This is a genomic window from Kribbella orskensis (assembly GCF_004342085.1).
In the GTDB taxonomy this organism is placed as follows: domain Bacteria; phylum Actinomycetota; class Actinomycetes; order Propionibacteriales; family Kribbellaceae; genus Kribbella; species Kribbella orskensis.
This window is the reverse complement of record NZ_SLWM01000011.1, coordinates 170,398-225,575: the sequence shown is the minus strand read 5'-3', so window position 1 is coordinate 225,575 and position 55,178 is coordinate 170,398. Positions and strand designations below refer to the sequence as shown.

60 protein-coding genes (2 of these 60 only partly in view) are annotated in these 55,178 nt (G+C 69.5%); 36 read left to right on the top strand and 24 right to left on the bottom strand.

Annotated features, from left to right (window positions below; all coding sequences use genetic code 11):
• Positions 1-339 carry the 5' portion of a GyrI-like domain-containing protein gene (locus tag EV644_RS27130; protein WP_132191396.1) on the bottom strand. The gene continues 270 nt to the left of window position 1, outside the view, so only the first 339 of its 609 coding nucleotides appear in the window; the start codon lies at positions 337-339; the stop codon falls past the left edge of the window.
• Between the two features lie 134 nt (positions 340-473).
• Here EV644_RS27130 and EV644_RS27125 point away from each other — a divergent pair, with 134 nt between their 5' ends.
• Complete coding sequence (locus EV644_RS27125; RefSeq protein WP_132191397.1) at positions 474-1,298, top strand: SMP-30/gluconolactonase/LRE family protein; 825 nt, start codon at positions 474-476, stop codon at positions 1,296-1,298.
• Between the two features lie 42 nt (positions 1,299-1,340).
• Here the strand turns inward: EV644_RS27125 and EV644_RS27120 are convergent, their stop codons facing one another.
• The gene (locus EV644_RS27120) at positions 1,341-2,498 is read right to left on the bottom strand and encodes an MFS transporter (protein WP_132191398.1); all 1,158 of its coding nucleotides are present in this window, start codon (positions 2,496-2,498) and stop codon (positions 1,341-1,343) included.
• Between the two features lie 95 nt (positions 2,499-2,593).
• Between EV644_RS27120 and EV644_RS27115 the strand changes: the two genes are divergently transcribed.
• Together EV644_RS27115 and EV644_RS27110 are read left to right on the top strand one after the other, a co-directional pair.
• Positions 2,594-3,484, top strand: a complete 891-nt coding sequence (locus EV644_RS27115; protein WP_132191399.1) for a DeoR/GlpR family DNA-binding transcription regulator — start codon at positions 2,594-2,596, stop codon at positions 3,482-3,484.
• Positions 3,481-4,674: an MFS transporter gene (locus tag EV644_RS27110; protein WP_132191400.1), complete on the top strand. Its 1,194-nt coding sequence runs from the start codon at positions 3,481-3,483 to the stop codon at positions 4,672-4,674. The genes EV644_RS27115 and EV644_RS27110 overlap by 4 nt, the downstream gene beginning before the upstream one ends.
• 78 nt (positions 4,675-4,752) lie before the next feature.
• On the opposite strand, the gene EV644_RS27105 is transcribed toward EV644_RS27110, so the two are convergent.
• Positions 4,753-5,847: a trans-sulfuration enzyme family protein gene (locus EV644_RS27105; RefSeq protein WP_132191401.1), complete on the bottom strand. Its 1,095-nt coding sequence runs from the start codon at positions 5,845-5,847 to the stop codon at positions 4,753-4,755.
• A 23-nt stretch (positions 5,848-5,870) separates the two neighbouring features.
• Positions 5,871-6,467: a TetR/AcrR family transcriptional regulator gene (locus EV644_RS27100; RefSeq protein WP_132191402.1), complete on the bottom strand. Its 597-nt coding sequence runs from the start codon at positions 6,465-6,467 to the stop codon at positions 5,871-5,873.
• A gap of 199 nt (positions 6,468-6,666) precedes the next feature.
• Here EV644_RS27100 and EV644_RS27095 point away from each other — a divergent pair, with 199 nt between their 5' ends.
• Positions 6,667-7,800, top strand: a complete 1,134-nt coding sequence (locus EV644_RS27095; RefSeq protein ID WP_132191403.1) for a D-alanine--D-alanine ligase family protein — start codon at positions 6,667-6,669, stop codon at positions 7,798-7,800.
• Between the two features lie 43 nt (positions 7,801-7,843).
• On the opposite strand, the gene EV644_RS27090 is transcribed toward EV644_RS27095, so the two are convergent.
• The 4 genes from EV644_RS27090 to EV644_RS27075 form a co-directional block, all read right to left on the bottom strand.
• On the bottom strand, positions 7,844-9,067 hold the full coding sequence (locus tag EV644_RS27090; protein WP_132191404.1) for an RNA polymerase sigma factor: 1,224 nt from the start codon (positions 9,065-9,067) through the stop codon (positions 7,844-7,846).
• A 21-nt stretch (positions 9,068-9,088) separates the two neighbouring features.
• The gene (locus tag EV644_RS27085) at positions 9,089-9,505 is read right to left on the bottom strand and encodes a YciI family protein (RefSeq protein ID WP_132191405.1); all 417 of its coding nucleotides are present in this window, start codon (positions 9,503-9,505) and stop codon (positions 9,089-9,091) included.
• A gap of 151 nt (positions 9,506-9,656) precedes the next feature.
• Positions 9,657-10,178, bottom strand: coding sequence for a DUF3515 domain-containing protein (locus tag EV644_RS27080; protein ID WP_241998789.1), 522 nt, complete (start codon positions 10,176-10,178; stop codon positions 9,657-9,659).
• Entirely contained in the window at positions 10,157-10,393 is a 237-nt protein-coding gene (locus EV644_RS27075) for an Lrp/AsnC family transcriptional regulator (RefSeq protein WP_026163142.1), read from the bottom strand. The genes EV644_RS27080 and EV644_RS27075 overlap by 22 nt, the downstream gene beginning before the upstream one ends.
• A gap of 127 nt (positions 10,394-10,520) precedes the next feature.
• Between EV644_RS27075 and EV644_RS27070 the strand changes: the two genes are divergently transcribed.
• From EV644_RS27070 to EV644_RS27060, 3 genes are all read left to right on the top strand, one after another.
• Positions 10,521-11,483 carry a thiamine-phosphate kinase gene (locus EV644_RS27070; protein ID WP_132191406.1) on the top strand — a complete coding sequence of 321 codons (963 nt, stop codon included), beginning with the start codon at positions 10,521-10,523 and terminating at the stop codon, positions 11,481-11,483.
• A gap of 103 nt (positions 11,484-11,586) precedes the next feature.
• Positions 11,587-12,402, top strand: a complete 816-nt coding sequence (gene thiD / locus EV644_RS27065; protein ID WP_132191407.1) for a bifunctional hydroxymethylpyrimidine kinase/phosphomethylpyrimidine kinase — start codon at positions 11,587-11,589, stop codon at positions 12,400-12,402.
• Positions 12,399-13,178: a DinB family protein gene (locus EV644_RS27060; RefSeq protein ID WP_241998790.1), complete on the top strand. Its 780-nt coding sequence runs from the start codon at positions 12,399-12,401 to the stop codon at positions 13,176-13,178. Before thiD ends, EV644_RS27060 begins: the two co-directional genes overlap by 4 nt.
• On the opposite strand, the gene EV644_RS27055 is transcribed toward EV644_RS27060, so the two are convergent.
• Entirely contained in the window at positions 13,161-14,372 is a 1,212-nt protein-coding gene (locus EV644_RS27055; protein WP_132191408.1) for an ROK family transcriptional regulator, read from the bottom strand. The genes EV644_RS27060 and EV644_RS27055 overlap by 18 nt on opposite strands.
• A gap of 48 nt (positions 14,373-14,420) precedes the next feature.
• Between EV644_RS27055 and EV644_RS27050 the strand changes: the two genes are divergently transcribed.
• Positions 14,421-15,050, top strand: coding sequence for an HAD-IA family hydrolase (locus EV644_RS27050; protein ID WP_132191409.1), 630 nt, complete (start codon positions 14,421-14,423; stop codon positions 15,048-15,050).
• Complete coding sequence (locus EV644_RS27045) at positions 15,047-16,231, top strand: MFS transporter (protein ID WP_132191410.1); 1,185 nt, start codon at positions 15,047-15,049, stop codon at positions 16,229-16,231. Before EV644_RS27050 ends, EV644_RS27045 begins: the two co-directional genes overlap by 4 nt.
• 60 nt (positions 16,232-16,291) lie before the next feature.
• Here the strand turns inward: EV644_RS27045 and EV644_RS27040 are convergent, their stop codons facing one another.
• The 3 genes from EV644_RS27040 to EV644_RS27030 all read right to left on the bottom strand — a co-directional run bounded on the left by EV644_RS27040 (position 16,292) and on the right by EV644_RS27030 (position 17,733).
• Complete coding sequence (locus tag EV644_RS27040) at positions 16,292-16,525, bottom strand: hypothetical protein (protein WP_132191411.1); 234 nt, start codon at positions 16,523-16,525, stop codon at positions 16,292-16,294.
• Between the two features lie 13 nt (positions 16,526-16,538).
• Positions 16,539-16,889 carry a GxGYxYP domain-containing protein gene (locus EV644_RS27035; RefSeq protein ID WP_132191412.1) on the bottom strand — a complete coding sequence of 117 codons (351 nt, stop codon included), beginning with the start codon at positions 16,887-16,889 and terminating at the stop codon, positions 16,539-16,541.
• A 229-nt stretch (positions 16,890-17,118) separates the two neighbouring features.
• Complete coding sequence (locus EV644_RS27030) at positions 17,119-17,733, bottom strand: HAD-IA family hydrolase (RefSeq protein ID WP_132191413.1); 615 nt, start codon at positions 17,731-17,733, stop codon at positions 17,119-17,121.
• Positions 17,734-17,967: 234 nt separating this feature from the next.
• On the opposite strand from EV644_RS27030, the gene EV644_RS27025 reads away from it, so the two are divergent.
• The 3 genes from EV644_RS27025 to rpmB all read left to right on the top strand — a co-directional run bounded on the left by EV644_RS27025 (position 17,968) and on the right by rpmB (position 20,973).
• Entirely contained in the window at positions 17,968-18,651 is a 684-nt protein-coding gene (locus EV644_RS27025) for a carbohydrate ABC transporter permease (RefSeq protein WP_241998792.1), read from the top strand.
• Positions 18,652-18,682: 31 nt separating this feature from the next.
• Positions 18,683-20,671: an aldo/keto reductase gene (locus EV644_RS27020; protein ID WP_132191414.1), complete on the top strand. Its 1,989-nt coding sequence runs from the start codon at positions 18,683-18,685 to the stop codon at positions 20,669-20,671.
• Between the two features lie 80 nt (positions 20,672-20,751).
• On the top strand, positions 20,752-20,973 hold the full coding sequence (gene rpmB, locus EV644_RS27015) for a 50S ribosomal protein L28 (protein ID WP_132191415.1): 222 nt from the start codon (positions 20,752-20,754) through the stop codon (positions 20,971-20,973).
• Positions 20,974-21,039: 66 nt separating this feature from the next.
• On the opposite strand, the gene EV644_RS27010 is transcribed toward rpmB, so the two are convergent.
• The 3 genes from EV644_RS27010 to EV644_RS27000 form a co-directional block, all read right to left on the bottom strand.
• Complete coding sequence (locus EV644_RS27010) at positions 21,040-21,519, bottom strand: P-loop nucleotide/nucleoside kinase family protein (RefSeq protein ID WP_241998794.1); 480 nt, start codon at positions 21,517-21,519, stop codon at positions 21,040-21,042.
• An 11-nt stretch (positions 21,520-21,530) separates the two neighbouring features.
• Entirely contained in the window at positions 21,531-22,535 is a 1,005-nt protein-coding gene (locus tag EV644_RS27005; RefSeq protein ID WP_242001028.1) for an SAM-dependent methyltransferase, read from the bottom strand.
• 230 nt (positions 22,536-22,765) lie between these two features.
• Complete coding sequence (locus EV644_RS27000) at positions 22,766-22,957, bottom strand: hypothetical protein (protein WP_132191417.1); 192 nt, start codon at positions 22,955-22,957, stop codon at positions 22,766-22,768.
• A gap of 374 nt (positions 22,958-23,331) precedes the next feature.
• On the opposite strand from EV644_RS27000, the gene EV644_RS26995 reads away from it, so the two are divergent.
• The 8 genes from EV644_RS26995 (at position 23,332) to mutM (ending at position 30,793) form a co-directional block, all read left to right on the top strand.
• Positions 23,332-24,975: a DAK2 domain-containing protein gene (locus tag EV644_RS26995; RefSeq protein WP_241998798.1), complete on the top strand. Its 1,644-nt coding sequence runs from the start codon at positions 23,332-23,334 to the stop codon at positions 24,973-24,975.
• Complete coding sequence (recG, locus tag EV644_RS26990) at positions 24,972-27,215, top strand: ATP-dependent DNA helicase RecG (protein WP_132191418.1); 2,244 nt, start codon at positions 24,972-24,974, stop codon at positions 27,213-27,215. The genes EV644_RS26995 and recG overlap by 4 nt, the downstream gene beginning before the upstream one ends.
• Positions 27,212-27,793 (top strand): 16S rRNA (guanine(966)-N(2))-methyltransferase RsmD, encoded by a 582-nt coding sequence (gene rsmD, locus EV644_RS26985; protein WP_132191419.1) that lies wholly within the window; start codon positions 27,212-27,214, stop codon positions 27,791-27,793. Before recG ends, rsmD begins: the two co-directional genes overlap by 4 nt.
• Positions 27,793-28,263 (top strand): pantetheine-phosphate adenylyltransferase, encoded by a 471-nt coding sequence (gene coaD, locus EV644_RS26980; RefSeq protein WP_132191420.1) that lies wholly within the window; start codon positions 27,793-27,795, stop codon positions 28,261-28,263. Before rsmD ends, coaD begins: the two co-directional genes overlap by 1 nt.
• A 128-nt stretch (positions 28,264-28,391) precedes the next feature.
• A complete protein-coding gene (locus EV644_RS26975) occupies positions 28,392-28,913 on the top strand; it encodes a YceD family protein (RefSeq protein ID WP_199240015.1) in 522 nt (173 codons plus the stop codon).
• Positions 28,914-28,978: 65 nt separating this feature from the next.
• Positions 28,979-29,170 (top strand): 50S ribosomal protein L32, encoded by a 192-nt coding sequence (gene rpmF / locus EV644_RS26970; RefSeq protein ID WP_077012766.1) that lies wholly within the window; start codon positions 28,979-28,981, stop codon positions 29,168-29,170.
• Positions 29,171-29,205: 35 nt separating this feature from the next.
• Positions 29,206-29,937: a ribonuclease III gene (rnc, locus tag EV644_RS26965; protein WP_132191422.1), complete on the top strand. Its 732-nt coding sequence runs from the start codon at positions 29,206-29,208 to the stop codon at positions 29,935-29,937.
• 1 nt (position 29,938) lies between these two features.
• Complete coding sequence (mutM, locus tag EV644_RS26960; RefSeq protein ID WP_132191423.1) at positions 29,939-30,793, top strand: bifunctional DNA-formamidopyrimidine glycosylase/DNA-(apurinic or apyrimidinic site) lyase; 855 nt, start codon at positions 29,939-29,941, stop codon at positions 30,791-30,793.
• 147 nt (positions 30,794-30,940) lie between these two features.
• Here mutM and EV644_RS45545 read toward each other — a convergent pair whose 3' ends face one another.
• A complete protein-coding gene (locus EV644_RS45545; protein ID WP_199240014.1) occupies positions 30,941-31,207 on the bottom strand; it encodes a hypothetical protein in 267 nt (88 codons plus the stop codon).
• Between the two features lie 118 nt (positions 31,208-31,325).
• Between EV644_RS45545 and smc the strand changes: the two genes are divergently transcribed.
• The gene (gene smc / locus EV644_RS26950; RefSeq protein WP_199240013.1) at positions 31,326-34,889 is read left to right on the top strand and encodes a chromosome segregation protein SMC; all 3,564 of its coding nucleotides are present in this window, start codon (positions 31,326-31,328) and stop codon (positions 34,887-34,889) included.
• A 49-nt stretch (positions 34,890-34,938) separates the two neighbouring features.
• Here the strand turns inward: smc and EV644_RS26945 are convergent, their stop codons facing one another.
• Positions 34,939-35,799 (bottom strand): DUF2207 domain-containing protein, encoded by an 861-nt coding sequence (locus EV644_RS26945; RefSeq protein ID WP_132191425.1) that lies wholly within the window; start codon positions 35,797-35,799, stop codon positions 34,939-34,941.
• Between the two features lie 73 nt (positions 35,800-35,872).
• Here EV644_RS26945 and EV644_RS26940 point away from each other — a divergent pair, with 73 nt between their 5' ends.
• The 3 genes from EV644_RS26940 (at position 35,873) to EV644_RS26930 (ending at position 38,584) form a co-directional block, all read left to right on the top strand.
• Positions 35,873-36,445, top strand: coding sequence for a TetR/AcrR family transcriptional regulator (locus EV644_RS26940; protein WP_132191426.1), 573 nt, complete (start codon positions 35,873-35,875; stop codon positions 36,443-36,445).
• 107 nt (positions 36,446-36,552) lie between these two features.
• Positions 36,553-37,575 carry an alcohol dehydrogenase gene (locus EV644_RS26935; protein WP_132191427.1) on the top strand — a complete coding sequence of 341 codons (1,023 nt, stop codon included), beginning with the start codon at positions 36,553-36,555 and terminating at the stop codon, positions 37,573-37,575.
• Positions 37,576-37,600: 25 nt separating this feature from the next.
• Positions 37,601-38,584 carry a zinc-dependent alcohol dehydrogenase family protein gene (locus tag EV644_RS26930; RefSeq protein ID WP_132191428.1) on the top strand — a complete coding sequence of 328 codons (984 nt, stop codon included), beginning with the start codon at positions 37,601-37,603 and terminating at the stop codon, positions 38,582-38,584.
• On the opposite strand, the gene EV644_RS26925 is transcribed toward EV644_RS26930, so the two are convergent.
• The gene (locus tag EV644_RS26925) at positions 38,574-38,903 is read right to left on the bottom strand and encodes a nuclear transport factor 2 family protein (protein WP_132191429.1); all 330 of its coding nucleotides are present in this window, start codon (positions 38,901-38,903) and stop codon (positions 38,574-38,576) included. The genes EV644_RS26930 and EV644_RS26925 overlap by 11 nt on opposite strands.
• A gap of 92 nt (positions 38,904-38,995) precedes the next feature.
• On the opposite strand from EV644_RS26925, the gene EV644_RS26920 reads away from it, so the two are divergent.
• The 6 genes from EV644_RS26920 (at position 38,996) to EV644_RS26900 (ending at position 42,782) form a co-directional block, all read left to right on the top strand.
• A complete protein-coding gene (locus EV644_RS26920; RefSeq protein ID WP_132191430.1) occupies positions 38,996-39,517 on the top strand; it encodes a hypothetical protein in 522 nt (173 codons plus the stop codon).
• Positions 39,518-39,648: 131 nt separating this feature from the next.
• On the top strand, positions 39,649-40,182 hold the full coding sequence (locus tag EV644_RS26915; protein ID WP_132191431.1) for a sigma-70 family RNA polymerase sigma factor: 534 nt from the start codon (positions 39,649-39,651) through the stop codon (positions 40,180-40,182).
• Entirely contained in the window at positions 40,179-40,913 is a 735-nt protein-coding gene (locus tag EV644_RS26910; RefSeq protein ID WP_132191432.1) for an anti-sigma factor family protein, read from the top strand. Before EV644_RS26915 ends, EV644_RS26910 begins: the two co-directional genes overlap by 4 nt.
• 32 nt (positions 40,914-40,945) lie before the next feature.
• On the top strand, positions 40,946-42,049 hold the full coding sequence (locus tag EV644_RS26905) for a threonine aldolase family protein (protein WP_132191433.1): 1,104 nt from the start codon (positions 40,946-40,948) through the stop codon (positions 42,047-42,049).
• Between the two features lie 13 nt (positions 42,050-42,062).
• The gene (locus EV644_RS44705; RefSeq protein WP_158292932.1) at positions 42,063-42,203 is read left to right on the top strand and encodes a hypothetical protein; all 141 of its coding nucleotides are present in this window, start codon (positions 42,063-42,065) and stop codon (positions 42,201-42,203) included.
• 27 nt (positions 42,204-42,230) lie between these two features.
• A complete protein-coding gene (locus EV644_RS26900; RefSeq protein ID WP_132191434.1) occupies positions 42,231-42,782 on the top strand; it encodes a dihydrofolate reductase family protein in 552 nt (183 codons plus the stop codon).
• A 259-nt stretch (positions 42,783-43,041) separates the two neighbouring features.
• Here EV644_RS26900 and EV644_RS26895 read toward each other — a convergent pair whose 3' ends face one another.
• From EV644_RS26895 to EV644_RS26885, 3 genes are all read right to left on the bottom strand, one after another.
• On the bottom strand, positions 43,042-43,233 hold the full coding sequence (locus EV644_RS26895; protein WP_132191435.1) for a hypothetical protein: 192 nt from the start codon (positions 43,231-43,233) through the stop codon (positions 43,042-43,044).
• Positions 43,234-43,464: 231 nt separating this feature from the next.
• Entirely contained in the window at positions 43,465-44,370 is a 906-nt protein-coding gene (locus EV644_RS26890; protein ID WP_132191436.1) for a M56 family metallopeptidase, read from the bottom strand.
• The gene (locus tag EV644_RS26885; RefSeq protein WP_255511348.1) at positions 44,367-44,753 is read right to left on the bottom strand and encodes a BlaI/MecI/CopY family transcriptional regulator; all 387 of its coding nucleotides are present in this window, start codon (positions 44,751-44,753) and stop codon (positions 44,367-44,369) included. The genes EV644_RS26890 and EV644_RS26885 overlap by 4 nt, the downstream gene beginning before the upstream one ends.
• Before the next feature lie 79 nt (positions 44,754-44,832).
• Between EV644_RS26885 and EV644_RS26880 the strand changes: the two genes are divergently transcribed.
• Genes EV644_RS26880 through ftsY form a run of 5 tightly spaced genes read left to right on the top strand, consistent with a single transcriptional unit; the run spans position 44,833 to position 51,825 of the window.
• Positions 44,833-46,230, top strand: a complete 1,398-nt coding sequence (locus EV644_RS26880) for a cytochrome ubiquinol oxidase subunit I (RefSeq protein WP_132191437.1) — start codon at positions 44,833-44,835, stop codon at positions 46,228-46,230.
• Positions 46,231-46,240: 10 nt separating this feature from the next.
• Positions 46,241-47,272, top strand: a complete 1,032-nt coding sequence (cydB, locus tag EV644_RS26875; RefSeq protein WP_132191438.1) for a cytochrome d ubiquinol oxidase subunit II — start codon at positions 46,241-46,243, stop codon at positions 47,270-47,272.
• A complete protein-coding gene (gene cydD, locus EV644_RS26870; RefSeq protein ID WP_132191439.1) occupies positions 47,269-48,897 on the top strand; it encodes a thiol reductant ABC exporter subunit CydD in 1,629 nt (542 codons plus the stop codon). The genes cydB and cydD overlap by 4 nt, the downstream gene beginning before the upstream one ends.
• A gap of 38 nt (positions 48,898-48,935) precedes the next feature.
• Positions 48,936-50,597 (top strand): thiol reductant ABC exporter subunit CydC, encoded by a 1,662-nt coding sequence (gene cydC, locus EV644_RS26865; RefSeq protein WP_305000086.1) that lies wholly within the window; start codon positions 48,936-48,938, stop codon positions 50,595-50,597.
• A 43-nt stretch (positions 50,598-50,640) separates the two neighbouring features.
• Positions 50,641-51,825: a signal recognition particle-docking protein FtsY gene (gene ftsY / locus EV644_RS26860; RefSeq protein ID WP_132191440.1), complete on the top strand. Its 1,185-nt coding sequence runs from the start codon at positions 50,641-50,643 to the stop codon at positions 51,823-51,825.
• Between the two features lie 36 nt (positions 51,826-51,861).
• Here ftsY and EV644_RS26855 read toward each other — a convergent pair whose 3' ends face one another.
• Complete coding sequence (locus EV644_RS26855) at positions 51,862-52,653, bottom strand: class I SAM-dependent methyltransferase (protein ID WP_132191441.1); 792 nt, start codon at positions 52,651-52,653, stop codon at positions 51,862-51,864.
• A 53-nt stretch (positions 52,654-52,706) separates the two neighbouring features.
• Between EV644_RS26855 and EV644_RS26850 the strand changes: the two genes are divergently transcribed.
• A complete protein-coding gene (locus EV644_RS26850) occupies positions 52,707-54,008 on the top strand; it encodes an NAD(P)/FAD-dependent oxidoreductase (RefSeq protein ID WP_132191442.1) in 1,302 nt (433 codons plus the stop codon).
• On the opposite strand, the gene EV644_RS26845 is transcribed toward EV644_RS26850, so the two are convergent.
• Positions 53,944-54,636 (bottom strand): DivIVA domain-containing protein, encoded by a 693-nt coding sequence (locus tag EV644_RS26845; RefSeq protein WP_158292931.1) that lies wholly within the window; start codon positions 54,634-54,636, stop codon positions 53,944-53,946. The genes EV644_RS26850 and EV644_RS26845 overlap by 65 nt on opposite strands.
• Positions 54,633-55,178, bottom strand: the final stretch of a protein-coding gene (locus EV644_RS26840) for a globin domain-containing protein (protein ID WP_132191444.1). Its footprint extends 594 nt past the window's final position; 546 of the gene's 1,140 nt are visible here — the last part of the coding sequence; its start codon lies beyond the right edge, outside the window — the gene reads right to left on this strand; its stop codon occupies positions 54,633-54,635. The genes EV644_RS26845 and EV644_RS26840 overlap by 4 nt, the downstream gene beginning before the upstream one ends.

Sequence of the window (55,178 nt, the reverse complement as noted above, 5' to 3'; positions counted from 1 at the left end):
TGGGGTGTCGGGGTCGGGGACGTAGTGGCTGATCGGGGTGGTTCGGTCGGCGCCGGCGGCTTCCATATGGTCGATGATTTGGCCGAACAGGGACTGGACGACGGCGCCGGTGCTTTGGCGGCTGGCGTCCGGGGCGGTGGCCGTGAGGCCGACGATGGTGAGGGTGTCGGTCTGCTTGGTGGTGATCTGGGCGTTCACGTGGTTCTCCTGCTCGATCAGTCGGAGTCTCGCGGTCACCCGGTCCAGGATGTGGCGGTCGTGGCGGACCTGACGCTCGAGCTCGGCCCGGCGGAGACGCAGCATCCCACCGAGGCGAGCGAATTCTCCGATGTTCATCATGACCCCTTCACTCTCCGGCTTCACACAGTGTCAACTGCAACCCTCGGGCCTCCGCGCAGGCCGAGGGTGATGTCGAAAGGCGGACGGCGGATTCGTACCAAGGGTGAAGGGATCCCTAGCTGAGGAGTACGGCGATGTCGCAGGTTCTGGTGGACGGTTTGGGGTACGGGGAGTCGGCGCGCTGGCACGAAGGGCGGTTGTGGCTGGCGAACTGGGGGACTGGCGAAGTGCTCGCTGTCGGTCTCGACGGTGGGCGTGAGGTGATGGCGGCCGTGCCGCCGGACACCATCCCCTTCTCGATCGAGTGGTCGCCTGACGGGACGTTGCTGGTGATCGCGGGTTCGAGATTGCTGCGGCAGGAGGATGACGGGGCACTCGGTACGGCGGCCGACCTGAGCGGGATCGCCGACCTGTTCAACGAGATCGTGGTCGACCCGCGCGGCAACACCTATCTGAACGGCGGCGGCCTCGACTTCGGCAAGCCCGGCGTGATCGCTGTGGTCACGCCGGACGGATCCGCCCGGGAGGTTGCTGATGGCATCGAGTTCGGGAACGGGATGGCGGTGACGGCGGACGGGGCGACGCTGATCGTCGCGGAGTCGTTCGCGTGCCGGTTGACCGCGTTCGACATCGGACCCGACGGCGGGTTGTCGAATCGGCGGGTCTGGGCCGACCTCGGGGACGGGCATCCGGACGGGATCTGCCTCGATGCCGGAGGAGCCGTCTGGTACGCCGATGTGCCGAACCAGCGTTGTGTGCGAGTCAGCGAAGGAGGTGAGGTGCTCCAGACGGTCGACCTGGATCGTGGCGCCTTCTCCTGCATGCTCGGGGGACCTGACGGCGACACCCTGTTCATGCTCGCCGCCCAGTGGAACGGCTTCGAGAACATGCGCCTCACCGACCGCACCGGCCAACTCCTCACCACCCAGGTCCAAACTCCCCACGCCGGCCACCCGTAGCCGACCACCTGCCGCCCGGCCAACCCTGGCGCAAAGGTCAGGTCAGCTCGGTGGGGCCACCTGGGTTCGCGGGCGCAGTACCGGGGCAAGGACTGCTATGCCGCAGGTGAGGAGGGTGACGAGCATGAAGGAGATGGTGAGGCTGGTGGCTTGGGCTATGCCGCCGACGACGGAGGGGGCGATCAGGCCCGAGGTATAGGTGACGGTGGCGACGCCGGCGATCGCCTGGCTCGGGTTGGGGCCGGCGTGGCCTGCGGCGGCGAAGGCGAGGGGTACGACGACGGCGACGCCGAGACCGAGCAGGCCGAAGCCCATCATCGCGACCAGCGGGTGCTGGGCAAGCACCACCATCGATCCGCCGAGGGCGGCAACGACCCCGCTCACCCGAACAGTGCGAACGGCTCCCCACCGATCCACCACGGCGTCGCCGGCGATCCGGGCGACGGCCATCGTCAGCGCGAAGCCGGTGGTCGCGGCGGCGGCGACGCCGGCCGAGGTGGTGAGCACGTCCTGGAGATATACCGCTGACCAGTCCAGGCTCGCGCCCTCGGCGAAGACCGCGCAGAAGCCGACGGCGCCGATCAGCCACGCCGACTTCGGCGGCAGCGCGAACCGTGGCGGCGCCTCCACGTCGTCGGCCGGGTGCAGATCGAGCACGTAGTGACAGGCGCTGACACCGACCACGGTGAGCACGACGGCCGCGACCACGTGGTGCGCCTGGGCACTGACGTCGAGATGCGCGGCGATAGTGCCGAGGCCCGAGCCAATCAGGGCGCCCACGCTCCACAGCCCGTGCAGCCCGGACATGATCGACCTCTCCATCCGCCGCTCGATCTCGACGCCGAGCGCGTTCATCGCGACATCGGCCATCCCGGCAGCGGCGCCATAGACGAACAACGCGGCACACAACAGCGGCAGGTTCGGGGCGAACGACGGCAGGATCAGGGACATCGTCCAGAGCGAGATCAGCCCCCGCAGCGCGTTCCGGCTGCCGAAGCGGTGGCTGATCCGTGCGGCCAGCGGCATCGCGAGCGACGCCCCGATCGCGGGGAACGCGAGCGCGAGACCGAGCTGGCCCGGACTCGCCGAGGCGTGATCCTGGATCCACGGCACCCGGGTCGCGAACGACCCCGTCACCGCCCCGTGCACACAGAACACGGCACCCACGGCGTACCGCGACCGTCGCACCTCGTCGACCACGAATCCAACCCCTCAACACGTCCGGTTGCCCACGGCAGTCCACCATTCAAACATCGTCTTTGTTTGAACGATCATCGAGATGTTAACTTTCCACAGTGAAGAGTACGGAACGGCAGCGGGTCATCGTCGAGCGATTAAAGGCCGTACCCCGGGTCGGCGTGGCCGAGCTGGTGACGGCGACGGGCGCCTCGGACATGACCATTCGCCGCGACCTCGACTACCTCGCCGCCCAGGGCGTGCTGAAGCGCGTCCACGGTGGCGCGGTTCCGGCGATGCCGACCGGGATCGAGCCGCCGTTCGCAGCGCGCGCGACGGCCGCGCTCGGGCCGAAGCAGGCGATCGCGAAGGCTGCCGCCGAGCGCATCCGGGACGGCGACACGATCGTGCTGGACAGCGGCACGACCGCCCTGGAGGTCGCCCGGCTACTGCGCAACCGCACAGTGACGGTGATGCCACTGTCGCTGCATGTCGCGCAAGAACTCGTCGACGCTCCCGGAGTCCGGCTTCTGATGCCGGGCGGTGAACCGAGGCCGGGGGAATTGGCGATGGTCGGTCCGCTGACGTTGGCGTCGTTGCGTGCGCTGCGGTTCGACGTCGCCGTACTGAGCCCGTGTGCGTTGAGCATCGAGGCTGGGATGACCGCGTTCGACCTGGGCGATGCTGAGGTGAAGCAGCAGGCGCTCGCCGTCTCCACCCGGGCGATCGTGCTGGCAGACGGTGCCAAGTGGGACCGGGCCGCGCTCGCGTACATCTGCGCGGCCGACCGGCCCGATCTGATCATCACCGACTCGACCGCTCCCGAAGACGCGCGCGCCGTCCTCGCGCGGCGCGGAGTACTGATCCAGGTCGCCGACCAGCCAGCCGCCGACCAGCCAGCCGCCGACCAGCCAGCCATCGACCAGCCAGCCATCGACCAGTCGGCCACCGACCAGCCCCGCACCGATCAGCCGGTTGTGGCGCGACCGGCACTGGAAGGCAGCTCTTGAGCATCGACATCGCCACGCCGCCGCGGGCCGCGCGCGTCGCGACCTGGACGTACTTCGGCCTCAACGGCTTCGCCGTCGGCATGTGGGTGGTGCACATCCCGAACGTCGAACGTGCGACCGGGATCTCCCACAGCACGCTGGGGCTCCTGCTGCTGATCCTGGGCGGCGCGGCGTTCCTCGGCATGCAGGTCGCCGGACCTCTCGCGGACCGCGTCGGCCAACGTCGTCTCGTCCCCGCGGCCGGCGTACTCCTCGGCCTCTCGCTGTTCGGTCCGGGACTCGCCCAGAACTGGTGGACGCTCGGCCTCGCGTTGTTCGTGTTCGGCTTCGGCAACGGCTCCCTCGACGTCGGCATGAACTCGCACGCGGTGGTCGTCGAACGCGCCTACCCACGACCGATCATGGCGGCCTTCCACGCGATGTGGTCGATCGGCGGCGCGTTCGCGGCACTGATCGGCGCCGCGACCTTGAAGGCTGGAGTCCCGACCGCCGTCTCCCTGAGCGCCTGCGGCGCCCTGTGCATCGCGGTTTCGCTCTACATGAGCCGCTACCTGATCGAGGCGGACCCTCCCGTCGAGGACGAGACAGCGGACGCACCAGCGCCGACCGCACCTCCGTCGAAGAAGCTGGTCTGGCAACTCGGCGGCCTGGCCTTCGGCCTGATGCTCGCCGAAGGAGTCGCCAACGACTGGGCAGCCTTGCAATTCAGGGATGTCCTCGGCACCTCGACCAGTACTGCGGCCTACGCGTACGGCGCGTTCGCGGTGGCGATGACCGTCGGGCGGTTCGCCACGGACCGGGTGGCGGCGGTGATTGGCCCGGCGGCGATCGTTCGCTACGGAGCCGCGCTGGCCGCGATCGGCCTGACCACGGTCATCGTGATCCCGTGGGTGCCGGTCGCACTCGTCGGCTGGGCGCTCTTCGGTCTCGGGCTCTCCGGCGGGGTGCCGCAACTCTTCACCGCGGCAGGCAACCTGGACACCAAGGCGTCGGGTGCGCTGATGGCCAAGGTCGTCGGCCTCGGGTACGTCGGGCTGCTCGCGGGACCGGCCTTGATCGGCGGCCTCACCCATTGGGTGCCGCTCAACGTCGCCTTCGCGCTGCCGGTCATCCTCTGCGTTCTGACCGTCATCGCAGCACCAGTGCTCAGGTCGCGTTCACGTCAGCCGAGCGAACCCGCCAACCGATAGGCATCCGCACCAGACGCCGACCCGAGGATCCCCGCCTCTCCCAGGCCGGCTCGAACGGTCGGCACCAGGTCTGGTCCATCAGGCTTTGAGTGCTTGCTCGAGGTCCGACCAGAGGTCGTCCGGATGCTCGATGCCGACGGAGAGGCGGATCAGGTCCTCGGGGATGGTCGGTACTTCGGCCGGCCAGCGGCGGCGGCGCTCCAGCATCGACTCGACGCCGCCGAGGCTGGTCGCGTGGACCCAGAGCGCGGTGCTCTCACAGACTCGCTGGGCGCCCTCAGCGTCGCCGCCGAGTTCGATGGCCAGGATCGCGCCGAAGCCGGACATCTGTGCCGCCGCCCGCTCGTGGCCCGGGTCGTCCGGCAGGCCGGGGTAGCGGACGCGGCTCACGCGCGGGTGTGCGAGCAGTCGTTCGGCCAAGAAGGCGGCGTTGGACTGCGCTCGCTCGAGCCGTAGCGCCAGCGTCCGCAGACCGCGCAGCGCGAGCCAGGCCTCCATCGGTCCCGGAATCGCGCCCAGGCTCCGGCGCCGGGCTTCGAGCGTGGTCCACAGGTTGTCGTCAGCCGTGACGATGGCTCCGAGCACCACGTCCGAGTGTCCCGCGATGAACTTGGTCGCCGAGTGCATCACGACGTCCGCGCCGAGTTTCAGGGGCTGCTGCAGCAACGGCGTTGCGAAGGTGTTGTCGACGATCACCAGGGCGCCTGCGGCCCGACCGGCTGCGGAAAGCGTCGGTACGTCGGCTACCTCCACGGCGGGGTTGGTGGGCGACTCGATCCACAACATGTCGGCGCCGACGACCGCCGCCGAGACTGCCGCGGTGTCCGCGACGTCGACCCGCTCCACCTTCAGCCGCCCGGTCGACGCTTGCTGGTCGAGCAGACCCAGTACTCCGCTGTACGCGTGCTGGGGTGCGACCACGCGGCCGCCGACCGGTACGAGATCGAACAGGGCGGCAGCGGCAGCCATCCCGGACGCGAAGGTCAGGCCGCGGCCGCCTTCGAGCTCACCGAGGGTCGTCTCGAGCGCTGCCCAGGCGTCGTTGTCGAAACGTCCGTAGCCGCGGTCTCCGCCCGCGATGTAGGTCGAGCTGAAGACGGGGGATTCACCGAGCGGAGCGTCCGGCACGCGGGCCGGACGGCCGGCATGCACGACGACAGTGGAGGGATCCATGCCGCGATTCTCCCAAGCGCCCGCTACTGCGAGGTCGGGAGGGGGATGCCGCCGCCGCGGAGCAGCCCCATCGCCTCGTGGGCGAGGTCCTTCACCTGGGTGCCGTCGGGGTTGTCCACCCAGATCTGCACGACGATCTCGATGATGTTCATCGTGGTCCCGGCCGCGAGTGCCGCGGTGAACTGAGCCGAGTCCCCGACGAGCCGCCCGGCCAGCTCGACCGTGAGCTCGTTCCGCCAGCGCCAGATCACCTCGGCCAGGTGCGCGCTCAGCGACGGCGTCCGCCCGGCCAGGTCGTACACGGTCCGGACCCGGTCCGGGTTGCTCTCCATCTGGTCGAGCACCCGCTCGATCACGCTCTGCAGCGCGTCCGGCAGGTTGGTGTCGGCCGGCTGCTCCCGGAACCAGGCCAGCGCGCCGAACAAGCTGTCCTCGACGAATTCCAGGACCAACCGCTCCTTGGTCGGGAAGTACCGGTACAGCGTGCTCGGTCCGACCTCGGCGGCCGCGGCGATCTGCTCGACCGTCGTCCGGCCGAACCCGTGATCGGTGAACAACTCGAACGCCTTGTCCGAGATCAGCCGCCGGGTCCGTTCCCGCTTGAGCTCGCGAAGCCCCATGCCCCTACCCCAATGCCACTGCGCCGACTGGTCCTGCGTGCGGGCAGCGTACACGGCACCCGACGCGCCGAAGGTTGATTTCAAACGAGGTCAGCACCGAGCTCAGCGTCGGGAACGGGTGTGTTACCGACAGAGATCTGAAGAGGTCTTAACTGAACCCTGGTCAAAGCCGGACTGAAGTGACGCTATCGTCGAGCCGGTGAGTGAGTTCTCGAGGGAAGAAAAAAGCAAGCCCCGCGTCGCCGTGGTTTTCGGCGGCCGGTCGAGCGAACATGCCATCTCCTGCGCCACCGCGGCCAACGTGCTCCAGGTGATCGACCGGGACAAGTACGACGTCGTACCGGTGGGCATCACCACCAGCGGCCACTGGGTGCTGGAGAGCGGCGACCCGGAGCGACTGTCTATCACCGACGGCAAGCTGCCCGAGGTGGATGTGACCGCGCTGCCGGTGCTGTTCGGCCGGGACCGCGAGCTCGTCGTCAACGAGCCGGGCGAGGTGCCGGGCACCCTGGGCGAGGTGGACGTCGTGTTCCCGCTGCTGCACGGCCCGTGGGGTGAGGACGGCACGCTGCAGGGCCTGCTCGAGATGTCGGACATCCGGTACGTCGGCTCCGGCGTGCTGGCGAGCGCGGTCGGGATGGACAAGCACTACATGAAGGTCGTCTTCGAGGCGGCCGGGCTCGAGGTCACTCCGTACGTCGTGATCCGCGACCGCGACTGGACCCGCGACCCGCAGGCCAGTCGCGAGGCGGTCGACAGGCTCGGCTACCCGGTGTTCGTGAAGCCGGCCCGCGGCGGATCCAGCCTGGGCATCAGCAAGGTGAACAGCCTGGTCGAGCTCGACGACGCCATCGCCGAGGCGCGGGCCCACGACCCGAAGGTGATCGTCGAGGCGAGCGCGAAGAACCCGCGCGAGATCGAGGTCGGCGTGCTCGGCGGGCTGGACGGCGGCCCGGCCGAGGTCAGCGTCTGTGGCGAGATCTCGGTCTCCGGCGGCGGCCACGACTTCTACGACTTCGAGGCCAAGTACCTGCCCGAGGGCGAGGAGTACACCGCGCTCTCGGTGCCGGCCGACCTGCCGGAGCACATCGCGGCGGAGGTCCGCGCGAAGGCGCTGACCGCGTTCGACGCGATCGAGGGCGAAGGCCTGGCCCGGGTCGACTTCTTCCTCGACGAGGACCAGCGCCTCGTCATCAACGAGATCAACACCATGCCCGGGTTCACCCCGACCAGCATGTTCCCGCGCCTCTGGGCCGCGACCGGCGTCGACTACCCGGCCCTGGTCGACCGCCTCCTGACCCTCGCCATGACGAGGGCCACCGGCCTCCGCTGACGAACCGGGGCTGACCACCAGCCAGCGTCTACCGTGCCGCCACCTACAGGGCTGCCGCCTTGGCGTTGAGGTAGCGCTGTTGCGGAACACTCGTGGTCAGCCTCGCCGCCAGCTCGTACGCCGTACGCGCGCCGGCCGGGTCCCCTGACATCTCCAGCAGGTGGGCCCGTACGGCGTGCAGCCGGTGGTCCTTCGCGATCCGCTCGTCGTCCTCGATCCGCGCGAGCAACTCCAGCCCGGTGTCCGCACCGCGAGCCATCGCCACCGCGACCACGTGGTTCAGCGAGACCATCGGGTTGTCGGACAGCTGCAGCAGCACCTCGTACAGGGCGACGATCTGCGGCCAGTCCGTCTCCTCGGCCGTCGGCGCCTCGTCGTGGACCGCGGCGATCGCCGCCTGCAACTGGTAAGGCCCGACCGGTCCGCGGGGCAGCGCCTCGGTGATCAGTTCGACGCCTTCGTCGATCGACGAGCGGATCCACAACGACCGGTCCTGCTCGGCCATCGGGATCAGCTCACCTGCCGGACCGGTTCGAGCCGGTCGCCGCGCATCCGTGAGCAACATCAGCGCCAGCAGCCCGGCCACCTCGCTGTCGTCGGGCAGCAACCTGTGCACCATCCTCGCCAGCCGGATCCCCTCGGCCGCCAACTCGACTCGCTGCAGGCTCGGGCCCGTAGTACTGGCGTAACCCTCGTTGAAGATCAGGTAGATGACCTTGAGTACGGCATCCAGGCGCTCGGCGCGGTCGGGCGGCAGCGAGAACCGGGCACCCGCATCCTTCACGCTCTGCTTGGCCCGGGTGATCCGCCGGGTCATCGTCGCCTCCGGCACCAGGAAGGCGCGGGCGATCTCGGCGGTGGTCAGACCGCCGACCGCGCGCAGCGTGAGCGCGATCTGGGACGCGGCGGTCAGCGACGGGTGGCAGCACAGGAACAACAGGATCAGCGTGTCGTCCTGCGGGGAGTCGGCCTTGTCCGCGCTCGGCGCCAGCCACTCCTCGGGCAACACCCACTGGGCCACCGTGTCCTCGCGCCGCTGCCGAGCCTGTTCCCGGCGAAGCAGATCGGTCAGCCGCCGGGACGCGACGGTGATCAGCCAGGCGCGCGGATCGTCCGGCCGGCCCTCCGACGGCCACTGCTGGGTCGCGGCGAGCAGGGCTTCCTGTACGGCGTCCTCGGCGGTGTCGAAGTGCCCGTACCGCCGGACGAGCGCGCCGAGGACCTGCGGCGCCAGTTCACGCAGCAGATCCTCGGACGCGGGCGTCATGTCTCCTCCGGACGACTCGGATCAGCCGACCAGGTCCTCCTGGCCTTCCACGATCGGCCGGATGTCGGCGTACGCGGTGGCCCGGACGAACTCCGGTGCGGGCGTGTCGCCCAGCCGGGCGGCGATCTCGGTGGCGCGGTCGAAGCTGTCGCACTCGACGATCCAGTAGCCGGCCAGCACTTCCTGCGTCTCGGCGTACGGGCCGTCCGTGACCACCGATGAGCCGTCCTTCGAGCCGAGTCGCCGGGTCAGGACGGGCGCGGCGAGGGCGCGGGTCTCGACCAGTTCGCCGGACTCGACCAGGTCGTTGTTGAACTTCTCCATGAAGGCACCCATCGCGGCGAAGTCCTCCGCGGTCCAGGCGGGCTTACCGGTGTCCTTACCGCCCATCCCGTCGTAGTCCTGCTGCGAGGCGTAGGTCAGGATCATGTACTTCATCAGTAGCTCCCAGTCGGTCGCGGCACCGTGCTCGGCACCTCTCACCAGCTACGTCGACGCTCCCAGACGGAACCGGACAAGAACAGCACGACACGTTCCACGGGCGCTCCCAGGCAGGCTTGTGCCGGTTGCCCGCCGCGTCAGCACGGCGTCAGGTGCAGGGGGTGATGAGGGTGTTGTGGGCCTTGATGGCGTCCGAGACGTCAGTGAGGGCGTTCGCCTCGGGCTGGTACTTGTCCGGGACGGCGATCTCCAGATAGACCTTGCGGCCGATCGTAGTGAAGATGAAGCCGTTGCTGACCTCCTTGGCGAACCAGCCGACGCCGTTCACCTCGAAGCACTGCGACTGCGCCTCCGCCATCCCGGCCGGCGGCGCGACCCCGCAGGTGACCTCGATCGGCGGATCGCCGTACGCCGTGGTCAGCGGACTCGGCGGCTCGGTCTTGCGGCGGTCGCCGTCCAGCACCTTCTCCGGCAGCGCCTGCACCAGCGGCGCGCAGGCCTCGGCCACCTCCGACGCCGGCGACGGTACGGCGATGTCGACCGGGCCGGGGCTGCAACCGGCCAGCATGAGCGTGGCAACGACGGACAGGGTGAGAGCCGGCGCGGCTCGTCGCGGGGCGCGCCGGCGCCGTGGAGCGGTGATCGGACTCAGATGTGGACGACGGGACACGTCAGCGTGCGGGTGATACCGGGCACGTTCTGCACCTTCGCCACGACCAGCTTGCCGAGCTCGTCGACGTTGCGGGCCTCGGCGCGCACGATCACGTCGTACGGACCAGTGACGTCTTCGGCCAGAGTGACGCCCTGGACCTCGGCGATCTGCGCTGCGACGTCGGCCGCCTTGCCGACCTCGGTCTGGATCAGGATGTAGGCCTGGACCACCACGTCGTTCTCCGCTCAGTCGTCCTCAGCTGGCTCCGGCCGCGGTACTGCGACGCGGCCGGGCGTACTCTTCGTTGCCCGGTCACCGTACCGCCTAGACTCCCGGTGGCGATATGGGAGGTCTGTTGACGTGACAGAGACGTTGGGAAGCACCGGTGAGTTCGGCCTGATCGCGGCCGTCACCAAGAGCCTTCCTCAAGGCGAGGACGTCCTGGTCGGACCGGGCGACGACGCGGCCGTGCTGGCGGTGCCGGACGGCCGGATGGTGATCACGACCGACCTGCTGGTGGAAGGCCGGCACTTCCGCCAGGACTGGTCGTCGGCGTACGACGTGGGCCGGAAGGCGGTCGCACAGAACCTGGCGGACATCGTCGCGATGGGTGCCCGACCGACCGCGCTGGTGGTCGGCTTCGGCGCGCCCGCGGACCTGCCGACCGCGTGGGCGCTCGAGCTCAACCAGGGACTCGCCGACGAGGCCGAACTGCTCGGCGCCAGCATCGTCGGCGGTGACACCGTCCAGTCCGACAAGATCGTCGTCTCGGTGACCGCCTTCGGTTCCCTCGACGGCCGCCGGCCCGTACTGCGCTCCGGGGCGCGCCCAGGCGACGAAGTGGCCGTGGTCGGGCGACTGGGCTGGGCGGAAGCCGGGTTCACCGTGCTCAACCGGGGGTTCCGCTCGCCTCGCTCCGTCGTGGAGGCGCACCGCCGCCCGCAGCCGCCGTACGCCGAAGGTCCGCGCGCCGCGATCGCCGGGGCCTCGTCGATGTGCGACGTGAGCGACGGGCTGGTTGCCGACCTCGGGCACATCGCGGTCGCCAGCGAGGTGGTGATCGACATCCGCTCGGCGGCGCTGGCGGTCGCCGAGCCGCTCCAGGCGGTCGCAGCGGCCACGGGTGCCGACGCGCTGGCGTTCGTGCTGAGCGGGGGAGACGACCACGCCCTGGTCGGCACCTTCGAGCCGGCCGACGTCCCGGAGGGCTGGACCGTCATCGGCTCAGTTGCCGAAGGCAACGAAGAACGCCCGCCCGGCACCGTCACGGTGGACGGCCAGCCCTACACCAGCACCACCGGCCACGCCCACTTCAGGAACTGACCATGCCCACCACGCACCCCGCGCGCAGGGTGCTGTCGGCGGCCGCCGGGGGCAGGCGGCAGACTGGGGGCATCGTCCGTATCGCAGGCTGCCAGGAGTTGTCATGACCAGCGCACCGCCCAGGGTTCTCACCGTCGCCGGGTCCGACTCGGGCGGCGGAGCGGGGATCCAGGCCGACCTGAAGTCGATGCTGGCCAACGGGGTGCACGGCATGAGTGTGCTGACTGCCATCACCGCGCAGAACAGTCTCGGAGTGCAGGGCGCCTGGGAGTTGCCCGAGGAGCAGGTGCGGGCCCAGTTCCGCAGCGTGGTCGACGACATCGGGGTCGACGCCGTGAAGACCGGCATGCTCGCCTCGGCCTCGATGGTGCGAGTGGTGGCTTCGCTCCTGCGCACCTTGCCCGACGGCGTGCCCGTGGTGGTCGACCCGGTCTCGGTGTCGAAGCACGGCGACGCGCTGCTCGCAGCCGACGCCATGGAGGCCATCCGCGCGGAGATCGTGCCCTTGGCGACCGTGCTGACGCCGAACCTGACCGAGCTGGGCCCAGTCGCCGGTGTCGAACTCCGCAGCGTCGGGGACCGCGAGCTCGCCGCGAAGATCCTGCTCGACGCCGGTGCCTCCTGGGTACTGGTGAAGGGTGGCCACGACTCGGGCGCGGAGGCGGTGGACGTGCTGCACGGCCCCGGAGTACGGGAAGAGTTCAGGGCGCCGCGCGCGGACAATCGGCACACGCACGGCACGGGATGCACCCTGGCCAGTGCGATCGCGTCGTACCTGGCCCGCGGGTACGACGTACCGGCGGCTGTCGGCGCGGCCAAGGAGTACATCAGCGGGGCGGTCGCCGCGGGGTTCGCGCTCGGCGGTGGCATCGGTCCGGTGGATCACGCGTGGCAGTTTCGAACCAGGAGTGACAGGTGAACAAGCGCCGCCCCCCGGTGGACGGACTGTGTGACGAGTGCGGGTTCAACTACGACACGGGTGACCTGCAGGGCACGGTGACGACGCTTGTCCGGCAGTCGGCGGAGTGCAGCATGGCGCTGACCAAGGCGGCCGCCGGGCCCGACGCCGACGTGGTCCGGATCCGGCCCGAGCCGGAGGTCTGGTCCGCGATCGAGTACGCCTGCCATGTCCGCGACGTGCTCGAGGTGCAGCGGTTCCGGATCGCGCAGTGCCTCGCCGAGGACCGGCCGGTGTACGCGCCGATGGACCGGACCGGCCGGGTCAAGCAGGCGAAGTACGAGGATCAGGACCCGATGGAGGTGGCGGCCGCGCTGATGCGGTTCGCCCGCGAGTTCGGCGCGGCGGCGCGGGTGCTGACACCGCCGCAACTGGGCAAGCTCGGCCTCTACAACTACCCGGTCCGGGCACCGCGGTCGCTCGGCTGGATCATCCGGCACACCGCCCACGAGATCCAGCACCACCGCCAGGACATCATCAACATCCTCGCCGAGCTCGAACCCCCGATCATCCCGGCCCCCAAACCGGCCCAGCCCGCAGAAGCAGAAGCCGGTACTGCGGACGCCACCGAGGCGCTCGCCGAGCCGGCCGGTACTGCGGACGACAGTGCCGGGCTCGCCGGAGCTTCTGGTGCTGCGGATGACGACCTGGGGTTTGTCCCGCCGGGCAGGGTTTCGGATGACGCCGAGGGGCTGGCGGGACGCAGTACGGGTGGGAGTTCAGCTACGGGCATCTGACCAGGCGGCCAGGGCGTCTTCGGTGGTGATGTGGTCCAGGCCGATGGCGGCGGCGCCGCGGAGGGCTCCGTCGTCGGAGTGAGCCGAGTCGAGCACAGGCGGCGGCACACGGCGGTGGAACGTCATCAGCCCGTCGGAGTATGCCCGGTCGAAGACGTCTGAGGCCGCGGCCCGGAGCGGGATCGCCAGACCGCCGAGCGTGACCACGTCGGGGTCGTGAGCATTCACCAGCCCGGCGATCCCGAAGCCGAGTGCGTCGGCGACCTTGCCCACCGCGCGCGTCGCTGCCTCGTCCGGCAGTCTCCGCAGCACCGCCTCCGCATAGGCGTAGGGCTGGTCGGGTTCAGGCTCGCCGAGATGCACAGCGAGCGCCCGACCGTCGATCTCGAGGTCCCAGCAGCCACGGGCTCCACACGGACACCGCCGGGCGCGATCCCCGAACGGGATGTGCCCGTACTCGCCGCCAGCACCGGTAGCGCCGCTGGCCGGGATCCCGTCGAGGATGAGCGTCCCGCCGAGGCCTACCTCGACGATGAGATGCAGCGCGGTCCGTGCGCCCGCAGCGGCACCCGTACGCGCCTCGGCTACTCCACTGAGCGTTGCGTCGTTCCCCGTGAGCAGCGGGAGGCCAGTGCCGGCCGTGACCGGGCTCAGATCGACCTGTCCCCAGCCGAGCGTGGGAGCTTGCATGAGCTGGTCCTCCCGCACAGTGCCGGCCACAGCCAACGTGACGGCGAGCAAGCGGTCGCCGTACTGCTCCTGGGTGCTCACCACGGTCTGCTGAAGGGTGGCAAGCACCGACTGGGCGCGGCGGCTGCGATGGCGCTTGGACTGCTGGTCGTGCAATACGCCATCGAGTGACACCACTGCGCTGCGCCAGTTGCCCTGCCGTAGATCGAGGGCTAGGACCAGCGGGCCGCGCGGGTGCGGCTGCAGCACGGTCGTCGGTCGTCCGCGCCCCTGACTCGGGGCCGGCTTCTCGGTGAGCAGTTCCAGTTCCCTGAGTCGCGCAGTGACTTCCGTCGCCGAACTGGTGCTCAGCCGCAGCTCACGAGCCACGGCAGCGCGGGTGATGCCCGGCTGGCGGGCGACCTGGCCGAGTACGTCCGCGGCAGTCTGCCACTGGCCCCGGCGAGAACCGCGGCGGTCAGGGCGGTCATGGCGAACTGGCGACGCGCTCCCTCTTGCGTTCATAGCACCCTTCTACCTTATGCTCGGAGAACGAGTTTAATGGAGGAGTCGATGGAGCTTCGGGAAATGCGCGCCGTGTTGTTCGACATGGACGGCACGCTCGTCACCTCGGACGAGTCGGTCGAGCGCGCCTGGACCACCTGGTCGGCCGAGTACGGTGTGAACCCCGCGGACGTGCTCGCCATCGCTCACGGCGCCCCGGCCGAGTCCACCGTCGACAAGATGGTCCCGATCCTCGACGAGACCTCCCGGGCAGTCGCGGCGGCGCGCCAGTTGGAACTCCAGTACGACGACCTCGCCGGCGTCGCGGCGGCTCCCGGGGCTGCAGAGGTGCTCGCGACGATCGAGCGGCTGGGGCTGCCGTGGGCCGTGGTGACGAGCGCGGATCACCGGCTGGCGAAGGTACGCCTGTGCGCAGCGGGCATCGACCCGCCGGTGCTCGTGACGATCGAGGACATCAGCCGAGGCAAACCCGACCCCGAGGGCTACCTCCGGGCCGCGGAACTCCTCGAGGTCGACCCGCAGTACTGCCTGGTGGTGGAAGACGCAGAGGTAGGCCTTCAAGCCGCCCGCGCTGCCGGTGCTCAGACGGCGGCGTTGAAGGGCCTCGACGGTGACGTACGGCTCGCTGATCTGCATCAGTTGGCCGGACTGCTCGATCCGCGCGAACCCTCGGAATGACCGCTCCATCCAAGTCCCCTGACCAGGAACTGGCGGCGGGGGAGAGGGCGGGGGACGTCCTGGGTGGGCTGGCGTTGGCGGGGCTGGGGTTCGCTATCGCTGGGCTCGGGGCCTGTGTGGCCTTGTTGGCCAGGGATCTGGGGGAGGCGACTGATCGGCTTGCGTGGTTGTCGTCCGCGTTCGCGGTGGGGCTGCTGATCGTCGCCTTGATCGGGCCGATGGCGTTGCGGACCGACGCGCGGATGCTCGTACTTCGCGTCGGCGCGATCGTCTGTGCGGTTGGTGCCTTGCTGCTGGCGGTAGCTCAAGGACTCGCGGTCGCGCTCGCTGGCGGGTTGCTGGTCGGCCTGGGTGGCGCGTTGATGCTGCTCGTCGTGCCGTTGCTGCTGAGCGGACCACGTGCCGCTGTCCGGATCGCCCGAGCCAACGCAGTCTCCAGTACTACGGGAATCTTCGCGCCGCTGGTGATCGGGGCGCTCGACTCGCTCGGCCCAACGGGTCGCCTCGCCATGCTTCTGGCGATCTTGCCGCTGTTGCTCGTGCTGCCGTTGACCCGATCGCGGGTAGCGCCTCGCGCGGTACAGGTGGTTGCTGAGTCGCCTGGTGATGGAGCGCCTTGGGGCACGGTCTTCCGGGGCTGGTCGCGCGTGGTGCTGGCGGTGTCGGTCGAGTTCTGCTTCGTCATCTGGGCGGTAGCGCGGCTACTCGCGACCGACGTACCCGCTGGCACGGCTGCCCTGCTCGCCAGCGCGTTCCCCATCGGCATGGCAGTCGGCCGGACGATCGGCCCGGTGAACCTCCGCCGAATGAGCGGGCCCGTGAAGCTCGGCCGGGGTTCGGCGCTGTTGCCCGGCGGTGTCCTCGCGGCCGCCGGCACTGTCCTCGTCACGGCATTCGACTCGCCCGTGATGGTGACAGTCGGACTCGCGTTTGCCGGGCTCGGGGTGGCGACGCTCTACCCGATCGTGCTCGCCGACCTGATCTCCATCCCTGGAGTCAGCCCAGCCCATCTCGCCTCGCTCAGCGCCTTCGCCTCAGGCACCGCGATCCTGGCCCCCGCCGCTCTGGCAGCCCTCGCCGGCATCCTCGATCTCAGAACCGCCTTCCTGATCCCTCTCCCACTCCTAGCGATCCTCCTACTGATCCACCGCCCAACCCAGCCGGTCGCGAGTCAGCCCTGACACCACGCGACGCAGCAGAGGTGGTCACGCCTGGCGCCATCCGCCCCAGCCGCTTGTGCGTCAGGCCTCAGGCTTCGCGTGGAGGCTGACCATCTTGACGAGGGTGTCGGGTGGAATCACCTTCACGTGCGGGGCCCGGCCGTCGACGACGGTCATCACGTTGTCGAGGGACTTGCTCCAGGCGTGCCAGAGGACGACCGAGTAGCCGGCGGTCGAGTGCGGGTCGCGGGTCGCCGAGTTCAACTCCGCGATGACGCTCGCCTCGTCCGCGCCGGGCAGGCCGTCCCAGAGCATCGTGCGCGACCCGTCAGCCCCGCGAGGGTCGTGGCCACATTGACCGACGAGGTGCCCTGTCGAAAGAGAACGTATCCGGCACCCGCGACCGCTCGAGGGTTTTCCACAGGTCACCCGGACGGACGCGTACGCCGTACCGGTCGGCCAGGTCGTCGAGCCACAGGCGATACCCGAGCGACGGGATGTCGAGGTACAGGCCCTCGCTGCCGGTCCGGGCGAGCTGTCCCTGCAGGGTGGTCGCGAGCGTCAGTTCGGCCGGGCTCAGTGAGCTCTCCTGCAGGACGTTCAGGACTAGCGGCCGGCTGCCCTTCGGGTAGCCACCGGCGGCCGCGCTCGCGGAGGCAGCGGCGGCGGTGGAGTTCATGCTGGCGGAGTTGAGGCCCAGTGCACCGACGGCTGCGGGCACCGAGGCCGACGGCGTGCCGACGGGTGAAACGGAGTCCGGACATGCAGTGCCTCCCACGGCTGACCACCCGTTGCTGTCCCACGTTGTCAACGGGGCCGAGACGATGCCACAGGGAGGTTCCGCCGACAAGACCTCAGCCCGGAGCAGGCCGAGATCGGCCAGATTCAGCCGTCGCGAAAGGCGGGGATCAGGCGGAAAGCGGCAGTCCGTAGCGGATCAGCAGGGAGCGCAACGCGTCCGTGCCCTCGGCCAGGTCGTAGACCTCCGCGTGTAGTCCGACCCTCCGTGCGCCGTCCACATTGGCTACGTTGTCGTCGATGAACAGCACCGACGTGGCCGGCCGATCGATGGCCTGCAGGATAGTCCGGAAGTACGCCGGGTCCGGCTTGGCCAGGCCCAGGTCGCAGGAGTAGAAGGTCTGGTCGAACCAGTCGCCGTAGTGCCGCTCGTCGTGCATGATCGTCCGTCGGTAGGCCTGCTGGTTGGTGGCCAGGTGGCACCCGATCCCGTTCGCCCGCAACTGCTGGATCAGGTCGACAACCACCGGCTCCGCCTCGAACCGGCGCCACAGGTCGAGCACGGCCTCGACCGGTACTTCGGAGTGCCAGCGCCCCAGCACCTCGGCGACCGCGTCCCGGAAGTCGCCCTTGCCGACGAGCGACGGACGTTCCGACGTCATCAGATCGAGCACGAACTCCTCTGCGTCCCCGGGGGAAACGAAGCCGGACAAGGCGGCGCGCCAGTCCACTGTCGGGCGCTGGATGACGCCGTCGGCGTCGAAGAGCACGGCATCGATCGTCATGTCGCCATCCTTTCAGCCGGCCGCTCACCCGGACCGTCCGGGACCGTCCGGGACCGCTCGGGAGGAGAGCCGGGGAAGCGGCGTACCCGGCAGGAGTCGGTAGACCGGCACGCCCGCGCTGTGGTGACCGGGAACAGACGCGGCGGCCCCGGTTGAGCCCTTGACCGGTTCAGTTGGTATGCGCTTACCTAGCGATGTCTGAACATTTGTGGACAATCTCTCGCGAAAATGAACATGGAAAATGCCCCTCCCGGATGCGACGCGAAGGTGCTGGACAACATCGACCTCTTCGGCGCGATGCTGATCACCCTGGCCGCCTCGGTCGGGGTCACTGTGCTGGTGCTGTTCTTCGACTCGCTGGCAGCCTTCGCGTTCGCGAAGTACGAGTTCCCGGGCCGCAACCTGCTCTTCGGGCTGCTGCTGGCGACCTTCATGATCCCGTCCCAGCTGGCGCTGGTGCCGCAGTTCGTGACGCTGGCGGAGTTCGGCTGGATCGGCTCGCTGAAGGCCCTCATCATCCCGGGCGCGGCCAACGCGTTCGGCATCTTCTGGATGCGCCAGTACGCCAAGGGCGCGATCCCCGACGAACTCATCTCCGCAGCCAAGGTCGACGGCGCGGGCTTCTTCCGGCAGTACCTCACCGTCGGACTGCCCGTACTGCGACCCGGGCTGGCGTTCCTGGGCATCTTCACCTTCCTCAATGTCTGGAACGACTATCTGTGGCCGTTGATCGTGATGACGGATCCGAACAGGCTCACCCTGCAGGTCGCCCTGCAGCAGCTGAACGGTGTGTACGGCACCGACTACAGCATGGTGATGGCGGGAGCGCTGATGAGCGTGATCCCCTTGATCGGTGTCTTCATCATCGGCGGTCGCCACTTCATCGCCGACATCGCCGCCGGCGCGATGAAGTTCTGACCCTGACCGCAAACTTCCGAGGGGAACCTCTGTGCCTGACACCAAGCTTCGCTGGGGAATCCTGGGGACCGGAAACATCGCCTCCAGGTTCGCCAGCCAGCTCCCTTCGTCGACGACCGGCGAGCTCGCCGCAGTCGGCAGCCGCAGTACGGACTCGGCAAACGAGTTCGGCGGCCGTTACGCCATTCCGAACCGCCACGGGTCGTACCAGGAACTCCTGGACGACCCCACGGTGGACGCCGTCTACATCGCCACTCCGCACCCGTTGCACGTGGAGTGGGCGATCAAGACGGCCGAGGCCGGCAAGCACGTGCTGTGCGAGAAGCCGCTCGCGATCAACCGCTCGCTGGCCGCGGCGATGATCGAGGCCGCGGTGCGCAACGACGTCTTCCTGATGGAGGCGTACATGTACCGCTGCCTGCCGCAGACCAAGCTGATCGCCCAGCTGGTCCGCGACGGCGCGATCGGCACCGTGCACCAGATCCAGGCGTCCTTCGCCTTCCAGTCCTCGTTCCGCCCGGAGAGCCGCATCTTCGCCGACGAGCTGGCCGGCGGCGGCATCCTCGACGTCGGCGGCTACCCGGTCTCGATGGCGCGCCTGATCGCCGGCGCGGCCGTCGGAGCGCCGTACGCCGATCCGGCGGCGGTGACCGCGGTCGGTCAGGTCGGGGAGACCGGCGTCGACGAGTGGTCGGTGGCAACGCTCTTCTTCGACAGCGGGCTGACCGCCCAGGTCAGCACCGGCGTCCGGCTCGGTGACGAGAACCGGGTCCGCGTCCTCGGCAGCGAGGGCTACCTGGTGATCGAGGACCCGTGGTTCGGCGGCGACGGCAAGCCGACCCACGTCACCGTGCACAAGGTGGGGGAGCAGTCGCGGGACATCTCCGCGGAGCCGGCCTACATCTACGCGGCCGAGGCGGACGCCGTCGCGGCCGCGATCGAGCAGCGTCAGGCCCCGGAGATGTCCTGGGCCGACACGCTGGGGAACCTCGCGGTTCAGGACGAATGGCGCAAGCTGATCGGCCAGCAGTACGCGAGTGAGCGCGACGACGCGATCGTCCCGACCTTGACGGGCCGGCCGCTGACCCGGCGGGCGGACGCGCCGATGAAGTACGGGCAGGTGGCGGGCCTGGACAAGCAGGTGTCGCGGCTGGTGATGGGCGTGGACAACCAGGAGACCCTGACGCACGCCGCGACCATGTTCGACGACTTCGTCGAGCGCGGCGGGACCACCTTCGACACGGCGTACATCTACGGCCGTGGCCGCGGTGAGAAGCTGCTCGGCCAGTGGATCAGGTCGCGGGGCAACCGTGACGAGGTCGTTGTCATCGGCAAGGGTGCGCACACGCCGCACTGCGACCCGGAGTCGATCACCCGGCAGCTGGGGGAGAGCCTCGAGCGGTTGCAGACCGACCACGTCGACCTCTACCTGATGCACCGGGACAACGAGGAGGTTCCGGTCGGCGAGTTCGTCGACGTGATGGACGAGCACTTCCGGGCCGGCCGGATCAAGGCGTACGGCGGGTCGAACTGGTCGACCGCGCGGTTCGACGAGGCCAACGCCTACGCGGCGGCGAACGGCAAGCAGCCGTTGACCCTGCTGAGCAACCACCTCAGCCTGGCACTCGCGTACGACGTACCCTGGGCGGGCTGCAGGCATGTCAGCGACGACCAGTCGCAGGCGTGGTTGCGCGAACGGCAGGTCGCACTGTTCCCTTGGTCGAGCCAGGCGCGCGGGTTCTTCACCGGGCGGGCGAAGCCGGAGGACCGGTCGGACGAGGAACTGGTCCGCTGCTTCTACTCCGACGAGAACTTCGAGCGACTCCGCCGCGCGCGGGTCCTCGCGGAGGCTCGCGGGGTGGAGCCGACGGCGATCGCGCTGGCCTGGTTGCTGCACCAGCCGTACCCGGTGTTCCCGCTGATCGGGCCACGGCAGATCAGCGAGACCAGGACCTCGCTGCCGGGGCTGTCGGTCGAGCTGACCGACGAGGATGTGGCCTGGCTAACAGCGCTCGACTGAGCGTTGGGACCGAATTGGTCGCGCCGCTGACCGCTGTGTAACATGGTTTGTCGGTGTCTCGACCCTAAACACGGAGAATCATGTCTAAGAAGTGCGATGTTTGCGGCAAGCAGCCGACGTTCGGCAACAGTGTTGCGCGGCTGGGTAAGGGCGCGATGATCCGTCGGGTCAAGGCGCGTACGCCGCGTCGTTTCAACCCCAACATTCAGCCGATCCGGGCCATCATCAAGGGCACGCCCACCAAGCTGAAGGTCTGCACGTCCTGCATCAAGGCGGGCAAGGTTCAGCGCGTCGTCGGCTAGAACTTCCGGCCTCCAGCAGGCCGTCCTCCGTGTAGGGCCCCTAGGCGCCCGGGATATCCCGGGCGCCTACTGGTGTTCCCGGGGCATGACGAGGTGATGGTCGTAGCGTGCCAGCTCGTCCGGCCCCGGCCGCTGGAACAGTTCGTCGTACGACGCGAGCTCGATGCGGGTGATGGTGAAGACCCCGCTAGGCGCGGCCGCGTTGCGGGCGTTCAGGCGCTCCCACAAGACCTCCATCGGAGGCAGCAGCACCACTAGTTCGGCCCGTGCGCCCAGGCTCTGGGCTTGGGTGCGGAACAACTCGCGCTCCTCCTCGCTCCAGCAGCCGTAGTCGAGGACCACGTCCACTCCCAGCGTCAGCGCGCGAGTCGCCACGCCCCACAGGAGTTCCGATTCGAGCACCCACCGCTTTCCCTCCTGCTCGCTGACGCCGAACAACCGACCCATCCACTCGTCCGGAGTCAACCGAAGCGCCGGGCGCTCGGCCTCCAGCCGTTTGGCCAGCGTGGTCTTGCCTGCTCCCGGCAACCCGATGAGCAGGGTCATGGTGGCCACGTTCATCGGGCCTCGGCGATGACCGTCAGCTCGTTGCGGTTGTGGTGAAGCTGACGGGCGTGCAGTACGTCGTACTCCTTGCGCAGGACATCCATCCCGCGCCTGGCGGCATCCAACTGGTTCCGGCCGCCGCCCTTGAGGGTGACGATCGCGAGTGCTCCCCGGCGCAGGTGTGGTACCGCGTCGAGCATCACCCGGGCGCTCAGGATCTGGTCCATCCGCATGTCGTTCACCACCACGTCGAACCGGAGCTGGTTGCGCCGGAAGAACTCGCCGGCCGTAGTACCGACGTGGTGGACGCCACGGTCGGCGGTCACTCGCCGGTCCAGCGCGCCGGGATCCACCGACCACACCTCCTGGCCGTACTGCCGCAGGATCCGGGTCCAGCCGCCCGGGCTTGCCCCGAGGTCCAGCGCCTTGCCGCCTTCGGGAAGTCGCAGGCCGAACGTCTGGATCGCCTCTTCCAGCTTGAACTCCGACCGCGAGACCCGTTCGTCGGACCGCGCCAGCCGCATCCGCCCACCCGGCCAGTCGGACAGGCTGTCCTCGAGCCGGTTCACGCCCAGGACAACGGTTTTTCGCCCTACGAAGCACGAGACCACGAAGTCCTGCCCGGCCCGGGTGACCTCGATTCCGCGGGCGCCGAGGGCTTCTTCCAGCAGGTGGTAGTACGAGCCGCCGGTCCCGGCTCCGTCGGTCCAGGTCTGTACGGCGAGTTGTTGAGGGTGCCGGGGCAGCTCGGCGAGAACCAACTCGGCCAGTTCGTGCGCGGGCGGGACCTCGTCGACTCCGAAGCTCGCGATCTCGACCGTCAGATGCCGGATGAACATGATCCGCCCGGCGATGCAGGCGTCAGCCAGCTCCTCGATCGACGGCCCGTTCTCCACGATCCGCCCCAGGTCCCCGCTGACCCGCTCGATCCTGACCTTGGGCCCGAACTCGTCCCGGATCTCACGGACCGCCAGGTCGTAGCTGTCGGTCGCCACCGAGAAGAGCAAAGGAAGCACAACACATAGTAGGTGCCCATCCACCACCGCGGACCTCGCCCTCGCCCATCCCCCGCGAGCACGCCGTGCACCAGGTCCCCCAACCAGCCCCGCGCTCCGAGGGGTTCACCCCGGCTGCGCAGGGTTGCCCACCCAGACTCTGGCCAGGCAACCCCCTCTCCGCGTGGCCAACCCCCCCCCAGACGGCGACCAGCCAGGCCGCTCGGTACGACGACGCCACCCGGGGCGGGCTAGGTACAGCGCCGCCCCCGGGGCGCGCGGTACAACGGCGCCGCCCGAGCGAGCTCGGTACAGCGACGCCGCCAGGGCGCGGTCCGGCGCCACCACCAGCGGTTCAGCGCGTCCTGCGCCATCGCCTTCTGCGCCTCGGTGCCGTTGCCTGGGGTGTCGCCGGCGATCGAGGCGGACCAGATCGCCAACATCGCCGTACTTTTGAGCCTCCAGCCGCCCCGAGCAGGGCACTGCCACTCGGCCGGATGCGCCGGAAGCACTTTGTGCTTGGGGTGAGTGCCTGGCCCGGCGGCGGGTGCTCGGACGGTGCACAAGGTGCGGGCTTCGGTGGTGTTGAGCGGGTTGGGGTGGTGCCGGGGGTGCGGTGGCGTCGGGGGCGTGGGTGGCACGGGTAGGGCGGGTGAGTTGCTGGTTGGCGGGGCGTTCTCGAGTGCTGGCTCTGCGACAAGCGGCCGCGGGACGGGTGCGCGCTGAGCGTGAAGGGGGTCGGGAACGTCGATCTGGTTCCCGGGCCTGAGGCCGTTGCATCGGGCTGACCTGCGTGAAACCGGTTAGCCTTCCGGGCGTGGATGCGCGTGAAGAGGTGCTGACGACGGCCGTACTGCGGAGCTGGGCCCGTACTGCGCTGTCGGAGCTCGGGCGGGCTCGGGTGGAGATCGACGAGCTGAACGTCTACCCGGTCCCGGACGGGGACACCGGCACCAACCTCTACCTGACCTGGGAGGCGGCGTGTGACGCGCTGCCGGAGGGGGAGTTGACCTTCGCGGAGGCGGTCCAGGCCTTCGGTCGAGGCGCCCTGCTCGGCGCCCGCGGCAACTCCGGCGTCATCACCTCGCAACTGGTCCGAGCCTGCGGTCTCCGCCTGGCCGAGAACCTCCCACGCACCCAGGAGCAGGCCGGCGGCGGGCTCGCGGATGTGCGGATGAGTGAGGCGGTGGCGTTCGCGGATGCGTTGGTGTTCGCTGCCGATGCCGCTTATGGGGCCGTGGCGCAGCCGGTCGAGGGCACGATGCTGACCGTGGCCCGGGAGGCTGCGAACGCGGCTCTGAAGGCGGCCAACGAGGGAAGGACGGTCGCCGAGGTATGCCTGGCGGCGGTTGCGGCCGCACGGGTGGCTCTGACCAAGACCACTGAGCAATTGGAGCAGCTGCGAAGGGCCGGGGTCGTGGACGCCGGAGGCGCCGGGCTGGTGGTGATTCTCGGGGCGATCGAGTCGGTGCTCTCTGGCCGCGGCCCGGCGGCGACCACCGGAGTACCGGCCCGCGTGGTCCCGACCGAGGCGCGGACCGGAAACGACCTCGACCCCGACGGACCGGCGTACGAGGTGATGTATCTGCTGGAGGCGCCGGACGAGAAGATCGGCGACTTCCGCACCCTCCTCGCCGGCCTGGGGGACTCCGTCGTGGTGGTCGGTGGCGACGGCCTGTGGAACGTGCACGTGCACACCGACAACGTCGGCGGGGCGATCGAGCCAGGCATCGAGATCGGCCGCCCGTACCGGATCAGGGTCACGCACTTCGCCGACCTGACCCACCACCAACGGGTCCACAGTCGTGCGGTGATCGCCGTCGCCGCGGGTGACGGCCTGGCGAAGCTGTTCACCGATTCCGGCGCTGTCGTCATCGCGGGTGGACCCGGGCGACGCTGCTCGACCGGCGAACTCCTGAAGGCGATCGAGCGGTCCGGCGCCCCGGAGATCGTGCTGCTGCCGAACGACAAGGATTCCATCGCTGTCGCCGAGGCGGCTGCCACCGCAGCGCGGCAGGACGGCATCCGGGTCGCTGTGATCCCGACCCGGGCGCAGGTCCAGGGCCTGGCGGCGATCGCGGTCCACGACCCGGAGCGCAGCTTCGACGACGACGTCGTGCATCTGTCGGCCGCGGCCGGGCAGACCCGCCACGGCGCGGTGACGATCGCGGTCAAGGACGCCTGGACGATGGCCGGCACCTGCCGGATCGGTGACGCGCTTGGCGTCGTGGACGGTGATTTCGCCCTCATCACCGACGACCTGACGACGGCCGCGACCGGGGTGGTCGATCGGCTGCTGGGCGGCGGTGGCGAGCTGATGACCGTGGTCACCGGGCGCGATGCGGACCCCGAGCTGGTCGACGCGCTGGTACGGCACGTCCGCCGGAGCCGCCGGGATGTCGATGTCGTGGTGTACGACGGTGGTCAGGAAAGGTACCCGTTGCTGATCGGGGTGGAATGAAGACTGACATCGACCGGAAGCTCCGCGACTTCGTCGGGGCGAAGACGGCCAAGACCTTCTCGGACGTGCTCGGCATCGAGACCGTCGGCGAGCTGCTGCGGCACTACCCGCGGCGCTATCTGAGGAAGGGCGAGCTGACGCCGTTCGACGAGCTGGAGGTCGGCGACCAGGCCACGGTCAGCGGGCGGGTCAAGAAGGTCACCGTGCGCTCGCTGGACTCCAAGCAGGAGATCCGGCCGGACGAGGTGAACAAGTACCGCCGGCACAAGACGATCACCAAGGTGGTCGTCACCGACGGGCGCAACGACCTGGAGCTCGCCTTCTTCAACCAGCCCTGGCTGGCGAACAAGCTGACCGCCGGTACGGCGGCGCTGTTCTGGGGAGAGGTGACGATGTTCCGCGACATCATGCAGCTCAAGGGCCCCGGCACCGAGATCCTGGACGAGGAGGACCTGAGCGAGGAGGAGATCGAGCGCCGGGCCAAGCCGTTCCGGCCGCTCTACCCGGCCAGCGCGAAGCTGCCGACCGCGACGATCGAGCGCAGCATCAAGATCGTGCTCGACAACCTCGGCGAGCTGGACGACCCGATCCCGGAGCTGATCCTGCGCAAGGAGAGGCTGATCGGGCTGCGGGAGGCCCTGCAGAAGGTGCATCTGCCGGAGACCGAGAAGGACTGGGAGGTCGCGCAGAAGCGGTTCCGGTTCGAGGAAGCCCTGGTGATGCAGACGATCCTGGCCCAGCGCCGCGCGGTCACCGATGCCCTGAAGGCCGTACCGCGGGTCCAGTCCGAGGGTGGTCTGCTGGACGACTTCGACGCGCGGCTGCCGTTCAGGCTGACCGACGGACAGGCCGAGGTGTGCGAGGAGATCTTCGCGGACCTGGCCCGGCCGCACCCGATGCACCGCCTGCTGCAGGGCGAGGTCGGCTCCGGCAAGACGGTGGTCGCGCTGCGGGCGATGCTCTCGGTGGTCGACGCGGGCGGTCAGGCGGTCCTGCTCGCTCCGACCGAGGTGCTCGCCACCCAGCACCACAAGACCCTGACGACGATGCTCGGCGAGCTCGCGGAGCAGGGCATGCTCGGCGGCGCCGAACGGGCCACCCGGGTCGGCCTGCTGACGGGCTCCCTGAACGCGGCCTCCCGGCGTACGGCGATGCTGGACGCGGCGAGTGGTTCGGCCGGGATCGTGGTCGGGACGCATGCGCTGCTCGAGGACAAGGTGCAGTTCGCGGACCTCGGTCTGGTGGTGGTCGATGAGCAGCACCGGTTCGGCGTCGAGCAACGGGCCGCGCTCAGCCAGAAGTCGGGGGACGCGACCCCGCACGTGCTGGTGATGACGGCGACGCCGATCCCGCGGACCGTGGCGATGACCGTGTTCGGGGATCTCGCGGTGTCGACGCTGACCGAGCTGCCGGCCGGGCGTTCCCCGATCAAGAGCTCGGTGGTCCCCGCGAAGGAGAAGCCGGCCTGGCTGGCCCGGGCCTGGGAGCGAGTCCGCGAGGAGGTCGAGAAGGGCCACCAGGCGTACGTCGTCTGCCCGCGGATCGGCGACGAGGTGAAGAACGCCGCCGACGAGGAAGGCGAGTTCGCGGCCGGTTCCGAGGAGGAGGCCGAGTCCAAGGGCAAGCCGCGGCCGGCGATCTCGGTGCTGCAGGTCGCGGAGATCCTCGACGGCATCCTCGGCGACCTGCGGGTGGAGATCCTGCACGGGCGGTTGCCGGCCGACGAGAAGGACTCGGTGATGACCCGGTTCGCCGCCGGGGAGATCGACGTACTGATCGCGACCACCGTGATCGAGGTCGGCGTCGACGTGCCGAACGCCTCGACCATGGTGGTGATGGACGCGGACCGGTTCGGCATCTCCCAGCTGCACCAGCTGCGCGGCCGGGTCGGCCGGGGCAAGGTGCCCGGCCTCTGCCTGCTCGTGACGCACGGCTGGGCCGGTTCGAAGTCGTACGCGCGGCTGGAGGCGGTCGCCGCCACGACGGACGGCTTCGAGCTGTCCCGGATCGACCTGGAGACCCGCCGCGAGGGCGATGTCCTCGGGGTCGCCCAGTCGGGCCGCCGGACCAGCCTGAAGCTGCTCAGCGTGCTCCGCGACGAGGAGATCATCCTGACCGCGCGGCACGTGGCGAACTCGCTCATCTCGGTCGACGCCGAACTGGCCGAATACCCCGTACTGCGTTCGTTCGTCCGCAGCGCGCTGGAGTCCGAGGCGACCGACTACCTGGAGAAGACGTGACGCGGATCGTCGGGGGAGTGGCGGGCGGCCGGCGGATCGCCGTACCAGCCGGGAGTGGGACGAGGCCGACCGCCGACCGGGTCCGCGAGGCGCTGTTCTCCTCGCTGGAGGCCGAGTTCGCCGGCTTCCACGGCCTCGCCGTCCTGGACCTGTATGCCGGGTCCGGCGCGATCGGGCTGGAAGCGCTGTCCCGAGGCGCGGAGCGGGTCGTGCTGGTCGAGGCGGACCGCAAGGCCGCGGAGGTGATCACCGCGAACGTGAAGGCGGTCGGTCTGCCCGGGGCGACCGTGCTCGTCCGCCCGGTCGAGAAGGTTGCCTCAGGCGACAATTCCGGCATGCCCTTCGACCTGGTCTTCGCCGATCCGCCGTACAAGCTGGAAACCCTTGAACTACAGGAGATCCTGGTCGCGCTGGCGGGCAACGGCTGGCTCGCGGAAGACGCGGTGGCGGTGGTCGAGCGCGGCAAACGCGAGCCGTGGGAGTGGCCGGAGGGGTTCGCCGCGCTGCGGGATCGCAAGTACGGCGAGGCCCGGCTTTGGTACGGTCACCGCCATGACCAGGGCACTGGGGTGAACTGATGAGCCGAGCGGTGTTCCCGGGCACCTTCGACCCGCCGACGAACGGGCATCTGGACATCATCGGACGGGCGGCGGCCGCCTTCGACGAGGTGATCGTCGCGGCCGGGGTGAACCAGTCGAAGAAGCGGCTGTTCAGCGACGAGGAACGGGTCGCGATGCTGACCGAGATCACCGAACCGTTCGGCAACGTCCGGGTCGGCACCTTCGACGGGTTGCTGGTCGACTACTGCCGGGCCGAGGGCGCCGGGGTGATCGTGAAGGGTCTGCGCTCGGGCGGCGACTACGACTACGAGTTGCAGATGGCGCAGATGAACCGGCACATGTCCGGCGTCGACACCGTCTTCCTGCCGACCGCGCCGGAGAACGCTTACATCTCCTCCAGCCTGGTCAAGGAGATCGCCAGACTCGGCGGTGCGGTTGGCGACTTCCTGCCACCCGGTGTTCACGCCCGCTTGCGCGACAGGCTGTAGAGGCCCCTGGATTGGGCCGAACGGCGGGGACTTGGTAATGTTGTCCACCGGTCTCGTTGAGACTGAGATTCTGCCTGCCCACGCCTGAAAGGGATGTCCTGAGCGTCTTGGACCCGCGGTCCCCACTCGTGATCGATACCCACGAGCTGTCGCGCCGTGCCGGGTCCCAGCGCGAGGTCACCTTCACGGCTCCGGCACCGGCCGATCTCGGAATCGATGTGATCGGCGTCCCCGAGGGCGACCCCATCCAGTTCGATCTGCGACTGGAAGCGGTTGTCGAAGGGGTGCTCGTCACCGGAACGGCCCGTGGCCGCCTGGTCGGGGAGTGCGCGCGGTGCCTGGTCGATGTCGAGGACGAGTTCCTCGCCGACGTCCAGGAGCTGTACGTCTACCCGGAGAGTGACGCCGAGCCCGACGAGGCCAGCCGGATGGAGGGCGATCTGATCGACCTCGAGCCGGCGCTGAGGGACCAGGTGGTGCTCGCGCTGCCGTTCCAGCCGCTGTGTACGGACGACTGTCCGGGTCTGTGCCCCGAGTGCGGGGCACGCCTGGCGGACGAGCCCGGCCATCAGCACGAGGACGGCATCGACCCACGGTGGACCGCTCTGAGTGGCCTGCTCCAGCAGGACGAACGACCGCAAGACCGCTAGACCAAGACATAAGCCAGCCAGCCGGCCGGGTCGCATGCCCCCGGCCGAACCGAGGAGTCATAACCGTGGCCGTTCCGAAGCGGAAGATGTCGCGCAGCAACACCCGGAGCCGTCGCGCCCAGTGGAAGACCACTGCGCCGTCGCTCGTCACCTGCGTGAACCCCGCCTGCCGCGCGAAGCACCTGCAGCACACCGTGTGCCCCACCTGCGGCCAGTACGGCGCCAAGGGTGAGCGTCGCCAGGTCGTCGAGAGCTAAGCGACACCTCACCCAGTGAATTCGGTCAGCGCTCTATGACATCGGCAGCACACGGGGGCCTCTACGCCGAGCTGAACCAGCGGCTCGGCGTATCGCTGGCTGACGAGTTGTTGGAGCACGCCTTCACCCACCGTTCGTTCGCGTACGAGAACGGTGGGTTGCCGACGAACGAGCGGCTGGAGTTCCTCGGGGACTCCGTGCTCGGCGTCATCGTCACGGAGTCGCTGTTCCGCAACCATCCGGACCTCTCCGAGGGCCGGCTCGCCAAGCTGCGCGCCGCTGTGGTGAACATGCGCGCGCTGGCGGGGGTTGCCCGTGACCTCAAGCTCGGCAAGTACCTGCGGCTGGGCCGGGGCGAGGAGGCCACCGGCGGCCGGGACAAGTCGTCGATCCTGGCCGACTGCGTCGAGGCGCTGATCGGCGCGGTCTACCTGGACCGTGGGTTCGAGGTGGCCGGCCGGGTGGTGCACACGCTGTTCGACGAGCTGATGGAGTCGTCGGCACGGCTGGGCGCCGGCCTGGACTGGAAGACCAGCCTGCAGGAACTGGTGGCACAACTCGGCGTCGGCGTCCCGGAGTACGTGATCGCCGAGTCGGGTCCCGACCACGCCAAGACCTTCGAGGCGCGGGTCCGGATCGGCTCGGACACCTACGGGCACGGCATCGGCCGGAGCAAGAAGGAAGCCGAGCAGCAGGCGGCCGAGACCGCCTGGAAGGCCCTCCGAGCAGCCCACCCCGACAGCACAGACCCATCACAGCAGCCCTGAGGTGCCTGAGCTACCGGAAGTAGAGGTCGTTCGCCGCGGACTCGCGGAATTCACCACTGGCCGGACGATCGACGCCGTCGAGGTGCTGCACCCCCGGCCGGTACGCCGTCACCTCGCCGGACCGGACGACTTCGTCGCCAAGCTCAAGGGGCAGACCCTCGGGACGCCCGCGCGGCGTGGGAAGTATCTCTGGCTGCCGCTGGAGTCCGGTGACGCCGTGCTGGCCCACCTGGGCATGAGCGGCCAGTTCCGGGTCCAGCCAGTCGGAGCCGTGGACGAGAAGCATCTGCGGGTGCGGTTCCGCTTCGCCGACAATGGCGGAGAGGTCCGTTTTCTGGACCAGCGGATGTTCGGTGGTCTGTCGTACTCCGGGGGCGGCGCGGAACTGCCCGACGAGATCGCCCACATCGCCCGGGACCCATTCGATCCACTGTTCGACGAGGACCTCTTCGTGGCCGGCGTCCGTAAGCGCAAGACCGGCCTGAAGCGCGCTCTGCTGGACCAGTCGCTGGTCAGCGGAGTCGGCAATATCTATGCTGACGAAGCGTTGTGGCGCGCCAAGCTGCACTACGCCCGGGCGACCGATACGATGAAACCCTTGCAGATAAGGGAGATCCTGCGGCATGCGCGTGAGGTGATGGCCTCCGCGCTGGACGTCGGCGGGACCAGCTTCGATGCCCTTTATGTCAACGTGAACGGGGAATCCGGCTATTTCGAGCGCGGCCTGGCGGCCTACGGGCAGGAGGGTTCGCCGTGCCCCCGGTGTGGTCGTCCGATCCGTCGCGAGGCGTTCATGAACCGTTCGTCGTATCGCTGCCCGAAGTGCCAGCCGACGCCGCGACACGCCCGGTGGTGAGCGGGGTATCGTAAATTGACGTACCCCAGGTTGACCCAGGCTAATGCTGGTGTCACCCTGAAAGACGGCACACACTATGCGCTCCGCGGACCAGGGGCGCCACCTGCCAGAACCCTTCCGGAGGACAGCACAATGGCCAAGGCTCTTCTAGGGCACCTTGGAGGCACTGACCCGCGCATGCTCGAGCAGGTTCGTCTGCTCAACCGGCGTGTCGCCGATCTGGAGGCGCACGTGATGCGCCTGCAGGCAGAGAATGACCATCTGGTCGCAGCCGTTCACGACGGCCGTCTGCTCACGGTAGACGAGGCTCTGCGCGCCCCCGCTTCGGTCTGAATCACCGAAGCCACAGCAGTACACATCACCGTCCGCACCACCCACGGCGGCGGCCCCCGTCCGGGCCTCCGCCGGTTTCATGTCCGCAGTCGGTAGACTCAACAGCGGAACACCTTCCCCCGGGTAGCGGCAGCGTCACTGGCAGTTACGGCGGTTCCCATCGGTTCCGTCTGTCCTTTCACGGGTTGGGAGCTACGCCTTGTACCTGAAGAGCATGACGCTCCGAGGTTTCAAGTCCTTCGCGTCGGCGACGACGATGAATTTCGAGCCGGGGATCACCTGCATCGTCGGCCCGAACGGCTCCGGGAAGTCCAACGTCGTCGACGGCCTCGCCTGGGTGATGGGCGAGCAGGGTGTGAAGTCCCTACGCGGCGGCAAGATGGAGGACGTCATCTTCGCCGGCACCTCCGGCCGGGCCCCGCTGGGCCGCGCCGAGGTGGTGCTGACCATCGACAACTCCGACGGCGCGCTGCCGATCGACTACGCCGAGGTCACCATCTCGCGGACGATGTTCCGCAACGGCGGCTCCGACTACCAGATCAACGGCCAGAACTGCCGGCTGCTCGACGTCCAGGAACTGCTCAGCGACTCCGGTATCGGCCGCGAGATGCACGTCATCGTCGGTCAGGGCCAGCTCGACTCGATCCTGCGCGCCACCCCGGAGGGCCGGCGCGGGTTCGTCGAGGAAGCCGCCGGTGTGCTGAAGCACCGCAAACGCAAAGAGAAGGCGATCCGGAAGCTGGAGGCCACCGAGGGCAACCTGCACCGGCTCGGCGACCTGATCACCGAGATCCGCCGCCAGTTGAAGCCGCTCGGGCGCCAGGCGGAGGTGGCGCGGCGAGCGGTGACGATCCAGGCGGAGGTTCGCGACGGCCGCTCCCGGCTGCTCGCCGACGACATCGTGCAGGCCCAGTCCGCGCTCGAGGCCGAGCTCAAGGACGAGGCCGCGCTGACCGAGAAGCGGTCCCAGATCGAGGCCGCGCTGCGGGAGGCCCGAGACCTGGAGGCCACCCTCGAGGACGCACTGCGCACCGACGCCCCGGCGCTCCAGGCCGCGCAGGACACGTGGTACCAGCTGTCCGGCTTCGGCGAGAAGATCAAGGGCACGGCCCGGATCGCGGCCGACCGGATCCGCTCGCTGAACGACGAGGCCGAGGAGCCGCGCACCGGGCGCGACCCCGAGGAGCTCGAGCTGGAGGCTGCCCGGGTCCGCGAGACCGAGGCGCAGATCGAGGCCGAGGTCGAGGCCCACTCCGAGCTGCTCGCCGAGTCCATCGAGCGCCGTCAGCAACTGGAGGCCGAGCACGCGGAGGAGGAGCGCCGGATCGCGGCGCTGATCCGGGCCGCCGCGGACCGTCGGGAGGGACTCGCCCGGCTGACCGGCCAGGTGAACGCGCTGAAGAGCCGCGCTGCCGCCGCCGAGTCCGAGATCGGCCGGCTCGCGGCCAACCAGCGCGAGGCGGAGGCCCGCGCCGCTAAGGCGCAGCACGATTTCACCGCACTCGAGACCCAGGTGGCCGGCCTCGACGCCGGCGAGCGGGGCCTCGACGAGGAGTACGAGGCGGCCCAGAGCGTCCTGGACGAGCTGGAGGAGCGCCTCACCAAGCTGCGCGCCGAGGAGCGCGACGCCGAGCGGGAGCGGACCGGCCTGGCCGCCCGCAAGGAAGCCCTGGAGCTGGGCCTGAACCGCAAGGACGGCGCCGGCGCTCTGCTGGCCGCTTCCGAGCAGGTGACCGGCCTGATGGGCTCGGTCGCCGCGCTGCTGAGCGTGCGGACCGGGTACGAGACCGCCATCGCCGCTGCGCTGGGCGAGGCTGCGGACGCCGTGGCCGTGACGCACACCCAGGCGGCGCTGGACGCTGTCGGACACCTGAAGGAGCACGATCTCGGCCGCGCCGGGCTGCTGCTGGGCGATGCCCCGGCCGATGACTTCGCGTCGTGGCCACAGCTGCCCTTCGGTGCGAAGTACGCGGTCGAGGTGGTGGACTGCCCGGACAACCTGCGGCCCGCGCTCAAGCGGCTGCTCCGCAAGGTCGCCGTGGTCGACGACGTCCCCGCGGCCCGGTCCCTCGTCCAGCACCTGCCCGACGTCACCGCGACCACCCGCGCCGGCGACGTACTGGGTGCGCACTTCGCATACGGCGGGTCGGACGCGGCGCCGAGCCTCATCGAGGTGCAGTCCGCGGTCGACGAGGCCGCCGAGAAGCTGACCGAAGCCACCGCGCGGAGCGAGCGGCTGCGGTTCGAGCTCGCGGCGATGGAGCGAGAGCGGGAGCAGCAGAAGCAGTCCGTCGAGATCGCCCTGGCCCGGCTGCACGAGTCGGACGCGTCGATGGCGGCCGTCGCCGAGCAGTTGGCGCAGTTCGGGTCCCTGGCGAAGGCATCCCGCGGCGAGGCGCAGCGGATGGCCGAGGCGATCAGCGCGGCCGAGGCCGAGCGGGACCGGAACTTGTCCGGCCTCGCGGACCTCGAGAACCGGCTGAACGACGTGGAGCAGTACGGCGACGACGAGGGCGACGAGCCCGACCCGACTGAGCGCAACCGGCTCGCAGAGGCTGCCAAGGGCGGCCGGGCGGCTGAAATGGAAGCACGGCTGGCTCTGCGGACCACCGAGGAGCGTGCTCGGGCTCTGTCCGGCCGCGCCGACTCCCTCGAGCGCGCGGCCCGCCAGGAGCGCGAGGCTCGTGCCCGGGCGATCGCGCGGGCGTCCCGGCGGGCACGCCAGTCAGAGGCGGCGCAGGCTGTGCACCTGGCGGCTGGCCACGTCCTTGCGCGGCTGGAGAACTCCCTGCAGCTGGCCGCCTCGGAGCGCTCGGCGATCCAGGCCGAGCGTGCCGATCGCGAGCAGGCGCTGGCCCAGGCTCGTTCCGCGACTCGCAACCTGAGCAGCGAGCTCGAGCAGCTGACGAACACCGTGCACCGTGACGCCCTGGCCCGGGCAGAACAGAAGATGCGGCTCGAAGCGCTGTACGAGAAGGCGCTGAGCGACCTCGGTACCGAGGTGGACGCGCTGATCGCGGAGTACGGTCCGGACCAGCTGGTGCCGCCGCTGCCCAAGGACGGCGACGACAACACCGTTGAGCTCGAGGGGGAGCCGTTCGACCGGACGAAGGTGCAGAAGCGGCTGAAGACCGCCGAGCGCGCGCTGAACCAGCTGGGGCGGATCAACCCGCTCGCGCTGGAGGAGTTCGACGCGATGGAGGAGCGGCACCGCTTCCTGTCCGAGCAGCTCGACGACCTGAAGAAGTCCCGGCGTGACCTGATGGACATCGTCAAGGAGGTCGACGACCGCGTCGAGCAGGTCTTCACCGAGGCCTACCGCGACGTCGAGGTCGCCTTCGAGCACGTCTTCAGCCGGCTGTTCCCCGGCGGCGAGGGCCGGCTCGTGCTGACCGACCCGGACGACATGCTCGGTACTGGTATCGACGTGGAGGCCCGGCCGCCCGGCAAGAAGGTCAAGCGGCTGTCGCTGCTGTCCGGTGGTGAGCGCTCGTTGGTCGCGGTCGCCTTCCTGGTCGCGCTCTTCAAGGCTCGCCCATCGCCCTTCTACATCCTCGACGAGGTCGAGGCCGCGCTGGACGACACCAACCTCGGCCGCCTGCTGGAGATCTACGAGGAGCTCCGCGAGAACAGCCAGCTCCTCGTCATCACCCACCAGAAGCGCACCATGGAGGTCGCCGACGCCCTCTACGGCGTCACCATGCGAGGCGACGGCGTCTCCGCCGTCATCTCCCAGCGAATCCGCGAACCCGAACCCGCCTGATCGGGACGCGTAACGGGTCCAGGTGACCTGCGACCTGTCCTGCCTGGACTCACCAGTTGCTGTCACCGCCGCCGGCGTCGAGGCCTGCCCAGCCGCCGTCGCCGGCGGGCGCCGTGTCGAAGCCGGTGAGGTCGCCGGGTTGATGATCGAACAGGCCGTAGGCGTACTTCGTGTCCTGCGCGGCCTTGAGCGTGGCGCCGCCGGCGAAGGCGGCCAGACCCTGGCGGAACGGGCCGAGCCGGAACATGCCCGTGGCGCTCCACCAGCTCACGGGTTCGTCGTCGCCCACCTCCAGCCCGGCCGCGAGCTGTTCCCACCGGTGGTGCAGTCCGAGCGTGAGAGCCCAGGGCAGCATCCGGTTCAGGTCGGCCTGCCGTACTTCGCCGACCTCGAGCGTGCCGAAGTACCCCCGGAAGCCGAGGACCTCGCCGACCATCGCGTGCCCGGCCGGCGTCAGACTGCCCCAGCCGATCACCCGAGTACGGCGCAGCAGTGTTCCCGGGCGGCCGTGAACCGGCATCCGGTGGAACCAGCCGCGCTCTGCGACCTGCGATACCACGGCCCTGGCCAGCTTGTCCTGTGCGCCGAGCATCCGCAGGTTGTCCTTGCGGCCACGGCGCAGTCCCCGGCTTTCACCGGGCTTGAGCAGCGGGAAGAGTTCCTTCAGCAGGGTTCGGTGGTGGTCCCAGGTAGCTGCGCCGGGGTCGACCAGTACGACTGTCTGGGGTGAGCGCTCGGTCGCGCCCGCGTCGATCCGGACGGCGCCGAGCTGAGCGAGTTCGAGCAGCGTGCCGCCGGTCGCGGCCGGGCCGAGCTCGGCGAAGACCAGCAGGGCGGCCTCCGCGACTGGCACGTCCGGAGGCGTCGGCACCTTCGGCAGTCGCAGGTAGCGGCGGGCTGACAGTCTCATGCACTTGACGGTAGGTGTGCGCCGGGGCAACTGACCGCTTGACTTGATTGAGACGACCGGTCATATTGGATGCATGGCTAGGCGGAGTATGCGGGAAGAGATCGTCGAGGCGGGGCTGGCTCAGTTTCATGAGCGGGGGTTCAATGCCGCGGCGGTGAAGGACATCACGGATCGGGCCGGAGTGCCGAAGGGGTCGTTCTACAACCACTTCGAGAGCAAGGAAGCGCTCGCGATCGAGACCCTGGAGCGCTACGGGGTGTCCCGGCGGCTGGGGGATCTGGCCGACCAGTCCGTGGAGCCGCTGGCGCGGATCCGGGCCCACTTCGAGTATCTGCGGGATGAGGTGCTCGGCTACGGCAATCTGCGGGGCTGCATGCTCGGCAACTTCACCACCGAGGTCGCCGACCACAACGACTCCATCCAGCAGTTGCTGAAGCAGGGTCTCGGCCTGTGGGCGGAGCGGCTGGGCGGAGCGCTCGCGGAGGCGCAGGAGGCCGGCAGTATTCCCGCGGGGCTCGACACCGCGATGATCGGGCGGTACCTCGTGAGCGCCTGGGAAGGCACTCTGATCCGGGTTCGCGCCCAGCGGTCGCCGGAACCCTTCGATGACTTCTTCACCGTCACCTTCGACACCCTGCTCGCTTAGCCGGACCTGACGACTGCTCCGTCGAGAGCAGTCGGATTATCACCTTCCCCTTTTCCAGGGGAGAGCTCTGTCCACATCAAGACGACCGATCATCTTAGGAGCAGGATATGACCACGTACCGCGCGGTGCAGGCGACCGGCGACGGCGCTTTCACCCTGGTCGAGCGCGAACTGAGCGAACCCGGCCCCGGACACGTCCGGATCGCCGTCGAGGCCTGCGGCGTCTGCCACAGCGACATTTACGGCGTGCGCAACGTCATCGGCAACCGCCCGGCCGGTACGCCGATCGTCCCCGGCCACGAGGTGGTCGGCCGGATCGACGCGCTCGGCCCGGACGTCACCGGCTGGAGAGTCGGCCAGCAGGTCGGCCTGGGGTATCTCGGCGGCCACTGCGGCGCCTGCGAGAACTGCCGGCGCGGCGACTTCGTCTACTGCACGGACCAGCCGGTGCTCGGCGACTCGATCGACGGCGGCTACGCGGAATCCGTGATCGCCCGGGCGAGCGGGCTGGTCGCAGTACCGGAGGAGTTGGGGGCGGCGGAGGCGGCGCCGTTGTTGTGCGCCGGGATCACCGTGTTCAACGGATTGCGTAAGGGCGCGCCGCGGCCGGGTGACCTGGTCGCCGTCCAGGGCATCGGCGGCCTCGGCCACCTGGCGATCCAGTACGCCGTGAAGCTCGGCCTGCGGGTGGTCGCGATCGCGCGGGGCGAGGAGAAGCGCGAACTGGCGCTGAAGCTGGGCGCGACCGAGTACATCGACAGCGCGGCGGTGGACCCGGGCAAGGCTCTGCAGGGGCTCGGCGGTGCCACCGTCATCATCGCGACCGCCACCACCGGCGCCTCGATGACTCCGCTGGTGGAGGGCCTCGCGTTGCGCGGCCGGCTGATCGTGGTCGGCGCTGCCGGCGACCCGATCGAGGTGACCACCTCGGCGCTGATCTTCGGCGGCCGCAGCATCGCGGGCTCGCTGACCGGCACACCCAGCGAGAACGAGGAGAACCTCGCTTTCAGCCTGGCCAACGACGTCCGGCCGATGGTCGAGACGGTTCCACTCGAGCAGGCCGCGGACGCGTACGCCCGGATGCTGTCCGGTGCCGCGCGTTTCCGCATGGTCCTCACCACGAACAACTGAGACAGAAACCCAAGGGGATAGAACAATGAGCCAGTTGATCCTGAATGCGATCGGCGACATCGACGAGTCCGTTGCCCTGGTCACCGATCCGGACCTGACCGTCGGCCCGGACGATGTGCTGGTCGGCATCGAGGCCGCCGCCATCAACCCGGTGGACTTCATGCTTGCCTCCGGCACCTATGGCTACCAGGCGCAGGCGCCGTTCGCGCTCGGCTCCGAGGGTGTCGGGCGGGTCGTCCAGGCCGGTACGTCGGTGGACCAGTCACTGGTCGGCCGGCGGGTTCTGATCGTGCCGAACTACCAGCAGGGCGCTTGGGCGGACCAGGTTGTCGTTGCCTCCCGCAACATCGTGCCGCTGCCCGACGAGGGTGACCCGGCACAGCTGGCCATGGTCGGCATCAACCCGCTGACGGCGTATCTGGCGCTGAACAGGTACGTCGACCTCCGGCCCGGGCAGTGGGTCGGGCAGAACCTGGGGAACTCCGGTGTCGGGCAGTACGTGATCGCCCTGGCGAAGAAGGCCGGCCTGAAGACCCTCAGCGTCGTACGGCGTGAGGAGGTGGCCGAGCGGCTCCGGGCTGCCGGCGCCGACCTGGTGGTTGTCGATGGCAACGACCTGGCGGGGCGGATCGCCGAGGCGCTGGGGGAGGAGAAGCTGTCCCTGGTGCTCGACGGCACGGGTGACGCCACCGCGGGAGCGCTGGCGCAGTCGCTGGAGTTCGAGGGGACTGTGGTCAGCTACTCCAGCGTGACCGGTGCTCCGACGGCGATCGGCTTGGGTGACTCCATCTACCGGCAGTTGTCGCTGCGCGGTCTGTGGATCGTCAACTGGCTGAACAACGCGTCGCGCGAGGAGCTCGAGCAGACCTACACCGAGCTCGCCGCGCTGGTCGCCGACGGCGTACTGCGGGCCGAGGTCGAGGCGACCTACCCGCTGGCGGAGTTCCGCAAGGCGCTGGACCACGCCCGCCAGGGCGGCCGCTCGGGGAAGATCCTGTTCAGGCCGTGATCGTCATCGAGGCGACCAGGTCACCCTGGACGTCGAAGGTGAAGTGGGAGGGACCGTTGTAGCCGTCGCCGCCGACCTGGGTGGTGATGGTGACAGGGTTGCCCGGAGTGGACACCCGGACGTCCGAGAAGGTCGCGCGCTTGCCGATCAGCTCGTTGTCGCTCCAGGACCGGATCCGCTCCGGGCCGCGGAACTGCCGGCCCCAGTCGTCGACGTACCCGTCGGTGGCGAAGGAGGCCACGAAGGCGTCGTTGTCCTGCTCGTCGATCGCGGTCAGCACGCGCTGCACCGCCGGGGGCAAGGTGGCGTCGGTACTCATAACGTAACGATAACCGCGGAGCTCTCCGTGAACCGGTCGGCCCGTTCGTCCGTGTGGGTGGTGTCGAAGGGCCAGCCAGTCAAGGAGAAACCATGAAGCGCTCAGCCATCTTCATCGGCTCGGCCGTCCTTGGCCTGTCCACCTTCACCGCCTGCGGTGGGAGCGAGGAGAGTCCGGCCGCCGCGCCGAGCAACACCAGCAGCCAGGCGGCGCCCGCGTCGTCGGGGGCGAAGCTCGCGGCCGCGGATGTGGGCAACTTCGGCAAGATCGTCGTGGACGGCTCCAGCCGGACGCTGTACGTGTTCGACAAGGACACCGCGGACCCCTCGAAGTCGACCTGCGACGGTGACTGTGCCGCCACGTGGCCGCCGGTGGTGGCCGGCGACGGTACGCCGCAGCTGGACGGGGTCGACGCCTCGCTGGTCGGCACGGTGACCCGGACCGACGGCAGCAAGCAGGTCACACTGGCAGGCCTGCCGCTCTACCGGTTCGCCAGCGACAGCAAGCCGGGGGAGGCCAAGGGCCAGGCGGTCGGCGGGGTCTGGTGGGTCGTCGGGGTGGACGGCAAGAAGATCACCACCGAGGCCTCTGGGTCCGGCAACGACGGGTACTGAGCCCGATGGAAGCGATCACCTGCCTGCTGCAGGGCTCCAGCTGGGGCCCTGCGGTGTCCCCTGTGCTGCCTATGGTCGCTGGATCGCCTATCGTACGAACGACCGCGACAGTCGAGGCCGGGAGGATAGCGGTGGGTGACACGGACCGCCGGCCGGAGGCTGCCGAGGCGTTGATCCGCTCGCTGTACGCCGAGCACGGCCGCAGCGTGCTCGCGTACGCGACCCGGCTGACGGGTGATCGGGCGGCGGCTGAGGACGTGGTCCAGGAGACCTTGGTCCGGGCCTGGAAGCACGCCGACGACCTGCTCGAGGGCAAGGGGTCGGTGCGCGGCTGGCTGCTGACGGTCGCGCGCAACATCGTCACGGACCGGGCCCGGGCTCGCGCCGTGCGGCCCGCCGAGGTGGCGGAGGTGGAGGATCGCCCGCCGGTGGAGGGCGACCACTCCGAGGCGGTGGTGAACACGATGGTGGTGCTGGACGCGCTCGACCAGGTGTCGCCGGAACATCGTGAGGTGCTGGTGCAGCTGTACTACCGCGGCCGGTCCGTGACTGAGGCCGCGAAGGAATTGGGCGTTCCGCCCGGTACCGTGAAATCGAGATCGTATTACGCCCTCCGCGCACTCCGCGCGGTGATGAGTGGACCGGAAGCGGAGGTGGCCCGATGAGTGAGCACGATCCCTCGCGGCTCGGCGCCTACTCCCTCGGCGCGCTGGAGCCGGACGAGGTCCGCGAGATCGACGAGCACCTGGCCGGCTGTGCCGAGTGCCGCCAGGAGCTGGCCGAGCTCGACGAGATGAAGGAGTTCCTCGCCGAAGTACCGCCGGAGGCCTTCCTGGACGGGCCGCCGGCTGACGGTGACCTGCTGCTGCAGCGGACCCTGCGGGAGGTTCGCTCGAACGCCGCGGCCGAGACTGCCGCGGCCGAGGCTGCCGCCGCTGCGGCTGCCGCGCCTCCTGTGACGGTGGCGCCGCGCAAGAAGCGCTCGCCGTGGTACCTGGTGGCCGCGGCTGTCGTCGTGATCGCCGGCGCGCTCGGCAGCGGCGTACTCATCGGCCGTCAGACGGCGCCCGATCCGACTGCGCCCGTGGCCGGGTCGAAGCTGGTGACCGCGACGGACTCGGTGACCCAGGCGACCATGGCGACCACGGTGGAGCCGCGGGCCGGCTGGAGCTGGATCATGGTCAACATCTCGGGCCTGAAGCAAGGGGCCGAGTGCGAGATGGTCGTCACCGACAAGGCCGGCAAGACCTTCGTCGCGGGCAGCTGGGTCGTCTCGCCGAAGGCCGCGCGCGAGGGCAGCCGCTTCGGCGGCGGCGTACTGGTCCCGATCGACCAGGTTCGCTCGGTGGAGATCAGGACCCTCCAAGGTGAGCACGTGGTGACCACGCCGGTCTAAATCTGGTTGCCTCCGTCGGGGAGGATGGATGGGTGACTTACTCGACGACGACCGCTTCCGAAGATCTCCGCTCCCGCCGTAAGGCTGCTGCCGCCGAGTGCACCCGCTGGTTGTCCGGCCGGAAGGCCCCGGTGTCCGACAGCCTGCGTGCGCTGGCCGAGGCGGCGACCGAGGAGGAGCGCGACGGCTACGGCAGCGGCGGCGAGGTCGAGCTGCTGGAGCAGGAGGTCGCGGAGCTGCTGGGGAAGCCCGCGGCCGTGTTCGTGCCGAGCGGGATCATGGCTCAGCAGAGTGCGCTCCGGGTGTACGCAGATCGGGCCGGCACTCAGCGGGTGGCGCTGCACGGGCTCTCGCACTTCCTGCAGCACGAGCTGAACGCCCTGGAGGAAGTGCACCACCTACGCATCGAGCGGCTGACCTCCGAGCCGCGGCAGCCCCGGCCGGACGAGCTGGCCGCCATACCGGGTCGCCTGGCCGCTGTGGCGCTGGAACTACCCCTGCGCGACGCCGGGTTCGTGCTGCCGAGCTGGGATGAGCTGGTGGTGTTCGCCGAGGCTTGTGCGGAGCGCGGCGTACCGCTGCATCTGGATGGCGCCCGGCTGTGGGAGAGCACGCCGTACCTGGAGCACAGTCTTGCTGAGGTGGCTGCGCTGGCCTCGACCGTGTACGTGTCGTTCTACAAGGGGCTGGGTGGTCTGAGCGGTGCTGCTGTCGCGGGGCCCGAGGATCTGATCGCAGAGGTACGCCGCTGGCAGCGCAGGCTCGGCGGCAACGTCTACACGCTCTTCCCGTACGCCGTGTCCGCGCGCAACGGGCTCCGCAACGTGCTGCCGCTGATGGGCGACCTCCACCAGCGGGCGATCGAGCTGGCTGCCGCCTTGCAGAGCACGGGATTCCGCGTCTTCCCGGAGCCGCCGCACACCAACTCGTTCCGCGTCTACGCGCCGCGGCCGGCCGAGCAGATCGAGGTGACCGCCGTACGCCGGATGGAGGCGACCCGCGAGTCGACCTCCGGCGCGTGGCAACCGGCCGACGTACCGGGCTGGTCGTTTGTGGAACTGGTGGTGACACCGGACACGTTGCGCTGGGAGATCGACGAGGCGGCGAAGGCTTTGGGGGAACTTCTGGAAGACTGAGGTCGTAGCACTGGTGAGGCTGGTGCACGGCAACAATCGGGGAGAGAAGTCGCTAGTGCTGACGTTCGTCATCACCATGGTCATTCTGCTGGTTCTGTCAGGACTCGTCCTGCTCGCGGTCGCCCGCGGTGAGGGCAAGGGAATCGGCCACTGAGCTACCAAAGCCATTAGATTGTGGGAGATGAGAGAGCTCATCTTCCAGGAATACGTGTCACTCGACGGTTACGCCGCCGGGCCCGGTGACGACCTCACGTTCTTCGACAGCGTCGCGGACCAGGCCGACAGCGACAACCTCGACCTGCTCGAGACCGTCGACACGATGCTGCTCGGAGCGAACACCTACCGCCTGTTCGTCGACTTCTGGCCGACGGCAACCGACGAGGTGATCGCGCCGCACCTGAACCGCCTCCGCAAGGTGGTCGTCTCGTCGACCCTCGACAGCGCGCCGTGGGGCGACTGGGAGCCGGGCGAGATCGTCACCGACCCGGTCGAGGCAGTCACCGCCCTGAAGTCCGAGGAGGGCAAGAACATCATCCTCTGGGGCAGCATCTCCCTCTTCCACACCCTCCTGACCGCAGACCTGGTAGACGAAATCCAACTCCGCGTCTGCCCTGTTCTGTTGGGCGGAGGCAAACCCGTCTTCCCCACCCAGGACACCCCGCAGCCCTTGACCCTCCTGGAAGCAACCCCCTGGGCCACCAACGGCACCCTCCTCCGCTACAAACCCAGCTAGTACTACGTCCCGCCCGCGCGGCTCCTGCGTCGCCTGCTCCTCCGTCGCGGGCTCAGTGGGACCAGGGTGGTCACTGCGGGGGTGCGAGTGCCTGGTTGGTGCGGGCTCATTGCGTGCGCTGGTCGCTAGCCAGGCGGTATTTGGTGAAGTTCCGAGGTGCATCCGCTGGACAGGCCTCGGTGTGCGGTGGGCCTGTCAATTGCTGAGGTCGGGTAAGCGGCGTACGGAAGGACAGGAAGTACTGCGTTCTGTCTGCGCCTCAGCCGTCTCCGTAGGTGTGGAGGTTGGCGTCGTGAGCGACCTCTTCCTGTCGGTCGGTACAGACCGGCCAGAGCAGCAGCTCGGGCGGGCGTCTTGTGAGCCAGGTCGCCCGCCTGCCCACCACCTCGCGCGGCGTCACCACCTCGCGGCGGCCCCGTAGCCAGCCGAGCCCGTCGGGGTAAACAGCCACTCCACCGCGACCGCCTTGGCGTTCGCTGAGCCGGCGACGCAGGAGCGGTTGACGGAGGAGGCGCCTGGGTGTCTGGCCGAACCAGCTCGGGCGCATCCGCTGGAGCCGCCCGGGTACGTGGTCGATCGACCACGGCTGCCGGAGCCCCCGCTTTCACTGAGCCTGCGACGCAGCAGCGGGCGACCCGGGTGGGTGGGAGCGGGCGACGCATGAGCCGCGTGGGGCGGAGTACTAGGTGAGGGCGTTGGCCACGGCTTTGAGGATGGGGGTGGCGACGGTGAAGGTGGGGACCACGAGGAGGAGGACGGCTGTGGTGTAGGTGGCCGATGCCATGACCGGGTGGTTGGGTTCGGGGTCGGCTAGGCGTTGGACACGGAGAACCGTGGAGGACTTGGCTGCGGCCAGGGCGGCTTCGGGGGCGGAGGAGCCGGCGAGGGCTACCAGGGCTCGGGCCAAGGGGAGCGGGCCGTTGCGGCGGCGGGCGTCGTCGTCGGCGAGGAGTTCTACCAGGGTTCGGGCTTGGTCGAGGGCTACGTCGCTGCGGACCCAGCGGGGGAAGGCGTGGTGCAGGGCTGTGAAGGCTTCCAGGACCAGGTCATGCCTCGCGCGCAGATGAGCCTGCTCATGGGCCAGTACCGCCCGCAGTTCACCGTCGTCCAGGCAGTCGAGCGCACCAACGGACACGACCACCCTCGAGCCACGCATTGCGGGCAGGCAGTACGCGAGCGGCGTCTCCTCGGCGAGCACGCGCAGACCCGGGATCAGCCCGTCCGGGGTCGCAAGCACGTCCACTAGATCGCGGTGACGCTTCCGCCGCGCCCTCGTCCCGACAGCAACCCGCCCGACAGCCCAGACCAGCCTGACAGCGACAAGCGCCGTCAACGCAAGCACAGCCGCAGCCGCGAGATCCCGCGCAGACGAAGGATCGAACCGAGGCTCACCAGGCTCACCCGCCGTCGAGTACGACAGCGCGAGCCCAGCCCCGAGAGCAGCCAGTACTGCGGCCAGCGCGATCGCCTGCCACAGGGCAACGGCAGCCCGGGGGATCCGGTACGGCCAGCTGGAGCGAGCCAGGAGAGCCGGTGCCGGCCCGGTCAGCACCAGCGCGAGTGCGGCGAGCAGTAGCGGGGTGATCACCCCTCCCGAGCCTCCAGCCGCGCGAGCGCGTCGCGGAGCAGGGCTGCCTCCTCGTCGCTGACCTGTCCGACGAACCGCACCAGGGCCTCCCGGCGGTCGCCGGCCCGGTCGAGCGCGTCGCGCATCAGATCCGCGGCCATCTCCTCGCGGGGCGCGGCGGCTTTGTAGCGCCAGGCCTTGCCGTCCCGCTCGCGCTCGGTAAGTTTCTTCTTGGCAAGCCGGTCGAGCACCGTCATCACGGTGGTGTAGGCGAGATCGCGGGTGCCCGCGAGCCGCTCGTGCACCTCGCGCACGGTGAGTGCGCCGTCGGCGGCCCAGAGCTGCTCCATCACGAGCCGCTCGAGGTCGCCGAGGGGGCGTGGAGTTCTCGCACCGGTGGCCACGTGACCAGTATAACTACGCAATGTAGTAGATCGACGCTAGCATCTACTACGTAACGTCGTAGACGGCTTGGAGGCCGGCATGGACACCTTGGATCTGGCCAGGTGGCAGTTCGCGATCACCACGGTGTACCACTTCTTCTTCGTCCCGGTGACACTCTCCCTGGTCGCGATCACCGCCGGTCTGCAGACCGCGTGGGTGCGGACCGGCAAGGACAAGTACCTGCGGCTGACCAAGTTCTACGGGAAGCTGTTCCTGATCAACATCGCGATGGGTGTGGTCACCGGACTCGTCCAGGAGTTCCAGTTCGGGATGAACTGGAGCGACTACTCGCGCTTCGTCGGCGACGTGTTCGGCGCGCCCCTGGCGCTGGAGGGATTGCTCGCGTTCTTCCTCGAGTCCACCTTCATCGGGCTGTGGATCTTCGGCTGGGACAGGCTGCCGAAGAAGATCCACCTGGCCTGCATCTGGATGGTGGTGCTCGGCAGCCAGTTGTCGGCGTACTTCATCCTGGCGGCGAACTCCTGGATGCAGAACCCGGTCGGCTTCCGCTACAACGCCGAGCGCGGCCGCGCCGAGCTGACCGACATCGGCGCGGTGCTGACCAACAAGGTCGTCCTGGTCACCTACCCGCACACGATCTTCGCCGCGTTCATGGTCGGCGGCGCGTTCGTCGCCGGGGTCGCGATCTGGCACCTGGTCCGGCACAAGGGTGTCGACACCGACGCGTTCCGGACCGCGATGCGGCTGGGCGCCGTCGTCGTCCTCGTCGCGGGTGCCGGGGTCGCGTTGAGCGGCGACCAGCAGGGCAAGGTGATGACCGAGGTGCAGCCGATGAAGATGGCCGCGGCCGAGGCGTTGTACCAGACGGAGAAGCCGGCCTCGTTCTCGATCTTCACCATCGGCACGCTGGACGGCTCCCGGGAGATCTACTCGCTGAAGGTGCCGTACCTGCTCTCCTTCCTGGCCACCGGGCACTTCGAGGACGAGGTGAAGGGCATCAACTCGCTGCAGGAGGCCTACGAGCAGCTCTACGGACCAGGCTCGTACCACCCGAACATCCCGCTCACCTATTGGACCTTCCGGTTGATGATCGGGGTCGGGATGGCGTCGGCGGTGATCGCGGTCTGGTTGCTCTGGACGACTCGCCGAGGCCGGGCGCCGGCCGGCTGGCTGGCCTGGGTGGCGTTGCCATTGCCGCTGCTGCCGCTGGCCGCGAACTCCTTCGGCTGGATCTTCACCGAGACCGGACGACAACCCTGGCTGGTGTTCGGCCTGCTGCCGACCGCGGCCGGGGTGTCACCCGGCACCACGACGTCCGAGGTACTGACCTCGATGATCGGTTTCACCCTGCTGTACGGCGCACTGGCCGTGGTCGAGGTGAAGCTGATGTTCCGGGCGATTCGTGCGGGCCTCGATCCGGTCGAGTCCGACGATGCGCCGGACCAGCCCGACAAACCGCTCTCCTTCGCGTACTGAGGTGCTGACCATGGAACTCACGACGATCTGGTTCATCGTCATCGCGGGCCTGTGGGTCGGGTACTTCGTGCTCGAGGGGTTCGACTTCGGCGTCGGCATCCTGCTGCGGGTGCTCGGCCGCGACGAGCCCGAGCGGCGCGCGGTGATCACCACCATCGGCCCGGTCTGGGACGGCAACGAGGTCTGGCTGATCGTGGCCGGCGGCGCCACCTTCGCGGCCTTCCCCGAGTGGTACGCGACGCTGTTCAGCGGGTTCTACCTGCCGCTGTTCGCGATCCTGGTCGCGCTGATCCTGCGCGGGGTGGCGCTGGAGTACCGCGGCAAGCGGGACGACCTGGTGTGGCGCTCGCGGATGGACACGATGATCACCATCGGGTCGGTGGCGCCCGCGCTGCTGTGGGGGATCACCTTCGCCAACCTGGTCCGCGGGGTGCCGATCGACTCGTCGCACGAGTTCGTCGGGAGTCTGGGATCCCTGCTCAGCCCGTTCGCGCTACTGGGCGGGGTCGCCTTCACTGCGGTCTTCGTGGCGCACGGCGCGATCTTCCTGGCGCTGAAGACGACGGGGGAGTTGCGGCAGCGGGCGAACCGGTTCGCGTCACTGACAGGTCTCGCAGCCGCCGTCCTGGCCGTTGGCTTCCTTGCCTGGGCTCATGGAATACGTGGCGACCTCGCCTCCGCAGTGGTCGCAGGGGTTGCCGCCGTGGCGTTGCTGGCCGGTCTGGTGGCCAACAGGTTCGGTCGCGAGGGCTGGGCCTTCTTGGGTACGGCGGTCGCGGTCGCGCTGGCGGTGGTCTCGCTGTTCGTGGCGATGTTCCCGGACGTGATGCCGTCGAGTCTCGATCCGGCGTGGAGCCTGACCACCACCAACGCCGCGTCGACGCCGTACACCTTGAAGGCGCTCACGATCATCGCGGGCATCTTCACGCCGCTGGTGCTGCTGTACCAGGGCTGGACGTACTGGGTGTTCCGCAAGCGGATCACCGTCGAGCCCGTCACGGTGTCAACGGTGACCCCACCCCAAGCCGGTCCCGTGTCATGAAGCCGGTGGATCCGAGGTTGCTGCGGAGGGCGCGGGCGGCTCGGGTGTTCCTGGTCGGCTCAGTGCTGATCGGGATCGCCACCGGGCTACTGATCATCCTCCAGGCCGTCCTGCTGGCGAAGGGGATCGCCGGGGTCGTGCTGCACGGTGCCGACATCAGCCGCGTGGCCTGGCAGTTGGCTGCGGTCCTGGTCGCGCGGGCCGCGCTGCAGTGGCTCCAGGAGGTCGTCGCACAGCGGTCGGCGGCCGCAGTGAAGTCGACGCTGCGGCGGCAGGTGCTGGAGCACTCGCTGAAGCTCGGGCCCGCCTGGCTCAGTGGTGAGCGGAGCAGTGCGCTCACCACCCTGCTGACCAAGGGCCTGGACGATCTGGACCCGTACTTCGCCCGCTACCTTCCGCAGTTGGTCCTTGCGGCGACAGTGCCGGCCGGAGTGGTTGCCTGGATGGCCACGGGTGACCTGATCGCTGCCACGACCGTGCTGGTGACGCTGCCGCTCATCCCGGTCTTCATGGCGTTGGTGGGGTGGGCGACGCAGGCCCACAGCCGGCGCAGGCAGCACGCCCTCGCAGTACTGGCGCATCACTTCGCCGACGTGGTGGCCGGGCTGCCCACGCTGAAGCTGTTCGGCCGGGCGAAGGCCCAGGCGGCCGCCGTACGCCGGGTGACCGACCAGCACCGGGTGGCGTCGATGGCCAGCCTGCGGCTGGCGTTCCTGTCGTCGTTCGTGCTGGAACTCCTGGCGAGCATCTCGGTGGCGCTGGTCGCGGTCGGGGTCGGGTTGCGGCTGGTGGAGGGGAAGCTCGGGCTGGAGACGGCGCTGCTGGTGTTGATCCTCGCGCCCGAGGCCTACCTACCCTTGCGGCAAGTCGGTGCGAACTTCCATGCGAGCGCGGACGGCGTCGCGGCCAGCGAGGAAGTGTTCCGCGTACTGGAGACCCCACTGCCCGAGCGCGGCGAGCGGACCGACGTACCGGATCTGCGGGTGATCTCGCTGCACCTGCACGACGTGACGGTTCGCTACCCGGAGCGGGACGAGCCTGTACTGCGGGGCTTCGACCTGGACCTCTGGCCGGGCGAGGTGGTCGCGTTGGCTGGGCCCAGTGGTGCTGGGAAGTCCACGGTGATCGCGACGATCCTCGGGTTCGTTGTGCCCGAGGGCGGCGTGGTCGTGGCCGGGGGGAGTGCGGCGGACGAGTTCGCGCCGGAGCGGTGGCGTGAGCAGTTCGCCTGGGTGCCGCAGCGGCCGGGACTGCGGTTGGGGAGCATCGCGGACAACGTGCGGCTCGGACGGCCCGACGCCAGCGACTACGACGTACTGAGGGCACTGGCTGCTGCAGGTGCTCCCGAGCTCGACCCGGCCAAGGCGGTGGGGGAGGGCGGTCAACTGCTGTCGGGTGGTCAACGGCGCAGGGTGGCGCTGGCACGGGCGCTGATCACCGATGCACCGGTCCTGCTGCTGGACGAGCCGACTGCCGGGCTGGACGCGTCGTCGGAGGCTGCGGTAGTCGCCAACCTGCGGGCAACGGGACGGACCGTGCTGCTGGTGGCGCACCGGCCGGCACTGCTCGCTGCCGCGGACCGAGTGGTCGAGGTGGGCCGAGTGGAAAGCCTGGTGACCGCATGAGCATCGCGACCAGAGCTGGTGTGGCTGGGACTCGGGCTGTGGCACACGCTGGCGGCGGTCTGAGGACTGCGGAGCGGGTGACGGTCGGCTGGTGGGCGTTGGTGAAGCCGGATCGGCGGGCGCGGCCGCGGCTGGCTCTGGCGGTGTTGGCCGGGGTACTGGCGTCGGGGTCGGCTGTGGCGCTGCTGGCTACGTCTGCCTGGCTGATCACGACAGCGGCCGCGCAGCCGCCCGTGCTGATCTTGATGGTGGCGATCGTTGCCGTGCGGGCGTTCGGAGTCGGTCGGGGCTTCTTCCGGTACGTCGAACGGCTGGCGGCCCACGACGCGGCGTACCGGGTGCTCGGCGAGACCCGTTCGCGGATCACCGGGCGGATGGAGGAACTGGCCCCGGCTGGGCTGTCTTCGCTGCGGAGCGGGGACCTGCTGGCTCGTCTTCTCCTGGATGTCGACGCGGTACTGGACCTCTGGCTACGGGTGGTCCTGCCCGTACTCGTTGCCGCCGTGACCGCTACAGCGACGGTTGCGCTGCTCGTGGTGCTGCTGCCCTCGGCGGGTGTCGCTGTGGCTATCGCTGTGGCGCTCGCTTGCACGGTGGTCCCGTGGCTGACGGCGAGCAGTGCCCGGAGAGCCGAGCGATCGATAGCAGGAGCCAGGGGCGACGTAGCGGCCGCTGCGACGGAGACCCTGCTGACTGCCGCCGACGTCGTCGCCTTCAACGCGGTCGACGACGTGCTGGCATCCTTCAGCGCAGCAGATGCTCGTCTGGCTGCCGCAGAGCGCCGCTCGGCCTGGAGTGCAGGGCTGGGCAACGCGCTGCTCGTCCTCTGTGTCGGTGGAGCGAGCCTCGCAGGCCTGGTGCTCGGCCACCAAGCGGCCATCACCGGCCCTGTCTTCGCAGTACTCGTGCTGACCCCGCTGGCCCTCGCTGACGTGCTCGGCGGCATCCCCGCCGCCGCCCAGCTGGCGACACGCGTACGGGCGTCACTGGCCCGCGTACAGGACCTCCTGAGCACGCCGACGCCTGTCACCGAGCCCACGGCGGCACTACCGCTCCCGACAGGCCGGGACCTCGCGATCAAGAACCTGTACGTCGGCTACGACGAAGCGGACGTGCTGCGAGGAGTGGACCTGGTCGTACCGGCCGGGAGCCGGGTAGTTGTGACCGGGCCCAGCGGCTCCGGCAAGAGCACCCTGGCCGCGGTGCTGCTGAGGTTCCTCGAGCCACGGGCCGGGCAGCTCACCCTGGGCGGCGTCGACCTGACCAGGTTGCACGGAGACCAGGTGAGGTCGGTCGTCGGGTTGCTGACCCAGGAGAGCCACGTGTTCGACACGAGCATCCGGGAGAACCTGCTGCTCGCAAGGCCCGGCGCGAGCGACCTGAAGCTATGGAAGGCGCTCTACCGGGCCAGGCTCGGACGGTTCGTCGACGGCCTGCCACAGGGACTCGACACCATGGTGGGCGAGCACGGCGCCCGGTTGTCCGGCGGTGAACGCCAGCGTCTCGCCTTCGCGCGGCTGCTGCTGGCGGACCACGACGTGCTGGTCCTGGACGAGCCCACCGAGCATCTGGACGAGGAGACCGCCCGGGCGCTGCTGTCGGATCTGTTCGCGGCGGCAGGCTCGCGGACCGTAGTACTGCTCACTCACCGGCCCGACCTGGCTCCTCACCTAACGCAACCGGTGGTGGACCTCCGGTGAGCGATGCGGGCCACGGTCCGGGTGTCTGCCAAGATGGGGAATCGTGTTGATCTCTCAGCTTGTCACCCTGCTCACCGACCAGGCCCTGATCGCCATCATCGCGGTGATCGCCGTCCTGCTGGTCGGCGGTACCACCGGACTGGTCATCTCCCGGCGTCGCGCGGCCGAACTGCCGGCGCCCCAGCCGACCCCGGAGATCGCCGAGCCCCAGGTCGGTGACGACGCCGAGGAACCCCGGGACACGCCGACCCGGACGCTCGAGGACACCGAGCTGCCCGAGGCCGGCGCGACCACCACGATCGAGAAGCCCGAGTCCGCCCAGGGCCGGCTGGTCCGGCTGCGGGCGCGGCTGGCCCGCTCGCAGGGTTCGCTCGGTAAGGGGCTGCTCGCGCTGCTGTCGCGGGACAAGCTCGACGACGAGGCGTGGGAGGACATCGAGACCACGCTGATCACGGCCGACGTCGGCGTCGCGCCGACCCAGGAACTGGTCGAGCGCCTGCGCACCCGGGTCCGGGTCGAGGGCGTCACCGCGGAGCAGGCCCGCACCATCCTGCGCGAGGAGCTGATCGCGCTGGTCGACCCATCGCTGGACCGGTCGCTGAAGGTGGAGCGCAAGGAGAACCAGCCCGCTGTCGTGCTGGTCGTCGGCGTGAACGGCACCGGCAAGACCACCACGGTCGGCAAGCTGGCCCGCGTGCTGGTTGCCGAGGACAAGCATGTGGTGCTCGGCGCGGCCGACACCTTCCGCGCGGCGGCGGCCGACCAGCTGCAGACCTGGGGCGAGCGGGTCGGTGTCCGGACCGTCCGCGGCCCCGAGGGCGGCGACCCGGCCAGCATCGCCTTCGACGCGGTCAAGCAGGGCATCGAGGAGCAGGCCGACGTGGTGCTGGTCGACACGGCCGGCCGGCTGCACACCAAGACCGGTCTGATGGACGAGCTCGGCAAGGTCAAGCGGGTGATCGAGAAGACCGCCGAGGTGGACGAGGTACTGCTCGTCATCGACGCCACCACCGGCCAGAACGGCCTCACCCAGGCCCGGGTCTTCGCCGAGGTGATCAACGTGACCGGCCTGGTGCTGACCAAGCTGGACGGCACGGCCAAGGGCGGCATCGTGATCGCCGTGCAGCGCGAGCTGGGCGTCCCGGTCAAGCTCGTCGGCCTCGGTGAGGGCGCGGACGACATGGCCCCCTTCGACGCCGAGCAGTTCGTCGACGCCCTGCTCGACTGAGCGGTCCAGTCCGCCGCCCAGCCAGACGGCTGGTCCTTAGCGCCGCTTGGCCAGGTGGAGGAGGGTCGCGACGTCCAGCACCACGTGGCTCGGCAGTACGGCTGCCAGCGCGTCGACCAGGTCTTGGCGCTCGTCCGCCTCGAGCATCCGGTACGACGACTGGGTGGTCAGGTAGGCCAGGTAGTCCTCGGCGGACAGCTCGCGCTCCCAGCGGTAGACCTCCTGCCTGAGCTCCCCGAACTCGGGCCGCACCGACAGTTCGTCGTACGGCCAGAGCTTCAGCAGGCTCTCCGGCTCAGGCGGCTCACCGGCCGGAGCGAGCATCGGCACCTGCTCGCGGAGCACGCCGAACACCTTGGCCCGTACTACGGGGTCCGCCACTCGGTCGTGGTTCCAGAACAGGGCCAAGGCTCCACTGGGACGCAGGGCAGCCGCCGTACGGGCCCAGCGGGTACCTGGGGCGGTCCAGTGGAACGCCTGCGCGCTGTAGACCAGGTCGTAGGTCTCCTCCGGCTGGTACGTCTCCAGTGACGCCATCGCGATGTTCACGGCGAGGCCGGCCACGCGCTGACGCAGTACGACGGCCATGGCCGGGTCGGGCTCCAGCGCGGTGATGCGGAGGCCGCGGCCCGCGAAGGCGACCGTGGCCTTGCCGGTGCCGGCACCGATGTCGAGAGCCGCCTGCTGGGAGGGCGCGTAGGCGAGCACCTCGTCGACGAGCGCTTCCGGGTAGCCGGGGCGGACCCGCTCGTACTCCGTCGCCACCTCGCCGAACACCAGTGCCTGCACCCGGTCCGTGGTGATGTCTTCGTCGCTCTCCCCAGTCATGCCGAGGAGCTTAGCCGTGGCTTGAGGGGAGCCGATCTGGTAACGAAGGGGGTATGACGCCGAGGATTGTGATCATTGGGGCGGGCTTCGCCGGGTATCACGCCGCCAAGACGCTCTGCAAGCTGGCCAAGGGCCGAGCCGAGATCGTGGTCGTCAATCCGACCGACTACTTTCTCTACCTCCCGCTCCTGCCCGAGGTGGCGACCGGCATCCTCGAACCGCGCCGGGTGACGGTGTCGCTCGCGGACACCCTCCCCGACGTCCGGCTGGTGCTCGGCGAGGTCGACGGGCTCGACCTCGAGAAGCGCATAGTCCGGTACGCCGATCCGGGCGACCGGCCCGGGGAGATCGGGTACGACCGGCTGATCATCGCGGCCGGCAGTGTGAACAAGCTGCTGCCGATCCCGGGGGTCGCCGAGCACGCGCACGGGTTCCGGGGGATTCCCGAGGCCGTGTTCCTGCGGGACCACCTGACCCAGCAGATCGAACGGGCCGACGCCACGGACGACCAGGCCGAGCGGGACTCGTTCTGCACGTTCGTGGTGGTCGGAGCCGGCTACACCGGCACGGAGGTGGCCGCGCACGGCGTGCTCTACACCGATCTCCTCAAGAAGCGGCGGCCTCGCCTGCGGAACCAGCGGATCCAGTGGATGCTGCTGGACATCGCCGACCGGGTCATGCCCGAGCTGGACATCCGGTTGTCCCGCACAGCCGACAAGGTGCTCCGCGATCGCGGTGTCGACGTACGGATGAAGATGTCGGTCGAGGAGGCCACCCGGGAGGGCGTGCGGCTCACGGACAAGGAGTTCGTGCCCACCCAGTCGCTGATCTGGTGTGTGGGCGTCCGCCCGGACCCGGTGGTCGAGGCACTCGGGCTGAAGACGGAGAGGGGCCGTCTGTCGGTCGACGAGTTCCTGAACGTACCGGGGCACCCTGACGTGTACGCGTGCGGCGACGCGGCCGCGGTACCGGATCTGACCAGGCCGGGTGAGGTGACGCCGATGACGGCGCAGCACGCCGAACGGCAGGGCAGGCGGGCGGCCCACAACGTCGCGGCGAGCTTCGGGACGGGCGAGCGCAAGGCGTACTCGCACAAGGACCTGGGTTTCGTCGTGGACCTCGGCGGAACCCAGGCTGCGGCCGACCCGCTGCAGATCCCGCTGTCAGGCCTCCTGGCCAAGGTGGTGACGCGCGGCTACCACCTGCTGTCGATGCCGGGGAACCGGATCCGCACCGCGACCGAATGGCTCCTGGACGCGACGCTGACCCGGCAGACAACTCACCTCGGCGTCATCCCGGCCGCCGATGTCCCGCTGGAGACGGCAAGCCCAGAGCGTCCTGGCCACCGCCACTAGAGCCCGGAGCGTTCGGGGCACCGCCATTGGACGACAGGTCTGTCCACCATTCGACCTCGCCCTGAGCTGACGCCTGGGCTTGTGCCTGTGCCTGTGCCTCTGGAGTCTGCGGCAGGTGGCCGAGCCGCTCCACCTGCTCCGCCAGGGCATCCAGTACCGAGCGGAGCTGCACGTGGGCGACCTGGGTGAAGGTCCGCACGTACTCGAGCTCAGCCGCCTGTACTTCGGTGGCCGGCAACCGCTTGACCGCTGTCTCCACCGAGTCGTGCGCCTGCTGCAGTACGTCGCGCTGCTGGTGCCGGGCCGACTCCACCAGGTCCTTGGCGTACTGCTCGGCCTCGGCGACCAGGTTGTCCGCGATCTGCTGCGCCTGGCTCAGCAGGCCGACCGCGTGGGCCGTGATGTGCGCGCGCTGCTCCGAGTCCGGGTTGGTGTTGCGGACCCGCTCCAGCTCGGCGCGGAGCTCGGCCCGGTCGGCGTCGGCGTACTCGATCTGCTCCGCCAGCGCCGCCAGGTACTGCGCCACTTCGTCCGGGTCCAGGCCTTTGCGCCGGGTGCTGAACGTCTGGTGCCGGATTGCGTGCGGCGACTGGGCGGGTCTCCGGGCGAACGGGTCTTCGGGCGTCACTGCTGGCCCCCTGCCGAAGTAGTGGTCCCGAAGGACTCGAAGCGGATGTCGGCCGCCGGGGTGCCGGCTCCGGTGAGTTCGTCGACGGTGTGCGCGACCATGGACGGCGAACCGCACACCAGCGCGGTGTGCCCCGTCCACGGCCCGTACTCCGCGGCCACCGAGCCGACCAGACCCCGCTGGCCCGGGTACGACCTGTCGTCGGACACGACTGGCGTGTAGCTGAACCAGGGCCGCTGGGTGAGTCTGGTGAGCTGTTTGTGCTCGTAGAGGTTCCAGGGCATCCGGGCGCCGTGGAACAGGTGCACCCGGGGGATGTCGTCCGGCTGCGTGCGGCGGTCGAGTTGCTCGAGCATCGCCCGCAGCGGAGCCAGTCCGGTCCCGCCGGCCACCATCAGGATGTCCTTGCGGCCGTGGTCCGGGAGCTTGAGCGTGTCGCCGACCGCGGCACCGAGCCGGACCGGGTCGCCCGGCTTGAGCGACCTCACGGCGGGACCGCTGACCTGACCGCCCGGGACCAGCCCGATGTGCAGCTCGATCGA

Coding starts and splice junctions, on each gene's coding strand:
- EV644_RS27125 (WP_132191397.1), top strand. CDS start 474: ATGTCGCAGGTTCTGGTGGACGGTTTGGGGTACGGGGAGTCGGCGCGC.
- EV644_RS27105 (WP_132191401.1), bottom strand. CDS start 5,847: ATGGATCCCTCCACTGTCGTCGTGCATGCCGGCCGTCCGGCCCGCGTG.
- EV644_RS27100 (WP_132191402.1), bottom strand. CDS start 6,467: ATGGGGCTTCGCGAGCTCAAGCGGGAACGGACCCGGCGGCTGATCTCG.
- EV644_RS27090 (WP_132191404.1), bottom strand. CDS start 9,067: ATGACGCCCGCGTCCGAGGATCTGCTGCGTGAACTGGCGCCGCAGGTC.
- EV644_RS27085 (WP_132191405.1), bottom strand. CDS start 9,505: ATGAAGTACATGATCCTGACCTACGCCTCGCAGCAGGACTACGACGGG.
- thiD (WP_132191407.1), top strand. CDS start 11,587: ATGACCAGCGCACCGCCCAGGGTTCTCACCGTCGCCGGGTCCGACTCG.
- EV644_RS27055 (WP_132191408.1), bottom strand. CDS start 14,372: ATGAACGCAAGAGGGAGCGCGTCGCCAGTTCGCCATGACCGCCCTGAC.
- EV644_RS27050 (WP_132191409.1), top strand. CDS start 14,421: ATGGAGCTTCGGGAAATGCGCGCCGTGTTGTTCGACATGGACGGCACG.
- EV644_RS27045 (WP_132191410.1), top strand. CDS start 15,047: ATGACCGCTCCATCCAAGTCCCCTGACCAGGAACTGGCGGCGGGGGAG.
- EV644_RS27040 (WP_132191411.1), bottom strand. CDS start 16,525: ATGCTCTGGGACGGCCTGCCCGGCGCGGACGAGGCGAGCGTCATCGCG.
- EV644_RS27035 (WP_132191412.1), bottom strand. CDS start 16,889: ATGAACTCCACCGCCGCCGCTGCCTCCGCGAGCGCGGCCGCCGGTGGC.
- EV644_RS27030 (WP_132191413.1), bottom strand. CDS start 17,733: ATGACGATCGATGCCGTGCTCTTCGACGCCGACGGCGTCATCCAGCGC.
- EV644_RS27025 (WP_241998792.1), top strand. CDS start 17,968: ATGGAAAATGCCCCTCCCGGATGCGACGCGAAGGTGCTGGACAACATC.
- rpmB (WP_132191415.1), top strand. CDS start 20,752: ATGTCTAAGAAGTGCGATGTTTGCGGCAAGCAGCCGACGTTCGGCAAC.
- EV644_RS27010 (WP_241998794.1), bottom strand. CDS start 21,519: ATGACCCTGCTCATCGGGTTGCCGGGAGCAGGCAAGACCACGCTGGCC.
- EV644_RS27000 (WP_132191417.1), bottom strand. CDS start 22,957: ATGTTGGCGATCTGGTCCGCCTCGATCGCCGGCGACACCCCAGGCAAC.
- recG (WP_132191418.1), top strand. CDS start 24,972: ATGAAGACTGACATCGACCGGAAGCTCCGCGACTTCGTCGGGGCGAAG.
- coaD (WP_132191420.1), top strand. CDS start 27,793: ATGAGCCGAGCGGTGTTCCCGGGCACCTTCGACCCGCCGACGAACGGG.
- rnc (WP_132191422.1), top strand. CDS start 29,206: ATGACATCGGCAGCACACGGGGGCCTCTACGCCGAGCTGAACCAGCGG.
- EV644_RS45545 (WP_199240014.1), bottom strand. CDS start 31,207: ATGAAACCGGCGGAGGCCCGGACGGGGGCCGCCGCCGTGGGTGGTGCG.
- EV644_RS26945 (WP_132191425.1), bottom strand. CDS start 35,799: ATGAGACTGTCAGCCCGCCGCTACCTGCGACTGCCGAAGGTGCCGACG.
- EV644_RS26940 (WP_132191426.1), top strand. CDS start 35,873: ATGGCTAGGCGGAGTATGCGGGAAGAGATCGTCGAGGCGGGGCTGGCT.
- EV644_RS26935 (WP_132191427.1), top strand. CDS start 36,553: ATGACCACGTACCGCGCGGTGCAGGCGACCGGCGACGGCGCTTTCACC.
- EV644_RS26930 (WP_132191428.1), top strand. CDS start 37,601: ATGAGCCAGTTGATCCTGAATGCGATCGGCGACATCGACGAGTCCGTT.
- EV644_RS26925 (WP_132191429.1), bottom strand. CDS start 38,903: ATGAGTACCGACGCCACCTTGCCCCCGGCGGTGCAGCGCGTGCTGACC.
- EV644_RS26920 (WP_132191430.1), top strand. CDS start 38,996: ATGAAGCGCTCAGCCATCTTCATCGGCTCGGCCGTCCTTGGCCTGTCC.
- EV644_RS26910 (WP_132191432.1), top strand. CDS start 40,179: ATGAGTGAGCACGATCCCTCGCGGCTCGGCGCCTACTCCCTCGGCGCG.
- EV644_RS26900 (WP_132191434.1), top strand. CDS start 42,231: ATGAGAGAGCTCATCTTCCAGGAATACGTGTCACTCGACGGTTACGCC.
- EV644_RS26880 (WP_132191437.1), top strand. CDS start 44,833: ATGGACACCTTGGATCTGGCCAGGTGGCAGTTCGCGATCACCACGGTG.
- cydB (WP_132191438.1), top strand. CDS start 46,241: ATGGAACTCACGACGATCTGGTTCATCGTCATCGCGGGCCTGTGGGTC.
- cydD (WP_132191439.1), top strand. CDS start 47,269: ATGAAGCCGGTGGATCCGAGGTTGCTGCGGAGGGCGCGGGCGGCTCGG.
- EV644_RS26855 (WP_132191441.1), bottom strand. CDS start 52,653: ATGACTGGGGAGAGCGACGAAGACATCACCACGGACCGGGTGCAGGCA.
- EV644_RS26850 (WP_132191442.1), top strand. CDS start 52,707: ATGACGCCGAGGATTGTGATCATTGGGGCGGGCTTCGCCGGGTATCAC.